Origin of the sequence: Methyloversatilis sp. XJ19-49, assembly GCF_024580145.1 — a bacterium.
In the GTDB taxonomy this organism is placed as follows: domain Bacteria; phylum Pseudomonadota; class Gammaproteobacteria; order Burkholderiales; family Rhodocyclaceae; genus Methyloversatilis.
This window is the reverse complement of record NZ_JANINI010000004.1, coordinates 169,781-226,026: the sequence shown is the minus strand read 5'-3', so window position 1 is coordinate 226,026 and position 56,246 is coordinate 169,781. Positions and strand designations below refer to the sequence as shown.

Genomic DNA, 56,246 nt, shown 5'->3' with positions numbered 1-56,246 from the left:
ACTCAATCTGAAAGGCAAATTCGGTCGCCATTCGCTGCGTGCCGGCTACAGCCGCCTGAATGCCACCTTCGAATCCAGCGCCACCATCGTCAATCAGTCGAACAGCTCGGCGGATCGTACCCAGGGGCGTGTGAACGACTTCGAAATCAATCCGGGCGATGTCATTCCGGGGCTTCCGAAGCATTCGTTCCGCCTCGGCTGGAACATGGATGTCACCAGCAATTTCACCTTTGGATTTTCGATGGTTGCGCAGTCGTTTGTATTTGCGCGTGGCAACGAAAACAACGAATCGGAACCGGGTGGCACCGACCTGACCGGAAATGCGCAGATCCCCGGTCTCGGCAAACGCTACGTCGGAAAAGGCAAGACGTCCGGTTTCGCAGTATTCAATTTCAATGCGAATTACCGCGTCGACAAGAATATCTCTCTGTTCTGCAAGGTCGACAACATTTTCGACCGCCGATACACCACTGCCGGTGACCTCGCAGTCAATCCATTCACGTCCGGATCCTTCGGCGCGCGGGATTCCTCAGGATTCAATTACAACTCCTTCGACTGGACACATTCGCTTTTTGTCGGCCCCGGTGCGCCGCGCGCCGTGTGGTTTGGCCTCAACTACGCATTCGGGTCATGAGCACCGGATCGTTTTCATCGATCGGACAAGGATCGATTACAACAAGAGGCACAGCCGAATCCGTCATGTGTCCGCCGAATCATTGCCTCACCCTGAATCACTTCAAAAAGGAGATCGCATCATGAAATTTGTGTATGTCGCCGCGGCGACGGTATTGATGGGCGCCAGTCTGGGCGCCGTAGCGGGTGATTTTGTCGAGCTCAACAAATCGTTTCCGTTACGGCTGACCGGCGCCAACAATCAGAACACCGATCGGTATTTCCTGGAGATTCCTGAGCCAACGCAAGCAGTGCCCACACCGCTCGTGATCACTTCGTCATTCATTGATGTCGGTGCCCGGAACATCCCTCTGGTTGCAAGCAGCATCACGTACAACGCCCGTTCCACAGCGGGCGCTCGACCGATCATCGGAAGCGGCACGCTTACGCTGCTCGATTACCGCCTGAATGAAGATGTCACCTTGGCCGGTCAGGCAATCGGCGACATCTACGACTTCGTCTACCGCGATTCGCGGGACGACAAGCTGGTATTCGGTACACGTGTCCTGCTTGGCCTTCCCGGCCAGCAGCAAAACGCCGAGTTGAACAACGTGTTCCGTTACGGCTTTGAAGAGAACGGTACCGTGTTCGATGCGGCCGCTGCCTGGCTGTATCTGTCCGATTACGACCTGCGGATGTACAGCGCTGCCCGCAGCGACAAGGGCCTTTTGCAGATGGACGTCTACGACCCGGACGCGATCAGCTTCCAGTCAGACATCAACCTGTCCGAGGGCAATCCATACAGCGGCCTGTATCTCGTGAAGACGAATGCCACCTACTACACCGTCGCCGACAACGCGATCGGCTACTTCCAGGCAGGCGAAGAAAGCCAACCGGTCGTGAAGGCGTTCACCAGCGGATTCGTCCCGACCAATACAGCACCGATTCCGGAGCCGTCCACCTACGCAATGCTGCTCGCCGGCCTGGGCATGATCGGCGTGATCGCACGTCGCCGCATGCGCGCGTGACACCCGAAGTTTTACGCACCATCCAACAAAGAGGTCAACATCATGAAAATCAAAACCATCGCACTGTCGCTGATGCTGGGCCTGGGCGCCCACGCGGCGCACGCCTTCGTCGCCCTGCCGGAAAGCGGCGACCTGCGGATCGTCGGCATCAACAACGCCGCGGCTGACCCGCTGTTCCTCGGCTTCGACTGGATACCGGAAAGCGCTGGCTACACCCGCGCGGCCCGCCGCATCAGCTCGGTGATCTATGACGGCACCGACATCGGCACCTTCTACGACTTCGTCTATCGCAGCACCACCGACAGTACGCTGCTGTTCGCATCGCGTTTCGAACTGGATATCGGCGAAATCGCGATCGGCGCAGACGAATACGATGTCGAGATCAACGACATCCTGCGTCGCGGCTATGCCAACTACGACGTGTCGGTTGGCTGGTACGCCAGCATCGATAGCGATTTCCGCCTGCAATCTACGGCTCACACGTCGAATGGCGTACGCACCCGCCCGACCAATCCGGTGGATGTGTTCGATGACAATGTGGTCGATTTCCGCACCGATATTTCGGTCGAAGAAGGCAATGCGACGACCGGCTGGTATGTGCTGAAGACCAATGCAACGGAATTCACCTACCTGGTGGACGCGGTGACCATCCGTCAGGCACCGAGCATCGACGGCATGTCGCCGCCGCTGCGCACGGCGACGTTCGAAGGCTTCGCGCCGGTCACCGCCGTGCCGGAACCCGAAACCTACGCCATGCTGCTGGCCGGTCTGGGCCTGATCGGCTTCGCTGCCCGCCGTCGCACGAAGGCGTAATCGAAGCTGCAACGGAAGGCGGCGCGCAAGCGCCGCCGGCTGGAATTGAAACGGCCCCCTGCACTGTCCGGCAGGGGGCCGTTTTTTGCCTGTGCTTCAGCCGGTGTGTTCGGCCGACGTCAGAAGGGCCGGTCGAGCTGAAGCGATTCCTTCGGGCCGCGGTAGATCAAGGGCTTGACCTGGGCCGCGTTGCCGGCGATCTGGGCACGGTCGACAACTTCGGTGATCCGGTTATGAAAGGGCGACTTGTCGCACACCGGGTCGGCCGCGGCAGGGTCGTTGGCGATCATGTAGGCCTGGCAGCGGCAGCCGCCGTAGTCGTTTTCCTTTTCCGGGCAACTGGAACAGGGCTCCTTCATCCAGCCGGTGCCGCGGTAGCGGTTGAAGCCTTCGGATTCGTACCAGATTTCGCGGATGGACGACGTGCGCACGTCCGGGAATTCCAGCCCGGGCAGCATGCGCGCGGTGTGGCAGGGCAGCGCCTTGCCGTCCGGCGTTATGGTCAGGAAGATGTTGCCCCAGCCATTCATGCACTTCTTCGGCCGCTTTTCGTAATAGTCGGGCACGACGAAGAACAGCTTCATCTTGTTGCCGTGTTTTTCGCGCCACTCGTTGGTGATGCGCTCGGCGCGTTCGAGCTGTTCGCGCGACGGCAGCAACTGGTCGCGGTTCACCTGCGCCCAGCCGTAATACTGGGTATTGGCCAGTTCCACGTACTCGGCATCGATGTCCGACGCCAGTTGCAGGATGGCTTCGATGTGGTCGATGTTGTGGCGATGGATGGTGCAGTTCATCACCATCGGATAGCCGTGCGCCTTGATCATGTCGGCCGCGCGGCGCTTCAGGTCGAAGGTACGGGTGGACGACAGGAAGTCGTTCATTTCGCGCGTCGAGTCCTGGAACGACAGCTGGATGTGGTCCAGCCCGGCTTCCTTCAGCGCGCCGATGCGCTTTTCGTTCAGCCCGACGCCCGACGTCAGCAGATTGGTGTAATAGCCCAGGCGGTGCGCTTCGGCGACGATGACTTCGAGGTCGTCGCGCAGCATGGGTTCGCCACCCGAGAAGCCGCACTGCACCGACCCGAGCTCACGGGCTTCGCGCAGCACCTTGAACCACTGTTCGGTCGTCAGTTCGTCTTCGGTCTTCGCGAAATCGACCGGGTTGTAGCAATACACGCAGTGCAGCGGGCAGCGGTAGGTCAGTTCGGCGAGCAGCCACAGCGGCGGGCCGATCTTCGCGGTGTCCTGCACCGCCACGGCTTCGGAGAGGTCGGTCATGTCAGATCCACCCATTTCTGCTGCTCGGCCAGTTCGACGAAGGCGATCACGTCAGCTTCCAGCCCCTGCGCGTTGAAGGTCGTTTCGAGGTCGGCAATGATGGCGGCGATGTTGGCCGCGCCATCGCAGCGTTTCAGGATTTCGCCGGCGCTCTGGTTCAGCTTCACCATGCCTTCCGGATACAGCAGCACGTAGGCGTCCTGCGCCGGTTCCCACTGGATGCGGAAGTTGCGGCCCACCTTCGGCACGGTTGCGGTCGTGATTGCCATTGTTTCGCTCACCGGGTCAGGTGTTGACGCCATAGGCGTTGGCCATGGCGTCGTTCATCGTCCACAGCACATCGAGCTTGAACTGCAGGATGGTCAGCGCGCGTTCCTGTTCGGCGCGCGTCGTGAAGTGGTTCAACGTGACCGCGAGGCCCTGTTCGACGTCGCGCCGCGCCTGCGACACGCGGTTGCGGAAATACATCAGGCCGGACGACTCGATCCACGGATAGTGCTCGGGCCAGTTGGCAAGGCGCTCCTTGTGGATCTTGGGGGCGAACAGTTCGGTCAGCGACGAGCACACCGCCTCCTGCCAGGGCCGCTGGCGGGCGAAGTTGATGTAGGCGTCGACAGCGAAACGCACGCCGGGCACCACGTGGCGCAGATCGACGATTTCCTCTCGCGTCAGGCCGGTCGCTTCGCCCAGCTTGATCCAGGCTTCGATGCCACCCTCGTCGCGCACCGTGGTGCCGTCCGGCGCGGTGATTTCGTAGCCGTCATGATCGAGGATGCGCTGTATCCACTGGCGGCGGATTTCGCGGTCCGGCGTGTTAGACAGGATGGCCGCATCCTTCACCGGGATCGCGATCTGGTAGTAGAAACGATTGGCCACCCAGCCGCGGATCTGTTCCGGCGTCGCGCGGCCGGTGTTCAGCATGACGTTGAACGGGTGGTGGATGTGATACGCACCGCCCTTGTCGCGCAGTTGCGCTTCGAATTCCGCGTGGTTCCAGGGTTGTTGCGTGCTCATACGGTGATGTCCATTCCGTCGTAAGCCACCTCGATGCCGCGCGATTCCAGTTCGCGCCGCTGCGCGCTGTCCTCGTTCAGGATCGGGTTGGTGTTGTTGATGTGAATCAGTATCTTGCGCGTGGTCTTCGGCAGCTTGTCGAGCCACGCCATCATGCCGTTCTCGCCCGTCTGCGGCAGGTGACCCATGTCGCGTGCGTACTTCTTCGACGCGCCGAGCGCGATCATTTCGTCGTCGGTCCAGAACGTGCCGTCGACCAGCACCACGTCGGCCGCCTGCATCGCCGCCCACACATGCGGCTCGATGTCGACCAGGCCCGGCGCGTAATAGATCTTCCGGCCGGTTGTCGTGTCTTCGATTGTCACCCCGACGTTGTCGCCGGGCACCGGGTTGTCGCGCCGCGGCGAATAGGGCGGCGCGTTGCTGCGCAGATGATGGGCATGAAAGCGCAGGTTCGGTACGTGCTTCATCTCGAACACGCTTTCGTCGATCGGCAGCGCATTCCAGTTCACGCCGCAGTAGTGCCCGAGCAGGCGGAACAGCGGATTGCCCTGGGTGAGGTCTTCCTGCACCGGCGACGTGCACCAGATTTCATGCGGCTGGCGGTGTTCGCGCAGCATGTACAGGCCGGTGGTGTGGTCGATCTGGCCATCGATCAGCACGATGGCCTTGACCGCGGTGTCGCGCAGCGCGCGCGCCGGCTGCAGTTCGGGAAACTGCTGGAACTGGGTCAGGATGTCGGGCGACGCGTTGAACAGCACCCAGTTTTCATTGTCGCCGGTCACCGTGACCGACGACTGGGTGCGCGCGGTGGCGCGTATCGTGCCCTTGCGCAGGCCGTCGCAGTTGTGACAGTTGCAGTTCCACTGCGGGAAGCCGCCGCCCGCCCCGGACCCCAGTACGTGCAGTCGCATGCCCCTCCTCCGGTATCCGTGTGCGGATACTCTGATTCAAATGCAACGCGCCCGTTCAGGGCGCGTCACGGTATTCGTCTCGCCGGTCGCCTCGCGCGGACCGGTGCTGCAGCGGACCCGGGAGCTACCACTCGCCGGGTCCTCGCCACCTTAGCGGTTGGCGATGTACATCGTGATTTCGAAGCCGAAACGCAGGTCGGTAGCCTTGGGGGTTTGCCAGTTCATGTTTGTCTCCTGATGGTCGTTTAAAAAAATGCGTTGTGTTGCAACGCCCTTGCAGTATCGACCGCACCCCGGCGTAACGCCTCGTCAGCGGAATTAAGCTCGGCTCAGGAAATTCATGAAGGTCACCGCACGACATCGACCTTCACCCAGAGCCGGCGCTGCGACTGCGCGTCGCGCGTGCCGTAGCGGGTGATGCCGCGCTGGTCGATCTGTTCGCTGTAGCCGCTGCCGCCCAGTTCCATCCATTCGCCGAGCCGGCCACGAACCGTGCTGACCAGCCGCGCAGTGCGGATTTCGCCGTACTGCGTCTCCGACAGCGATTCCTTCTGCGGAGAAATGTCCAGCGTCACCTGGTCGCCATTGACGCGCGGCATGGCATAGAAGCCGCTGCCGATGTCGCGGTACTCGGTACCCTGCGCCACCGCGCGGCCGCGCGGGCCGGCGATGATCTGCGTGAAGGGCACCGGAATCGAGCTGCCGACCTGGATGAAGGCCGATCCGCCCTCGACCACCTGCACCCGTTGTGAAAGCCGGTCGGCCGAGTTGCCGCGGGTCGACCAGACGCGCGTCGCGACCCGGCTGTCGCCGCTGCGGCCCTCGATGACTGCGCCCCCTTCAGGTCCACCTTCGCCGCCGTCAGCGGCACCGACCGAAACGCCGCCTGCGCGCACGTCGCCCGACACGGCGGCGCCCTCGCGCCGGATCGAGTCGTCGTTGTCGTGCCGCACCGAAATCATCAGACTGCGCAGCGGCGTATCGATCGCCTCGATCGCCTGCTTGACGGCCAACCGCGTGGCGGCGTCGGCGCGGATGAAGATGCGGTTGTTGGCGCCCGACAGTGCGGCGTCCTCGCCGACCAGCGGCTGCAGCGCCGGCAGCACCTGATCGGTCGTACGATGCTTCAGCGGAATGATGTCGAGCTTCACCTGAGCCCAGGACGCGAGCGGTGCGCACAGCGCCAGGCACAGAAGGAGGTGAATGAAGCGCGACACCTGCGGCTGCCCTTACCGGCCGAGCGCGCCGAACACCTTCTTCGCCAGGCTGCCGGCAGCGCCGACCGGATTCTTGCGGATGGCCTTCTCTTCTTCGGCCACCATCTTGAACAGGCCGTCGAGCGCCTTTTCGGTCACGTAGTTGTCGAGATCGGCGTCTTCCTTGCTGATCACGCCATACTTCGCACCCTTGGACGCGAATTTCTCGTAGCTCTTGGCCAGGCCCACCTTATCCATCGCCTGCTGCACGATGGGCAGGAAACGCTCCTTCAGCTGGGCCGATGTCTTGCCCTTGAAATACTCGGTGCCGGAGGTTTCGCCTCCAGTCAGGATCTTTTTGGCGTCGTCGACACTCATGTCCTTGACCGCACCGACCAGCAGTTGCTTGGCCTCGGGCACGGCAGCCTCGGCGGCACGGTTCATCGCGGTGATCAGTTCGTCGGCCTGCTTCTTCATGCCGAAGGTGCGCATCAGCTTTTCGGCCTGCTGCAGACCATCCGGCAGCGGAATCTTCACCGCCTTGTTCTTCAGGAAGCCATCCTGCTTGCCCAGCATGTCGACCGCCTTGGCCGCACCCTGGGTCAGCGCCTCCTTGAGGCCGCCGCCGGCGTCCTTGTCGGTGAGGTCGGACAGCGACAAGGCCCACACCTGGGTACACATGACAAGACAGGCCACAAAACCGACAATCGCACGCATGATCGAAACCCTTCTGATTGAACGAACAAACTGATTAACCTGAACTGCTCAACGATTATGTCCCGCAAATGGATGTCACCGATAGTGCTGGGGGTGCTGCTCGGTCTGGTCTGGCTGCTGCGCGGCCAGGGCTTTCCGGATCAGGCGCCGGCCGTGCCGGTTGCGCTGCTCGACGGCGGCCGGGTCGATTTTTCGCAGCCGCAGGGCCAGGTCAGGCTGGTCAGCTTCTGGTCGACCTCGTGTGCGCCGTGCATCCGCGGCATGCCGGCGCTGGCCGACACGCACCATCGCTATCAGGCACGCGGCCTCGACGTGGTCGCCGTAGCCATGAGCTACGACGCGCCCAGCCACGTGCAGGCCTTCACCCGTCGCGAGGCGCTGCCGTTTCGCGTAGGCTTCGACCCGGTCGGCGACGTGGCGCGCGGTTTCGGCGGCGTCAATGCCACGCCGACCACGTACCTGATCGACCGGCAGGGCCAGGTGGTCAGGAAGATCATCGGCATTCCCGATCATGCGGCGCTCGATGCGCTGATCGAAAACCTGCTCGACGCACCGTCCTGAAGCCACCTTCCCGATGAAATCCCGTTACCTGATCGCGCTGCTGCTGGCCGCCGCAGTGCTCGTCGCGTGGCTGTTCTGGCCGCGCGGCATCGCGGTGGATACCGCTGCCGTCACACGTGCGCCGCTGACCCAGAGCGTCGTGGCCACCGGCCGCATCGCCACGCCGGCGCGCATCGAACTGGGCACCCAGGTCACCGCCATCATCGACGGCGTCGCGGTGCGCGAAGGAGCACAGGTGAAGGCGGGCGACGCACTGGTGATGCTGCGCAGTGCCGACGCCGAAGCGGCGGTCGAACAGGCGCGTACCCAGATCCAGGAATCGCAGGCGCGCCTGCGCCAGACCGACGCCGTCACGTTGCCGGTGGCCGAGCAGGCCGTGCGTCAGGCCGAAGCCAACCTTAAGGTGGCTGACGCCGAGTACCAGCGCGCGCAGACGCTGGTGGCGCAGCAGTTCTTCTCGCCGTCGAAGCTCGACGAGGCGGCGCGCCAGCTCGACAACGCACGCGCCCAGCTGCGCACCGCGCAGGCACAGCGCGACGCCAGCCTGCCGCGCGGTGCCGAGCGGCAAGGCGCGCAGGCACGGCTGGCCCAGTCGCAGGCTGCACTGGCGTCCGCCCAGGCGCGGCGCGACCTGCTCACGTTGCGGGCACCGGTCGACGCGCTGGTCGTTGCGCGCGACGCCGAGCCGGGCGACGTGGCCCAGGCCGGGCGCGCGCTGCTGACGCTGGCGCAATCCGGCGAAACCCGCGTCTACGCCACGCTGGACGAAAAGAACCTGCGCCATCTGCAGCTCGACGCGCGCGCGCAGGCGGTGGCGGACGCCTTCCCCGGTCAGGCCTTCGAAGCCGTGGTCTATTACATCGCGCCGGCCATCGATGCCCAGCGCGGCACGGTCGAAGTACGCCTGCGCGTGCCCGAACCACCGGCCTTCCTGAAGCCGGACATGACGGTGTCGGTCGAGGTGGTGATCGGTCGCAGCGAGTCGGCGCTGTCGCTGCCGCTCGAGGCGGTGCGCGACGTCGAAACGACCGAACCCTGGGTGCTGCTGGCGCGCGCGGACGAGGCGGTGAAGGTGCCGGTGAAGACCGGCCTGCGCGGCGTCGGCCGCATCGAAATCACCGAAGGCCTGGCAGAAGGCGACGTCGCCATCCTGCCCGCCGGCGGCGCCCTCGACGGCGACCGCATCCGGGTGAAGCGGAAGAAAGTTTCAAGATGAAAGAGGCAAGTCAGACCGGCGCGGTTTTCACTTGCATCTTTGATCCTGCATCTTGCATCTGAAAATGGCGAGACCCAGACTCCCGTTCGAATTCCTGGTCGCGCTGCGCTTCCTGCGCGAGGGGCGCATGCAGACCGCACTCATCCTGCTCGGCGTGACCGGCGGTGTGGCGGTCATCGTCTTTCTGTCGCAACTGATCGCCCAGCTGCAATCCACCATCATCGACCGTGTGCTGGGCAGCCAGGCACACGTGGTCGTGCGGCCGCTCGAAGAGGTGAATCTGCGCGCCCGCACCGATCCCGCAAGCACCGCGGTAATCGAGCCGCGTGCGCAACGGCTGCGTTCGATCGACCAGTGGGAAGCCATCGTGAAACTGGCCGAGGAGCAGCCCGGCGTAGTGGCTGTATCACCCGTGGTCAGCGGCCCGGCGTTCGCGCTGCGCGGGCGTGCCAGCAAGTCGGTGGCGCTGCTCGGCATCGAACCCGACCGCTACCGGCGCATCGTCAAGATGGACACCTACATGGTGCGCGGCAAGTTCCAGGTCGAGGGCACGAATGCCATCATCGGCACCGAACTGGCGAAGGATCTCGGCGTGACGGTTGGCGACAAGGTGTTCCTGCGCGCCGCCGGCGGGCGCGACGAACTGCTGCAGGTGACCGGCCTGTTCGACATCGGCAACAAGGACCTGAACCGACGCTGGGTGTTCACGACGATGAAGCTGGCGCAGTCGCTGCTCGATCTGCCGGGCGGCGTATCGAACATCGACATCACGGTGACCGACATCTTCGATGCCAGCGAGGTGGCGGCGCGGCTGCAGGCGGGCAGCGGCATGACGGTGGACAGCTGGATGACGACCAATTCGCAGCTGCTGGCGGCGCTGCGCAATCAGTCGGTGTCGAACAACCTGATCCGCAGCTTCGTCATCATCATCGTGGCGCTCGGCATCTCCAGCGTACTGGTGGTGAGTGTGGTGCAGAAGCAGAAGGAGATCGGCATCCTGCGCGCCATGGGCACCAGTTCGAACCGCATCATGGGCGTGTTCCTGTTGCAGGGCGCGCTGGTCGGTTTCGTCGGTGCGCTGTCGGGCGTGGGACTGGCCTGGGCGCTGCTGCAGATCTTTTCGACGATCTACCGCACCGGTGACGGCGCGCCCATCTTCGAGCCTCAGCTCGATACAGGCATCGCGCTGTCGGCGGCCGGCATCGCGCTCGCGGTCGGTGTGCTGGCCGCGCTGATTCCGGCGCGCCGCGCCGCCAAGATGGACCCTGTTCAGGCGATCCGTGCATGACTGATGCAGCCGGCAAACCCGGCATCATTTCGATGCGCGGCCTGCGCAAGTCCTACGGCGTCGGCACGCCGGTGGAAACCGAAGTGCTGCACGGCATCGACGCCGATCTTGCCGAAGGCGAATTCTGTGCGCTGATCGGCCCCAGCGGCTCGGGCAAAAGCACACTGCTGAACCTGGTCGGCCTGCTGGAGCCGCCCACTGCCGGCGAACTTTCGGTGGCCGGACAGTCGACGACAGGGTTGAACGAGCAGGCGCTGACGGTATTGCGCGGCCGTCACATCGGCTTCGTATTCCAGTTCCATCATCTGCTGCCGGCCTTCACGGCGCTGGAAAACGTCATGATGCCGGCCATCATCGCGCACGGCGTGGCGACGGCTCAGGACGAGGCCGTGGCGCACGACCTGCTGGCGCGGGTGGGGCTGTCAAGCCACGAATACAAGAAGGCCGGTCAGCTGTCGGGCGGTCAGCAGCAGCGGGTGGCGATCGCCCGTGCGCTGTCGCTGTCACCGCGCCTGATCCTGGCCGACGAGCCGACCGGCAATCTCGACACGCACACCGCGGATGATATCTTCGCGCTGTTGCGTGAATTCAATCGCGAGCGGGGCAGCGCCTGCCTCATCGTGACGCACGACCCGCGACTGGCCGCCCGCTGCGACCGTCGCATCGAACTGGTCGATGGCCGCCTCGCGGCTTCGACATCTGTTGCAGAACCAGCCTGACCCCGCGCGGCGGGGTTGTTTCGATCCGACTGTTTCCGCATGGATTTCGCATGACCTCTGCCAACAACGCATACACGTCAGCCCTGCAGGCCCTGCTTGAGGACGCTGCGCGCCGCCCGGACGACAGCAGTGGCGACCGGCTGACCAGTCTCGTCGCGCTGATCCGCCCGCACGGCCGCGAAGGCGTGGCGGCGGCCGAATCGCGTTTTCACGGCCTGCTGCGCCTGCTCGCCAGCCGGCCGGACCTCGCCACCGCGTTGTCGCACTATCTGAAGACGGTGCTGGTGTCGCGCATGCACCGCACGCTGTATTCCGAATCCGGCGTGCTGGCCAACCAGGGCTTTTTCAGCGGCCTCATCAGCCGTGTGCTCGGCCGCATGCTGCCACCGGCGATCAATGACGACTTCCTGCGCGACCTGTTCAGCGAAGTGTTCGACGGCCCCGACGACGGCGAATGGATGGTGGCCATTCCGCGCGAAGACTGGGAGACGCTGTTCGAGCGGCTGGATCTCGACGGCGAGGCTTTTGCAGCGGCGCGCCGGCAGTGCCGGCACGAACTGTTCGAAGCCATGCGCATGGCGTCGCACCGGCTGGCCGCACTCGGCATGGAGCCCGCGCTGCTGCGCTACATGCCGGCGCTGGCGCGGCACGAATCGCCCTTCCTCGCGCAGAGCGACGAGGTGCGCGAACTGATCCGGCTGCACGCAGGCAGCGAAACGCTGCAACCCCACGACGGCCACTTCGAGGTGCTGCTGGAACAGTGCAGCAGCTATGTCGACACGATCAGGCGGCGCTCGCGCGAAGCCGGTGTAGGCGTGAATCTGGTGTTCCTGCTGGCGCGCATCGAACAGATCGCCGACCGACTGCGCCTGCTGCGCACGCTGGCGCTGCCCGATGCGGCCGACGACCCGTCCACCTTGCGTGCCCGGGCGATCGACTTCTTCCTGCGCCTGGTGCAGCAGGAAAACCGGCGCCACAGCCTGCGCGACCTGTTCGCCGGCACGACCCAGTTGCTGGCACGCCGTGTTACCGAGCAGGCCAGCCGTTCGGGTGAACATTATGTGACCGGCACGCGCAGCGAGTTCGTCGCCATGTTCCGCGCCGCAGCCGGCGCCGGCGTGATCATCGGCGTCATGGCGCTGATCAAGATCCTGATTTCCAGACTCGGGCTGCCGCCGGTGTGGGAAGCTGTCGCCTACAGCCTCGACTACGGCCTGGGCTTCGTGCTGATCCATATCCTGCACCTGACCATCGCCACCAAGCAGCCGGCGATGACGGCTGCCACGCTGGCCGCCGCGCTCGATGGCAAGCAGAGCCGCGACGCGCGCCTGGGCGTGCTGGTCGAACTGGCGGCTCAGGTCAGCCGCACACAGTGGATATCGATCGCCGGCAACGTCAGCATCGGCTTCATCATGGCGCTATCCATCGCCATGACGGCCGGCCAGTTCATCGACTGGCATCCGGTCAATCCGGTCAAGGGCGCCCATCTGCTGCACGACCTGCACCCCTGGCAGAGCCTCGCCATCCTGCATGCGGCGATCGCCGGTGTGTTCCTGTTCCTCAGCGGCCTGATCTCCGGTTATTACGACAACCAGTCGCTTTACCACCGCGTGCCGGAACGCCTGCTGCGCGTGAAGTGGCTGCGCACGCTGCTCGGCGAAGCCCGGCTGGCACGCTTCGCGCGCTATATCGAGCTCAATCTGGGCGCGCTGGCCGGCAACTTCCTGTTCGGCTGCATGCTGGGCAGCACGCCGGTCATCGGTACGCTGCTCGGACTGCCGCTGGACATCCGCCACGTCGCGTTCGCGTCCGCCAACCTCGCCTACGGACTCGAAGCACTGAGCTTCGATGTGGACTGGCACGCCATCGCCATCGGCGCGCTCGGTGTGGTGCTGATCGGCCTGACCAACCTGACCGTGAGCTTCAGCCTCGCGATGCGGGTGGCACTGCGCTCGCGCGGCATCCAGCCGGAACACACGCGCGGACTGTCAGTGAAGCTCGCCCGGCGCTTTCTGACCCGCCCACGCGATTTCTTCTGGCCGCCGAAGGACCTGCCTGCCGAGACGCCACAGATCACCGACGCCGCACGTTGATCGCCTGCGGCCACCAGTAGGAGCGGCGGCTGTGGGAGCGGCGGCCTCGCCGCGATTGATGCCGCGATGATCGTCGATCAACGCGCCTATCGCGGCGAGGCCGCCGCTCCCACAGGGTCCGCCGCTCCCACATAAACCTCGCCATTCGCCCACCATCCGCAAGCAAGCTCGCGCTGTGACTACACTTCCAGCGGGTCGACGTCGATGTGCCAGCGAAGGCCGCGTGCGAGGCGCAGGCGGTAGAGGTTGTCGAGCCACGGAATGAGCAGCGCACGCAGCGGCGGGCGGCTGCGCGATTCGACCACCAGCTGGGCGCGCTCACGCCCGGCCCGGCGCACCATGCGCATCGGCACCACGTCGTACACCCGCACGCCATCGACGTCGAGCGCCAGCGCGGCGCGGCGGGCGGCGGCGAGAAATTCGGTGGCCAGTGCCAGCTCGGGCGCGTCGGCGCTCAGCATGATCTGGAAGCCGTGCGGCGGCAGACCAAGCTGGGCGCGTTCGGCCAGCTGGCTGCGCGCGAAGCCGTCGAAGTCGTGCGCGCGCAGCGCGGCGAACAGCGGATGGTCCGGCTGCGCCGTCTGGATCAGGACCTCGCCCGCTGTGCCGGCCCGGCCGGCGCGGCCACCGACCTGCATCAGCTGCGCGAACAGCCGCTCCTGCGCGCGGAAGTCGGCGGCGTGCAGCGACGCGTCGGCGCCGACCACGCCAACCAGCGTGATGCCCGGAAAGTCATGCCCCTTGGCGAGCAGTTGCGTGCCGACCACCAGATCGACCGCACCCGAGCGGATCAGGTCGAGCTGCTGCTGCCAGTGCTCGCGCCCGCGCACGTTGTCACGGTCGATGCGCAGCAGGCGCGCCGCAGGGAAGCGTTGGGCTAGTGTCTCCTCGAGGCGCTGGGTGCCGCGGCCATAACCCTGTATGTCCTGATTGCCGCAGGTCGGACAGGCGCGCGGCACCGCGCCTTCGGCACCGCAGTGGTGACAGCGCAGCCGGCGATCCACCGCATGCAGCACCAGATGGGCGGAACACTGGGTGCAGCTCGCCGCCCAGCCGCACGCCGGACAGCTCAGCACCGGCGCGTATCCGCGTCGGTTGATGAACAGCAGACTCTGTTCGCCACGTTCGAGCCGCTGTTCGATGGCCTTGAGCATCGGCGCGCTGAGGCCTTCTTCGGCGCGCTGCACGCGCGTGTCGATGAGTTTCACCGTGGGCAGGCTCGCCTCGCCAGCGCGCGTGGTGAGGCGCAGCCAGCGGTAGCGGCCGTCGATGGCATGGCGCAGCGATTCCAGCGACGGCGTCGCGCTGCCCAGCACGATGGGCACGTTTTCCGCGCGCGCACGCCAGATCGCGACGTCGCGCGCCGAATAGCGCACGCCTTCGGTCTGCCGGAACGACGCGTCGTGCTCTTCGTCGAGCACGATACAGCCCAGACGCGGCAGCGGCACGAACACCGCCAGCCGCGTACCGAGCACGATGTCCGCCTCGCCTGACTGCGCGGCGGCCCAGGCCATGGCGCGCGCACCGTCGCTCATTTCGCTGTGCATCACATGCAGACAGGCGCGCGGAAAACGCGCAGCGACACGCGCCTGCAGCTGCGGTGTCAGCGCGATTTCGGGCACCAGCAGCAGGCTTTGCCGGCCAGCGGCGATCTGCGTCTCGATCAACCGGAGGTAGACCTCGGTCTTGCCGCTGCCGGTCACCCCGTGCAGCAGGCTGACCGCGTAGCCGGGGTGCTCCAGCAGTGCGGCCAGCGCATGGGCCTGATCGGTACCGAGCGCGTGCGCCGCTTCGGCCGGCACATCAGCCAGTGCGATTTCGATCAGGCCGCGTTCGAGCAGGCTTTGCATCACTGCACCGGCGCGCGCCGACAGCGCACGCAGTTCGCCCTCGTTCAGCGAGCCGGCACTGATCAGCGCATTGATGAGCTTGCGGCCGACGTCGCGCACAGGCAGGGCGTCGAGCGCGGCGCGGCCGGCCTCGGTGACGCGCAGCCGGCGCATGGCGCGCTGCGCGCGCGTGGCGCTGATCGCCGGTGGCGCCGCCATCGCGGCGACTTCTCCGATCGGCTGCTGGTAGTAGTGGGCGACGAAATCGACCAGAGCGCGCCAGCTGGCCGGAAGCGGCACGCTGCGCGTGTCGACGGCGAGCAACGGCTTGATGCGCGACGGGTCGAGTTCGGCGTCGGCACGCCAGCCCCAGGCGATACCCCAGACTTCGCTGCGGCCGAACGGTACCCGAACACGGCAGCCGGGTTCGACCTGCGGGAAGGCCGACGCGTCATAGTCGAAAAGCGACGGAATCGGGCGCGCCAGCGCCACCTGCAACAAGGAGCCGGACGGTGGCGGCGCCGCGCTATCCAAGGCCTGTCGGGCGCTATCAATGGATTCAGTCACTTGCGGCATATCGTTCAAGAAGACTGATCGATCCGGGCCGCAAGCCACTCAGGCGACACGGGTTTGAGGCGCGGAAAGGCTGTGGATAACTTTGTGGGAAACTTCGTTGCAATCAGTGACTTGACCGGACGGTTTTTCCACCAAATTTTTGAACAGGCGTCAAGAAAAAAAATTATTCATTAAAACCAACAACTTGGATGTCAAGGAATAAATCGCCTGTCCATCTGTGGCGTGCCGGCGCCCTGAGCGGCTGACTGTGCATAAGTCAACCCCCGCGGCACTTTTGCACGCCTTGCGCAAAGCGCCGCAGGACGCGGTTTATACGCCTGCAGCAGCGCGAATCGACCGGCTGTGGCGGTGTACGGCTTCTACCAGCGCGGAAACGTGCTCCGGGGGCGTGTGTTGCGAAATGCCGTGACCCAGATTGAACACATGACCCGGGTGCGGACCGAAGCTGTCGAGAATGCGCTCGGCTTCGCGCGCGATCGAGGCCGGCTGCGCGAACAGCGCGGTGGGATCGAAATTGCCCTGCAGCGCGACCTTGTGTCCCACGCGCTGGCGCGCCAGGCCTATGTCGGTCGTCCAGTCGAGTCCGAGCGCATCGGCGCCGGCTTCGGCCTGCGCTTCCAGCCACTGCCCGCCGCCCTTGGTGAACATGATGACCGGCACGCGCTCGCCGTCGTGCTCGCGCTTCAGGCCGGCAATGATGCGCTGCATGTAAGCGAGCGAAAATTCGAGATAGCCGTGCGCCGACAGCGCGCCGCCCCATGAATCGAAAATCATGACCGCCTGCGCGCCGGCTTCGATCTGCGCATTCAGGTAGTCGGTGACCGCCTGCGCGGTGACGCCCAGCAGGTGGTGCAGCAGATCGGGGCGGTCCAGCATCAGCGTCTTCAGGTGACGGTAGTCATCCGAAGCGCCGCCTTCGACCATGTAGCTGGCCAGTGTCCACGGACTGCCCGAAAAGCCGATCAGCGGTACCGAGTTGTCGAGCGCGCGGCGGATTTCGCTGACCGCATCGACGACATAGCGCAATTCGGCGTGCGGATCCGGCGCGCGCAGCGCATGGATGGCGGCTTCCGAGCGCACCGGACGCTCGAACTTCGGGCCTTCGCCATCGGCAAAGTAAAGCCCGAGCCCCATTGCATCGGGCACGGTCAGGATGTCCGAGAACAGGATGGCGGCGTCGAGCGGGAAACGCTCCAGCGGCTGCAGCGTGACTTCGCAGGCCATGGCAGGCGACTTGCAAAGCTGCAGGAAACTGCCGGCGCGACGGCGCGTCGCGCAGTATTCCGGCAGGTAGCGCCCCGCCTGCCGCATCAGCCAGATCGGCGTGTGATCGGTCGGCTGGCGCAGCAGTGCGCGCAGGAAGGAGTCGTTGCGGGGAGCGGCCATGGTGAGTCCCGGAGGGTTGGTTCGAGCGGTTTTCGCAGGCAGCAAGGATAGCCGATGCGACCGCCGGTCGGCGAGGCGGCGCTATTTGCGCCAGAAGCCCGGCGTGAAGAGGATGAGCAGCGAAAACACTTCGAGGCGCCCCAGCAGCATGGCAAAGGTGCACACCCAGGTCTGGAAGTCGGTCAGCGACGAGAAATTGGTGGCCGGGCCGACTTCCTGCAGACCGGGGCCGATGTTGTTGATGCAGGAAAAGGCGGCCGTGAAGGCGGTCAGGAAATCGCCGCCGGACAGCAGCAGCACGAAGGTCACGAGCACGATGCTCATGAAGTAAACGAAGATGAAACCCAGTACCGCCTGCGCCACACGATCCGACACCGGCGTACGGCCGACACGCAGCGGATGCACCGCCGCGGGGTGGATCAGGCGCACCATTTCACGCCGGCTCTGGCCCATCAGCACCAGGGTACGCATCATCTTGATGCCGCCGCCGGTCGAACCCGAACTTGCCGTGATCGCGCCCAGAAACAGCATCCACAGCGGCGCAAACAGCGGCCAGGTGCCGTAATCGGTGCTGGCGTAACCGCTGCTGGTCGCGATCGACACCAGATTGAACGCCACGTGGCGCGCGGTCAGCAGAAAATCCTCGTGCACATCCTGAAAGTGGATGTACAGCGTCAGCCCGATGAAGCTGCCACCCAGCACGAGCAGGATGGATTTGGCTTCGGCGTCGCGCAGATAGGGCCCGACGGAACGCCGCTGGAAGGCGATGAAGTGGGTCGCGAAGTTCATGCTCGCAAAGATCATGAACAGGATCAGCACGCCTTCGATGACGACCGAATCGAAGGCGCCGATGCTCGCGTCACGGGTCGAGAAGCCACCCAGCCCGAGCGCGGAAAACCCGTGGCAGATGGCGTCTATCCAGTCCATGCCGGCCAGCTTCAGCGCAAGGATGCACAGGATGGTCAGGCCGATGTACATCGAATACAGGGCCTTGGCCGTATCGGTGATGCGGGCCGTCAGCTTGTTCTCCTTCATCGGACCGGGCATTTCGGCCTTGTACAGCTGCATGCCCCCGACACCGAGCAGCGGCAGGATGGCGACTGCGAACACGATGATGCCCATGCCGCCCAGCCACTGCAGCAGATGGCGCCACAGGTTCAGCGCCGGCGGCAGCGTGTCGAGCCCGACCAGCGTGGTGGCGCCGGTCGTGGTCAGCGACGACATCGCCTCGAACAGCGCATCGGTGAAGCTCAACGAGTCGAGCGTCAGCATGAAGGGCACGGTGGCGATCACCGCCATGCACAGCCAGGCCGAACTGACCAGCATGAAGCCGTCGCGCGGCTTGAGTTCGGCGTAGCGGCCACGTGTGCCCATGTAGAGCAGCATTCCGCTGATGGCGCTGATCGCCATGCCGTCGACGAAAGGCATCGCCGAGCCGTCGTCGTAGATCAGCGCACAGGCGATCGGCACGAGGTAGGCCGCGCTGAACACGATCAGCAGGCGACCCAGTACGTTGATGACCGACAGCATCAGAGGAAACCGAAGCCGACCTGGAACAGTCGCTCGACGCGCGACACCAGTTTCTGACTCGAGCAGAACACGATCACGTGGTCTTCCGGCTCGATCACCGTATCGTGGTGCGGAATGATCACCACGTCGTGCGTTTCCTGCACCGCCTGGTCGGACACGCCTATCGTGACCGGCCGGTCCGTGCGGCGAACGATGGCGGCGATCAGCGCACCTTCGGGCAGACCGATTTCCTCGATCCGCCGGCCGATCACCTTCGACGTCTTGCGGTCGCCATGCACCACCAGTTCGAGCGCCTCGGCGGCACCGCGGCGCAGGCTGTGTACCGCGACCACGTCACCGCGGCGCACGTGGGCTAGCAGCGAACCGATCGACACCTGGGCCGGCGAAATGGCGATGTCGATGGCGCCCGCCTGCACCAGATCGACGTAGGCCTTGCGGTTGATCAGCGCCACCACGCGGCGCGCACCCATGCGCTTGGCCATCAGGCTGGACATGATGTTGTTCTCGTCGTCGTTGGTCAGCGCGAGATACAGGTCCATGTCGTCGATGTTCTCGGCTTCCAGCAACACCTCGTCGGTGGTGTCGCCGGCCAGCACCAGCGTCTTCGGCAGATGGGTGGACAGGAATTCCGCGCGCACCCTCGAGTGTTCGATCAGCTTGAGCTCGTAATCCCTTTCCAGCGACGTGGCGAGCCGGAAACCGATGTTGCCGCCACCGGCGATCATGATGCGGCGCATCGGCTTGTCGAGCCGGCGCAGTTCGGCGGTGACCGCACGGATGTGTTCGCTGGCAGCGAGGCAGAACACCTCGTCGCCCGGTTCGATCACTGTGTCGCCGTCCGGAATGATGGCGTTGTTGCGCCGGTAGATGGCCGCAATGCGTGCGTCGATGCCCGGCAGGTGCTGGCGCAATGCCTTGACCGGCCCGCCGACCAGCGGACCGCCGCCGACCGCGCGCACCGCCACCATCGTCACCCGGCCCTTGCCGAATTCGATCACCTGCAGCGCCTCCGGAAAGGCGACCAGCCGCTTCAGGTAGTCGGTGACTTCCTGTTCAGGACAGATCGAGAAATCGACCGCGAAGTTGTCGTCATCCAGCAACTGCGGGTAATCGGCGTAATCGATCGAGCGCAGGCGGGCGATGCGGGTCGGCAGGTTGAACAGCGTCTGCGCGATGCGGCAGGCACACAGATTGGTCTGGTCGGACGCGGTGACCGCGATCAGCAGGTCGGCATCTTCGGCGCCGGCCTGGCGCATCACCAGAGGGCTCGCCCCGTTGCCGAACACCACGCGCAGGTCCAGCCTGTCCTGCAGCGCCTGCAGGCGCTCCGCGTCAGTATCGACGACGGTGATGTCGTTCGCTTCCGACGCCAGGTTTTCGGCCACTGACGAGCCGACCTGACCCGCGCCCAGGATGATGATCTTCACGCGCCCACCTTGCGAAAAAGTTGCGCGAGTGTAGCGGCAACACGGCTGTTGCGGTGCAGCAGCGCGGTGTTCAGCCGGCTTTCATTCAGGTTTCACTCGCGATTCAGACGCTGCCCAGCATGCCTTCGCGCTCGATGAACGCGATGATGAAGTCGAGGTTGTGGCCGGTTTTCATGTTCGAGAACACGAACGGTCGTTCGCCGCGCATCTTCTTCGCGTCGCGCTCCATCACGTCGAGCGACGCGCCGACCATGGGCGCGAGATCGATCTTGTTGATGATCAGCAGGTCGGACTTGCAGATGCCCGGCCCGCCCTTGCGCGGGATCTTGTCGCCGGCCGCCACGTCGATCACGTACAGCGTGAGGTCGGACAGTTCCGGACTGAAGGTCGCCGCCAGATTGTCGCCGCCGGATTCGATCAGGATCACGTCAAGCCCGGAAAAGCGCGCATTCAACCGCGCCACGGCCTCGAGATTGATCGACGCGTCCTCGCGGATCGCGGTGTGCGGGCAGCCGCCGGTTTCCACGCCGATGATGCGTTCGGGTGGCAGCGCCTGGTTGCGCACCAGAAACTGCGCGTCTTCCTCGGTGTAGATGTCGTTGGTCACCGCCGCGATGTTGTAGCGGGCGCGCAGTGCGAGGCACAGCGCCAGCGTCAGCGCCGTCTTGCCCGAACCGACCGGGCCGCCGATGCCCACGCGCAGCGGCGGGCGGGGAGTGGGTGAAGTCATGAGGTCGTCCTTTCTTCAAAAGCGGCGGTGGCGCTCGCCCGGGGGAGCGCCACCTGTGGGGGCTGTCACTGTGGGGGCTGTCACTGTGGGGGCTGTCACTGTGGGGGCTGTCACTGTGGGAGCTGTCACTGTGGGAGCTGTCACTGTGGGAGCTGTCACTGTGGGAGCGGCGGCCTCGCCGCGATCGTCACTCTGATCAGCGACCATCGCTGCTCGATCGCGGCGAGGCCGCCGCTCCCACAGGGGGCCGCTCCCACAGGGGGCCTTCATGATCTGAACAGCCTCGAATACTGCGTTTCGTGCCGGCAACTGGCGATGGCGAGGCCCGGCGCGAAGTTGCTCCAGTCCGCCCGCGGCAGGTCGATGGCGGCGTCGACGCGCGACGGAATGGCTTCGCCCAGCATCATCAGCAGGCGCTGGCCGGCGGTCTGGCCGAGCGGCACCGCCTTGATCGCCGCCATCACCTGGTTCTCCGCCCACGCCCACGCCCAGGCGGTCAGCGCAGGCCCGACCGGTACATCGAGCGCCACCGCAGCGCCTGACCAGGCGGTCGGAAACGCGGGTTCGCAAATGTCCGCCAGCACATCGGCGACGCCGCGGCAGGCGTCGAGCGCCTTCAGCAACTGCGTGCACGAATAGCCCATCTGCACCGTTTCGGCGCGCAGTTCGGCCGCCTCTCGACTGGCCAGATAATCATCATTGAGTGATGCGAGCACCGCGTGATCGGCGGCTGACCACGCGCGCATGAGCGTCGCCAGCAGCGGCAGTTCGAAGCGCGCGACACCGGCGTCGAGCACGGCCCGTATCCAGGCGCCGGCGTCCGCTTCGGTTCGGATGGCGCCGCCATCCACCTGCCACTCCAGCCCCTGCGAATAGCTGAACGCGCCGACCGGCAGCGTCGGGCTGGCCAGATGCAGCAGGCGGACGAGCGCCAGGGGTGTCACGCAGCGCCACCGAACAGATGCAGTTTCGCGCCGGTTTCCTCGGCATGAGCGTGCGTGTGATGCGCCGGCTGGCCGCCATAGGCGCCGGCCTCCGGTTCGAAGGGGGCGCGGGCTTCGGTCACCTCCAGACCCAGACCCGCCAGCATCTGCGCCAGCACATGGTCAGCCGCCAGCCGCAGCAGGCCGGGCTGCACTTCGACCGCGACATGGCGATTGCCGAGGTGATAGGCCGCCCGCGCGACGAGCAGCGCATCGGCGCTGCGCGCCTCGGTCACCGTTTCCGCGGCCGCGACGACCTGCACGACGCGGCCATCGTTGCCGGCCAGCCGGTCGCCGCTGCGCAGTATCGTGCCGCGCGGCAGGAACAGTCCGACCTCTTCGCCCGAATCGAGGTGGGTGCGCAGCCGGCATTTGGCGCGCAGCTCGAACGACAGCGTCAGTGTTCCGGCCGGCACGGCGTCGGCCGGCGCGAAGTGTTCGATCAGCAGCATGTGTGTGTCTACCGCGGATGTCGCGGCAAGAAAACCATCCGCATCAGAACAGGAAATAGCGCTGCGCCATCGGCAGCTCCTCGGCCGGCTCGCACACCAGCAGTTCGCCGTCGGCGCGCACGGCGTAGGTTTCCGGATCGACGTCGATCTGCGGCTGCCAGCTGTTGAGCACCATGTCGGACTTGCGGATCGTACGCGTGTTGCGCACAGGTTCGAGCCGTTTCGCGAGTCCCAGTGCGGCGACCGCGGGATTGTGCAGCGCCGCCTGCGACACGAAGGTGAGCGAGGTGCGCAGGCCGCCCCCGAAGCTGCCGAACATCGGCCGGTAGTGCACCGGCTGCGGCGTCGGGATCGACGCGTTCGGATCGCCCATCGCGGCAGCGGCAATCATGCCGCCCTTCAGGATCAGACTGGGCTTGACGCCGAAGAAGGCCGGCTTCCACAGCACCAGATCGGCCAGCTTGCCGGTTTCGATCGAGCCGACGATGTGGCCGATGCCGTGCGTGATCGCCGGGTTGATCGTGTACTTCGCGATGTAGCGACGCACGCGGAAATTGTCGGCCGCCGGCGATGCGCCGGACGCATCGCTCAAGGTACCGCGCTGCAGCTTCATCTTGTGCGCGGTCTGCCAGGTGCGGATGATCACTTCGCCGACCCGGCCCATGGCCTGCGAGTCGGACGACATCATCGAGAAGGCGCCGAGATCATGCAGGATGTCTTCGGCGGCGATCGTTTCGCGCCGGATGCGGCTTTCGGCGAAGGCCACGTCTTCGGCGATGGCGGCGTCGAGGTGGTGGCACACCATCAGCATGTCGAGATGCTCGTCGATGGTGTTGACCGTATAGGGCATCGTCGGGTTGGTCGATGACGGCAGCACGTTGGGCATCGACGCCGCGCGCAGGATGTCCGGCGCGTGTCCGCCGCCCGCGCCTTCGGTGTGGAAGGTGTGGATGGTGCGGTCCTTGAACGCGGCGATGGTGGTTTCGACGAAACCGGATTCGTTCAGCGTGTCGGTATGGATGGCGACCTGCACATCCATGTCTTCGGCCACCGACAGGCAATTGTCGATGGCGGCCGGCGTGGTGCCCCAGTCCTCGTGCAGCTTGAGCCCGATCACGCCCGCTTCGACCTGTTCGCGCAGCGGACCTGGCAGCGAGGCATTGCCCTTGCCGAGAAAGCCGAGGTTCATCGGAAACGCTTCGGCCGCGGCCAGCATCGAGTGGATGTGCCACGGACCCGGCGTGCATGTGGTGGCATAGGTGCCGGTGGCCGGTCCGGTGCCGCCGCCCAGCATCGTCGTGACGCCGGACATCAGCGCCTCCTCGATCTGCTGCGGGCAGATGAAGTGGATGTGGCTGTCGATGCCGCCGGCGGTGACGATCATGCCTTCGCCGGCGATGATTTCGGTGCCCGGGCCGATGACGATGCCGACACCGGGCTGGATGTCCGGATTGCCGGCCTTGCCGATCGCCGCGATGAAGCCGTTCTTCAGCCCGATGTCGGCCTTGACGATGCCCCAGTGGTCGACGATCAGCGCGTTGGTGATGACGGTATCCATCACGTCGGCGCTCAGGCGCTGACTCTGACCCATGCCGTCGCGGATCACCTTGCCGCCGCCGAACTTCACCTCTTCGCCGTAGATCGTATAGTCGCGTTCGACCTCGATCCACAGTCCGGTGTCGGCCAGCCGGACGCGGTCGCCGGTGGTCGGGCCGAACATTTCCGCATAGGCCTGCCGGCTGATCCGTGTGCTCATCGGAACGCGATCACCGGCTCACTGCTTGCCGAACATGCGGCGCGCTGCGGGTACGCCGGCGCATCACCAGCGCGCCGACGCCGCCGAGGATGGCTGCAGCGGCGATCATCGCGACATGGTCGGGCTGGCTGACCAGATGCATCAGCGTGGCAAGCAGGCTGCCGTGATGTTCGCCATCGTGTGCCCAGGCCGCACTGCTCCACAGCGCCACAAGCACCACTGTCGTTCTGGTCATGTCCTGTCTCCAAGGGGGTCAAGCGGGCCCTGAACGCGGCCCTGAAATCCGAAAACCCGGCGGTCGCCGGCCAGTGCGGCCAGCTGCACGGTGCGCAGCTGGCCGGGTTCGAAACGCACCGCGGTCCCGGCTGCGATGTCCAGCCGGAAACCACGCGCCGCGGCCCGATCGAAATCGAGCCCGTCGTTGGTTTCGGCAAAGTGGTAGTGCGAACCGACCTGTACCGGCCGGTCGCCGGTGTTGCGCACGTCGAGCGTGATCGTCGCGCGGCCGGCGTTGAGTTCGATGTCGCCGTCGGCGACCTGCATCTGTCCGGGAATCATGTGTTGTTCCTGACTGGCTTCATATCTGTCGTGCGGTTTTGCAGGCGGGGATGTCGGGCATCGCTGCGCTCACCCCAACCTGCGGGTGCCGGCGGGAATCATGTGTCCTTTTCCGACCGGCTTCATTCCGGATTTCCGGGTGGGGTGTTGGGCATCGCTACGCTCACCCCAACCTACGAAACCCGTCGGGTACGGCGAGAACCCGTAGGTTGGGGTGAGCGTAGCGATGCCCAACGACGACGGCGTGCTGGCCGCGACACAAGGCTTGTGCATCCGTCGCCTCACCCCGAGCGCGCACCAAAACGGTAATCGCGCACGGGCTTGGTGCCTGCTTCGTCGTCTGCGCTGTCGTGCTTCTTCGACAGCAGGTCGCGCACCAGCAGCAGGTTCACCAGCAGTTCTTCGTCGTCGGTCAGTTCTTCGATCTCGGACAGGGTTCGGGTGCGGTAATCGAGGTCGACCAGCAGCGCGTCGAGATTGACCGACACGCCGAGCGTTCGCCGCACGCTCAGCTTGAAGCGCGCCAGACGACGGGCCAGCTCGACTTCCTCATCGCTCACCGAAGCGCCTCACTGTATGGGTTGGTGGACGGTCACCAGCTTGGTGCCGTCGGGGAATGTGGCTTCCACCTGTATGTCCGGAATCATTTCCGGCACACCTTCCATGACGTCGTCACGGCCGAGCAGGGTCGTCCCGAAGCTCATCAGTTCGGCTACGCTGCGTCCGTCGCGCGCGCCTTCCATGATGGCGGCGGTGATCAGCGCCACCGCTTCCGGGTAGTTCAGCTTCAGCCCGCGCGCACGCCGGCGTTCGGCGAGCAGGGCCGCGGTGAAGATGAGCAGCTTGTCTTTTTCGCGTGGCGTCAGTTCCATCGTTGTTCTTTTCTTCCGCTTTCAGAGGTGTCGAACAGCCTGTCCATCGACCTTCAGGTCGCCCAGATCCGGGGCGGCTGCGCCGCCCGCCCGGTCATTGCCGGTCGCACCAGCGACCACAGATGCACGAACCATGCCCGGGCTGACTGGGTGCACGCCCCACGATAGCGCGCAACCAGCAGACCGGGCAGCCGGGTGACGCCGCCGTCGCCCAGGGCACAGGGCAGCGCACGGCAGGCGGCGAGCAGCGCGTCATCGGCTTCGAAACCCGCGCACAGCAGCGTACCGAACACCGACGCACCGGCCAGTCCGGCGGCCGACTGCAGCAGCGGCGAATCGCCGTCCAGCCGCGCCTGCTCCAGCCACAGCGTCTTCCCGGCGCGGACGACGCGCGTGTCGAGCTTCAGTTCGCCGCGGGAAAAGCGCTCGCCGCTGGCCGTGCGGCCGAGGCAGTAGAGATCCAGACCGATGAAATGCGCGCCAGCGTCGAGCTCGATGCGGCTGGCGATGTGCGCCCGTGCGCCGTCGAACACGATGGCTTCCTGCGGCAGCCATTCGACGCAGGCACCGGCGCCGATGTGCATCGACAGGCCGGACTGCGCCAGCGGCCCGGCGCTGCGATACCACTTGGTCGCACCCGGCGTGGTGATCAGCGCATGCGCGCCGTCGGCGGCGGCGATGTCCGCCTGCAGCGCGTCACCGCCTGCGATGCCGCCCGGCGGATGCAGCAGCAGGGTGTGGCACACCGCGTCGCCTTCCGGATAGAGCGCCTTCTGCACACGCAGCGGACCGACGTGTTCGCGCCGCGCGAGCACGCTGCGGCCGCCGGAGAAGCGGTAGTCGAGCGCGATGCGGGCCTGCCAGCCGGCCGGGGCATGCTGCGGTAAGAGAGGTGCCATCGAAGCGGTCATCGGCGTTGCGTCCATCGGCTGATGGTAAACGACTGTTCGCAGCGAGGGCGGCAACGGAACCGTTGACCGATTGGCGACACCAAGCGCTTGTGATCCGATCCAGACACTCCCGGGGGCTCCATGAAGCGATTGTCGGCAGCAGTCTGTCTCAGCGCGCTGTGTGCATGGGCCCCGGCCGATGACTCGGCGGTGTCGAACGACGCCCTGTACGAGCGCGTACCGGGCGCGGCCCGCACGGTGTTCCAGCTGTACGCGAAAAGCGCGCGCGGCACCTCGAGCGGTTCGGCGGTCATGGTCGGTCCGGGCCTGCTCGCCACCAGCTGCCATGTACTGGGCGAGGCGACGCATGGCGTCGTGGTGCAGACCGGCGAGGCGCTCACCGTCGATCTGGTCGCGGCCGATTACCGGCGCGACCTGTGCATCCTCAAATCCGACCAGATCGGCACGCGCGCCGCGCCGCTGATTCCGTCCAGCCAGGTCAGCAAGCGCGACGTGGTGTTCAGCCTCGGCTTCACCGCCGGGCGATTCGCCTACGACGTGGGGGAGGTGAAGCAGCTGTATGCGATGGATGGCAGCCGCGTGCTGCGCGGCAGCGCCGCCTTTGCCGCCGGCGCGTCAGGCGGCGGGCTGTTCGACCACGAAGGGCGACTGATCGGCATCCTGACCTTCTACAAGCTCAGTCCGGACAAGAGCATGTTCTTTGCCATCCCGGCCGACTGGGTACCCGAGGTACTGGCGGCCGGCATCAAGCCCCGCCTTCCCGATCAGACGCCGTTCTGGGCCGAAGCGGATGCCACGCGCGCGCCTTTCCTTCAGGCGGTGCAGTTCGAGCATGAGGGGCGCTGGGACGAGCTGGCGCGACACTGCCGCGGCTGGTTGATGGCGCAGCCGGACTCGGTCGAGGCGCGCGACATGCTCGAACTTGCGCGGGCACAGGGCGGTGGCTGAATGTTGGGTACCATCGGCGCCGTACCCAGCCGACCCGACGACCGATGACCCCGAAACACCTGCTTGCCCTCGCCGCACTCGCCTGCATGACAGCCGCCCAGGCTGCACCCCCCGCCATCGGTGACACCGTGACGCTGCCGTTCGAGGGCATCGACGGCGTGATCACGATGAGGCTGCCGCTGTTTCCGCAGCCGGAAACCGGCAGCGAAACGGTGCAGCAACGTCACAGCCTCACCCGGTCGATCCAGCAGATGCAGTCATCGGTCTGCGCCTACAACCGCGAACAGCTCCGGGCGCTGCGCGGCCGCCAGGGCGACAAGGAAGTGTTCACGGTGCTCGACTACCGCGAAACCCGCTGGCCGCGCGAGCGGGGGGGCGCGCTCAAGCGCTGGATGCAGGTGCGCAGCGTGGATCGCCCGGCCTGCGAAGGCTGGATCGAGATGGGCTCGCAGTAGGGTCTGCGCCCCGTCAGGCGGTCAGGCCGAATTTCTGCTGGATGCCCGCCACGCCGCCACGCGAGCGGGCGAGTGCCGACACACAGTGCGGATCGAGCTGTCCGGCGTCGGCCATGCGCTTCAGTTCGAGCAGGGCTTCGTCGTTGCTGCACGGCGTGCGGTAAGGGCGTATTGACGTCAGCGCGTCGAATATGTCGGCGGTCGCAACGATGCGCGCTTCCAGCGGCACGGCATCTCCCGCCACGTGTTGCGGGTAGCCGCTGCCGTCCAGGAACTCGTGGTGGCAGCGAACGATGTTCTTCAGCACCTGGAAATACGGCGTTGAGACAATGCCACCCTCCAGCATCATTTCTTCGATGAGCCGCTCACCCAGAGCGACATGTTCCTGCATGGCGAGGCGCTGTTCGTCGGTCAACCGCCCGGGCTTCAGCAGCAGGTTGTCGGCGACACCCACCTTGCCGACGTCATGCAGAGGGGAAAACAGATACACGTGTTCGATGAATTCGTCGTTGCGCCCGAATTGCGGCGCGACGGCTTTCGCAATGAGGCGGCTGTAGCTCGACATGCGGTCGAGGTGACGACCGGTTTCAATGTCGCGCAGGTGCGCCCTTTCGCCCGCGTTCGTGGCGAGCCCTGCGACCGCCAGCGACAGGTTGAACATGTTGAGCACCGACAGCCGGCACCACTGCACGTAGATCTGCAGCTCATGCAGCAAGCGGCTGTCGAAGAGGCCCCGTCTGCGCGAATCGAAGAACAGGAAACCGAGCAGCTTCGCCGACTGGTAGAGCGGCACCGTATAGCTGCTGCGATAGCCATGCGACAGCAGCCACAAGGTGTGTTCGCCGTGCGGCGGCTGCAACTTCGCCATGTCGTCAATCACGCGCGCTGAATGGTTGTGCGCCAGCTCGAACAGCGAAGGGACATCGGCCAGCGGGCGCTCGTACAGGGCCAGTCGGTCGGCCACGTCGCTGCTGTCGACATAGGTCTTCAGCGTGTCGTGCCGGCTGTCGTACAAGGCGATGGCGATGCGGTGCACCTGCGGATGATGATGACGCACCCGGGCATGCAGCCAGCGCATCTGCTCGGTCAGCGATGTACCGGGATCACCGGCAGGGGCTTCGGACGAATCGACGTTCGGCATCGCGCATACCTGACGAAACGAGTACCCCAATTATGAACCTTTGCAGGCCCGGGCGTGCCGGCAACGACGGTCGGAATACCTCAAGGGCATCGTCACACGAGCATCACGCGCGTGCGCTGTCAGCGGAGAAGCTGGACGGGAAGGTCGATGCCGCGCGCCGCATGCGCCAGTGCGCTGCCCATGCCGCATTCGGCTTCACTGATTTCGAGAATGCGACAGCCGGCGTCACGCAGCTGCGCGGCCGGGTCGAAGCGCCGGCGGTAGCCGACTGGCTCGACACGAGATCGCATCAGGACAGACCGTTAGCGAGCGACTTACGCGTGCGACTTGCGCGTGCGCAGATCAGGCGTTCAGACCGAATTTCTGCTGGATCGCCCGCACTTCGTCGCCACTGTCCTCCAGTGCGGCCACGCATCGAGGATCGAGCTTGCCGGCATCACACATGCGATGCAGTTCAGCCAGCGCGTCCTCGTTGCTCCAGGGCTTCTTGTAGGGTCGTTCCGTCGTCAATGCGTCGAAGATGTCGGCGATCATGACGATGCGTCCTTCCACGGGCACGGCATCACCGGACAGTCCACGCGGGTAGCCGCTGCCATCCATGAATTCGTGGTGGCAACGCACTACATTGCGCATCACCGAAACATATTCGGTCGAGCCCAGGCCGGCGTCCTGCATCACTTCGTCGACCAGTTGCACACCAAGATCGACATGCCCCTTCATGATTTCGCGTTCCTCGTCCGTGAGCTTGCCCGGCTTGAGCAGAATGCTGTCGGCGATGCCCACCTTGCCGATGTCGTGCAGTGGCGCGAACAGATAGACATGTTCGATGAACTCGTCGCCGAAGCCGAAATGACCCGACACGCCGCGTGCGATCAGACGGCTGTAGCTGGACATTCGGTCGAGATGGCGACCGGTTTCGATGTCGCGCAGATGTGCCAGTCCGCGCGCGACCTTCACAATGCCTTCAACGGCATGCGACAGGTTGATCACGTTGAGCACGGACATCCGGCACAGTTGAACGTAGATCTGGAGATCCAGCGAAAGCGCGCCGTCGAAGGCGCCCGGCGCGCGCGAATCGAAAAAGACAAAGCCGAACAGCACGCCGGACTGGAACAGCGGTACCGTGAAACTGCTGCGATACCCGTGCTCGAGCAACCAGCGTGTGTGTTCGGCGTGCGGCTCGGGCAGGCTGGCCAGGTCACTGATCACCCGCGTGCTGCGGAGGGTGGCGAGTTCGGTCAGCGATGACGAGGCTGCAAGGGGTTTCTGGTAGAGCGACATCGGATGCTGCACGTCGCTGCTGTTGACATAGGTCTTGAGCAGTTCGTGGCGCGCGTCGTACAGCGCGATGGCGATCCGGTGCACTTCGGGATGTCGCAGCAGCGCGTGCTCGTGCAACCACTTCATCTGTTCGGACAGAGACGTGCCGCAAGCGTTATCAGTCCCTTCGAAGACGTGCTGCTCATTCATGGGATGATCTTTTCGTGAGGTCGTGCTTCAACCCAGACTGCTTGATAACGTCCAGCGCTTCGTCTTCTTGAGCGGATTTCACGGGCTGAAGTCATGGCCCGGCACGCATTCAACGCTTGCTCATCATCAGGGTGACGATCGTACCGCACGGCGCGCACGTCGTCCGGGCGCGCGTTCAGGCAGGCGGTGGCAGATCCGAAGGCAGGTCGATGTCGCGCAACACGTCGGGAGTGCCGGTGTCGATCAGCCGCAGGCCGGTGCCGCGCAGCAGGTCGCGGGCGCCGCGGTCGCCGCTCAGGGCGGCCAGTTCCGGCGCCCAATGCGCACCGAAGGCGACCGGGTGGCCGCGTTGGCCTTCGAATGCCGCAGCGGCGATGCGGTCCGGGGTGTCGATGGCGGCAGCCACGGCGCGGATGGCGGCTGCGGGCACCCACGGCATGTCGGCCAGCGCGACGAGCCAGCCATCGGCGCCTCGCGTGTCGCGCACCGCATGCGCCAGCGCGCTGCCCATACCGCCTTCGGCTTCAATGCTTTCGAGAATGTGACAGCCGGCCTCGCGCAACTGCACCGCCAGCTCGGTCTGACCCGGCCGTATCACCGCAATGCTGCCGGGCAGCGCCTCGCACAGCGCACGCGCCGTCTGCGCAGCAACGATCCGGCCGTCGGGCAGGCGCGCCAGCAGCTTGCTGTTCTTCCCGGTCGGGTCGAAGCGCCGGCCGTAGCCGGCGGCGAGCAGGATGCCCTGCATCAGCGGATGTTCCGCGTCCGACGGGTACGCCCGGACCACGGCGCGTCAGCCAGCCAGGCGCGCAGCGGAGGGGAGAGCGTCGCGACGGACAGCCGGATGCCGGGCCTGCGCGCACCCATCGGAGCGGAACTCATTCTCGACCTGCCGCGCACGACGTAAGCGTGTCGGCGGCGATGTCGAGGGCGACCTTGGCGTCGCGTACATTCAGAAGCGTGTCGGCGGCGGCGCCGTTCTTCATCGCCACCAGTTCGGCGGCGATCGACACCGCGATTTCGGCCGGCGTGCGGCTGCCGATGTACAGACCGGCCGGACCGCGCAGACGATCGAGCTGCGCGTCGCTGACGTCGAATTCCTTCAGCCGCTCGCGCCGCGCATCGTTGTTGCGACGCGAGCCAAGGGCGGCGACATAGAAGGCGGGCGTCTTCAGCGCTTCCATCAGCGCCAGGTCATCCAGCTTCGGGTCGTGCGTCAGCGCGATGACCGCCATGCGGGCATCGGGCTGCATCGCGATCACCAGATCGTCCGGCATGTCGCGCGACAGCGTGCTGCCGGGCACGGCCCACTCGTCGCTGTATTCCTCACGCGGATCGCACACGGTGACCGCGAAATCGAGCGACTGCGCGATGCGCGCCAGACTGGCCGACAGCTGACCGGCGCCGATCAGCAGCAGCCGGTAGCGCGGGCCAAACACGCTGATCAGCGTCTGGCCGTCGAAATGCAGCGCCTGGTCGGCATGACCGGCGCCGAGCGTGGCGCGACCGCTGGCCAGATCGAGCCGACGGGTCAGCAGTTCGCCGCGGCCCAGTCGGGTCAGCAGTTCGTCGAGCGCGGCGGCGTCGGTCAGCGGTTCGAGCACCAGATGCAGCGTGCCACCACACGGCAGACCGAAGCGGCGCGCCTCGTCGGCGCTGACGCCGTAGCTCACGACGTGCGCCGCGATCGGCAGACCGTCATGCCGCAGCCGGAAGATGAGGTCGTCCTCGATGCAGCCGCCGGACACCGAACCCACGGCGCGGCCGTCGTCGCGCAGTGCCAGCAGTGCGCCGGGCGGGCGCGGCGACGAACCCCAGGTGCGCACCACGGTGGCCAGCATGGCGCGGTGACCGGCACGCAGCCAGTCGCGCGCGCGGGTCAGAACTTCGAGATCGAGACTGTCCATGGCTTATCCGGACCTTTCCTGTCGGGGGTGATGTTGGGCATCGCTGCGCTCACCCCTACCTGCATATCCTGCGTCTTCCCGTCGGTCGCTGCGTTGGGCATCGCTGCGCTCACCCCAACCTACATGTCCTGCGTCTTCCCGTCGGTCGCGGTGTTGGGCATCGCTGCGCTCACCCCAACCTACTTTGCATTTCGCACTGTCCAGCCCGTAGGTTGGGGTGAGCGCAGCGATGCCCAACATGCCGGACTATGCCGTCTGCAATTGCTCGCCGATCGGCAGCGTGCGGATGCGTTTGCCGGTGGCGGCGTGCAGCGCATTCACCAGCGCCGGTGCCAGTGGCGGCACACCCGGCTCGCCGACGCCGGTGGGCTTGGCGGCCGACTTCACGATGTGCACTTCGACCTTCGGCATTTCATTGATGCGCAGCACCGGGTAGTCGTTGAAGTTCGACTGTTCGACCACGCCGTCCTTCAGCGTGATCGAGCCGGTCAGCGCGGCCGCCAGCGCGTAGCCGATGCCGCCTTCCATCTGGGCCGCGATCACGTCCGGATTGACCGCGATGCCGCAATCGACCGCGCACACGACGCGATCGACCTTGAACGTACCGTCCTTCTGCACCGTCACCTCGACCACCTGGGCGACGAAGCTGGCGAACGATTCATGCACCGCCACGCCGCGGCCGCGCTTCGCGCCGTCCTTCGATGGCGCCAGCGGCTTGTCCCAGCCCGCCTTCTCGGCCGCCAGCCTGAGCACGCCGGCATGGCGCGGATGCTTTTCGAGCAGCGCCATGCGGTAGGCGACCGGGTCCTTGCCGGCGGCGCCGGCCAGTTCGTCGATGAACACTTCGGTCGCGAAACCGGTGTGGGTCGATCCGACCGAACGCCACCACTGCACCGGCACCTTCACTTCGCCATTGGTGGTGTGCAGGTCGACATTCAGATTGGGAACGGCATACGGCAGCGTGGACGCGCCCTCGACCGACAGCATGTCGATGCCTTCCTTGACCAGCATGCCTTCGAACGGCGAACCGGCGGCGATCGACTGGCCGACGATGCGCTGCTGCCAGGCGACCGGCATGCCCTTCGCATCGAGCGCGGCGCGCACGCGGTGCAGATAGATCGGCCGGTAGTAACCGCCGCGCGTGTCATCCTCGCGCGTCCACACCAGCTTGACCGGCGCCCGGCCCTTGATGGCCTGCACGATCTGCGCAGTTTCGAGCAGGTAGTCGGACTGCGGATTGGCGCGCCGGCCGAAGCTGCCGCCGGCATACACCATGTTGATCTTCACCTGCTCGAGCTTCAGGCCGAACATCTTCGCCAGCGCAAACTGGTCGCCGGTGTGCAGCTGCTCGCCGTTCCACACCTCGCAGCCGGAGGCGTCGAGTTTCATGACGCAGTTCAGCGGCTCCATCGACGCATGGGCCAGGAAGGGGAAGGCGAATTCCGCCTCGATCACCTTGCCGGCGGCCCCCAGCGCCGCTTCGGCGTCACCGTCCTTGCGCGCGGCCAGACCCGGCGTCTGCGCCAGTTCGCGGTAGCGGGCGACGATGGCGTCGCTGCTGCCGCGGTAGGCGGCGGATTCGTCCCACTCGATCTTCAGCGCGTCGCGGCCCTTCTTCGCGGTCCAGAAATCCTTCGCCAGCACGGCCACGCCATTCGGAATCGTGACCACGTCGGTCACGCCCGCGATGGCACGCGCCGCCTTGTCGTCGACCGAAGCGACCTTGCCGCCGAAGCGCGGCGGGTGGGCGACCACGGCGGTCAGCATGCCGGGCAGCTTGACGTCCTGCGTAAACATGGCGCGACCGGTGGTCTTGGACACGCTGTCGACGCGCGGTGCCGAGCGACCGATCAGCGTGAAGTCCTTCGGGTCCTTGAGCTTCACCTCGGCCGGCACGGCCTGCCTGCCGGCGGCTTCCGCCAGTTCGCCGAAGCCGGCCTTCCTGCCGCTGGCCGTATGCGACACGATGCCCGCCTTCACGCTGATCTGGCTGGCCGGCACTTTCCACTGCTCGGCGGCGGCGGCCACCAGCATGGCGCGCGCGGTGGCGCCGGCGCGGCGCATCTGTTCGAACGAATTGGCGATCGCGGTGCTGCCGCCGGTGCCCTGTGCCGGACCCCAGAACAGGTTGTTGTAGCGCTTGGCATCGGCCGGCGCGCCTTCGACCTTCACCTGCGACCAGTCGGCGTCCAGCTCTTCGGCCACCAGCGTGGCCAGCCCGGTGTAGACGCCCTGACCCATTTCGAGGTGCTTGGACACGATGGTCACCATGCCGTCGGTGCCGATACGGATGAAGGCACTGGGCGAGAACTCGCCGTCGACCATGGTGCTGCCGGCCAGACCGGGACCTGCTGCGGGGGTGTCAGCCATGACCGGCGTGACGATGGCCAGCGCCAGACCGGCGCCGCCCTTCAGAAAACCGCGACGGGTCGTCTGGAATGCATTCTCTATCCTGAAGTTCATGAGTGCGCTCCTCAAGCCAGTGTCTTGGCGGCTTCGTGGATGGCCGCACGGATGCGGACATAGGTGGCGCAGCGGCACACGTTGCCGCTCATCGCGGCGTCGATGTCGGCGTCGCTCGGCTTCGGATTGGTCGCCAGCAGCGCGGTGGCCGACATGATCTGGCCGGACTGGCAGTAGCCGCACTGCACCACGTCCAGCTTCTGCCAGGCGGCCTGCACAGCGGCACCGACCTTCGCTTCGCCGACCGCCTCGATGGTGGTGATCTTCTTGCCGGCTACGGCCGACAGCGGCGTGACACAGGAGCGCGTGGGCTGTCCATCGACATGCACCGTACAGGCGCCGCACATGGCGATGCCGCAGCCATACTTGGTGCCGGTCATGTCGAGGCCGTCGCGCAGCGCCCACAGCAGCGGGGTATCGTCGGGCAGGTCGACCGCGACGTCGCAGCCATTGAGGTTGATCTTTGCCATGGGAATCCTCCGGGATAGGCAGCAGCAGCGACAACGCTGCGCCGAAGACGCACGCGAATGACGCAGCGGTATGCAATGGACTGCACGGTATCCGCTTTGTTTTATTAGGTCGACTGGTTAATCTTGCAAGACCTATGAAGCCAGACTTAAAGATCGACGCTGCCATCCTGCCCGCGCTGACGGCCTTCGAATGCGTCGCACGGCATGCCAGCTTTTCGCGTGCAGCGGCCGAACTGGGCGTATCGGCGTCGGCGCTGTCGCAGTCGGTGCGCGGGCTCGAACAACGGCTGGGCGTGCGCCTTCTCACCCGCACCACGCGCCGCGTCGCGCTGACCGAGGAGGGTGAACGCTTCTACGACGGCGTGCGCGTGGGACTGGATGAACTGGGCAGTGCGCTGGAACTGCTGGCGCAATCCCGCGGCGAGGCCACGGGCACCGTGCGCATCAACATGCCGCGCGTCGCTTACGGTCTTCTGATCGCGCCGCATCTGGCCAGCTTCGCGGTGAGCCACCCTGAGGTCGGCCTCGAGTTCGCGCTCGACGACGGGCTGGCCGACATCGTTGCCGCGCGCTTCGATGCCGGCATGCGGTTGGGCGAAAGCATCGAAGCCGACATGGTGGCGGTACGCATCGGCGCGGCGCAGCGCATGATCACCGTCGCCGCACCGGATTACCTCGCCCGGCGCCCGGCACCGCGCGCGCCGGAAGACCTCGCCGCACACGAGTGCGTGCGCTACCGCTATCTGTCGAGCGGACGCACCGCGCGCTGGGTGTTCCAGCGCGACGACCGTACGCTCGAAGTCGAAGTTGGCGGCCGCTTCATCGTCAATGACGCCGAGGCCGAAATAGATCTCGCCTGCCGCGGCTTCGGGCTGGCGCAATCACTCGAATCGCTGGTCGCCGCCGATCTGGCCGGTGGCCGCCTGGTGCGCGTGCTCGAACCGTTCGAAATGCCGCTGTCCGCCTTCCATCTGTATTTCCCGAGCCGCGCGCAGATGCCGGCGCGGCTGCGCGTATTCATCGACCACTTCCAGGCAGCCAATGAATCAGATTCAAGATGAAAGATTCAAGCTTCAGGGGGCGGTGGCGGTCTGGATCTGGCGGATGAGCAGTTGTGGCAGATGTTCGGGGGCGCGCAGCGCGACGTAACGGCCCGGCGGGAACACGCGGCGCAACGCCGACGAAGCGCCGTCGGGCGCGCTGTGCAGGCAGGCGACCGAAATGCCGGCGCGGCGCGCGTCGGCCAGCGCATGCGCAAGGTCTTCGCTCAGGTAGCGCGGATCATGGATGTCGACGTCGTGCGGTTCGCCGTCGGTCAGCAGCAGGATGAGGCTGCGCGACCGCGCCGGCAGCTGTGCCGTGGCGTGGCGCAGTGCAGCGCCCATGCGGGTCGAGCCGGCGCTGGCCAGACCGCCGGCGCGCGCCAGCACCGCCTCGTCGCAAGTCCTTTCTTCGTGATCCTTCACGCGCTGCACGCGCACGCGATGGCGCGTGTCCGATGCAAAGGCCTGAAGAGTGCAGCGATGTCCGGTGGCCTCGAGTGCCGCGGCGGCGAGCAACGCCACCTCGCGCAGCGCCTCCAGCACCGTGCGGCCTGACGGCAGCGCCAGCGCGGTTGAAGCCGACGTATCGATCAACAGAAGCACGTCGATCCCCTCTACGCGGGCCGCGCTGTCGCGGTACAAACGTCGCTCCGGGTCATGCCCCGCGCGAAGCGCGATGCCGGCATCGATCAGCGCGCCGGTATGCAGAAGATCGCCGTCCTTGCTGCGCCCCTGTGTCGGCCGGCGATCCGACACGGCCGCCGCCTGCAGCAGGCGCACCGTGCGGGCGAGGTGTCGCTCCAGTCCGGCGCGCACGGCTGCGGCGTCCGACCGGGGTGCACGCGCCTCGATCACGGTGCACCAGTCCGGCCGGGCGCGGCCGATCAGGCGATCCCACTCCGGATAGGTCACGGTACGCAGCGACGATTCGATCTGCAGCACGCTCGCCGCCGCGTCGCCGGCATCGCTGTCCGGCGTGCCCTGCGGCGGCGGACGTTCGAAGCTCATGTCGGCGTCGTCATCGCCCGACGCACCGTTCGCATCGGGCAGTTCCTGCTCCAGGGGCGTCGCTGACGGCGGCAGTCTTTCGTCGTGCATCCACAGATGGTGATTGTCATCGCGGTAAGCGACAGGTTCGACCTGCCAGCCACCCGGGTTCAGGCGCAGCCGCATCTGGCCGACGTCGTTGCCGAGCCGTGACGCAGCCTCGCGCAGCTGCATCGGTGTTTCGAGCGCCAACGCACCGTGCGGCGTGAAGAACAGGCCGCGCACCTTCGCCATCCAGGCGTGGCCATCCTCGTGTGCCGGATCGAAGAGGCAGCGCGACAGACGCGCCAGTAGTGCTTCGGCACAATTGCCCCAGCTTGCGTCGGCAACGTGGTGCGGCGCCCACAGCCGGCGCAGACCGGGCAGCGCCTGCATGGCCAGCCATTCGACGCGCGCGTCCTCCAGGATTTCGAGCAGGGCGCGCTGCACCGGCTTCAGCCGGGCGCGCTCGAACGGCGCCCCCCCGAAACTCAGGTGGGCGGCCGCGTGCGCAGCGCGGGCGCGCTGCAGCGCCGCGTCGCCCTGCGCTGGCAGATGCAGCACCGGCCGGCTCCCTTCGATACCCAGTATCGGGCGCGCCGCATCGTTGGCGGCTGGCAGCGTGGTCAGCCGGGGCGCCACATCCCACAGCGCACGCAGATAGAGCGACAGCGCGCGCGCGCCGGCGGGGTCAGGCAAAGCAGGCATCGATGGCCGCGATCAGCGCCGCCGCGACTTCGCGGTCGTCGGTCAGCGGGCCGGCAACCGCCTGCCGGCAGGCAGAGCGCGCCGACAGGCCCTGCGTGATCAGCGCGCCGGCGTGGATCAGCATGCGGGTGCTGGCACCTTCGTCCAGGCCGTCACCGGCCAGCCGGCGCGTGCGCTCGGCGAGCACCACCAGCTGGCGCGCGGTGCCGGCTTCGACACCGCTCTCGTGCATGACGATGGCGCATTCGTGATCGGCGTCCGGATAGCCGAATTCGAGCGCGGTGAAGCGCTGCCGGGTCGACGGCTTGAGCGTCTTGTGCAACCCGTGGTAGCCCGGGTTGTACGACACGACCAGCCGGAAATCCGGATGCGCGTGCAGCAGTTCGCCGGTGGCGGCCAGCGGCAGCTGGCGGCGCGCGTCGGTCAGCGGATGGATCAGCACGGTGGTGTCGGCGCGCGCCTCGACGACTTCGTCGAGATAGCAGATCGCGCCGAAGCGTACCGCGCGCGTCAGCGGGCCGTCCTGCCAGCGCGTACCCGAGGCATCGAGCAGGAAACGTCCGATCAGGTCGCCGGCGGTCAGATCTTCGTGGCAGGCGACCGTGATCAGCGGCAGACCGAGCTTCCACGCCATGTACTCGACGAAGCGTGTCTTGCCGCAGCCGGTCGGGCCCTTGAGCATGACCGGCAGGTGCCGCGCATGCGCCGCCTCGAAGGCCTCGACTTCGTCGCCGGCAGCCGTGTAGTACGGCTCGTCGGCGACCCGCCAGTCTGCCAGCGGGTCTGCGCCCGCCGCACCGACCGCCTGCCGCAGGTCGGCGGTCGCGGGCGCGATCACTTGTGGCCGACGGTGGCCGGATTGGGCAGCCCTTCGATCGGACATTCCTCCGTGCCGACGGTGTCGCGCGTGAAGGCTTCGACCGCCTTGCGCGTGCCTTCCGGATCGTTGATCCACTTCGAGTAGAAGTCGTACGGGCAGGCCGCCACGCCCTTGTCACCTTCGCGCGAATTGATCAGGCCGGTGTAGCCGCGGTGCAGCAGCTTGAACAGGTGATTCTCGGACTGGCCGTTCTTGCGGAAGTCGCGGATCAGGCTCTTGGACAGCGCGGCGTACTGCAGCCCCATCTCTTCTTCGCCGCATTCGCCCAGCGTGCGGCCATCGAATCCGATGATGGCCGAGTGGCCGAAGTAGGAGTAAACGCCATCGAAGCCGGCCGCGTTCGATACCGCGACATAGACGTTGTTTGCGAACGCCATGGCCTTCGAAATCATGATCTGCTGTTCCTTGGCCGGATACATGTAGCCCTGGCAGCGCACGATCAGTTCGGCGCCCTTCATCGCGCAGTCGCGCCAGATTTCCGGGTAGTTGCCGTCGTCGCAGATGATCAGGCTGACCTTCAGACCCTTGGGGCCTTCGGACACATACGTGCAGTCGCCCGGGTACCAGCCCTCGATCGGCACCCAGGGCATGATCTTGCGGTACTTCTGCACCACCTCGCCCTGATCGTTCATCAGGATGAGCGTGTTGTACGGCGCCTTGTTCGGGTGTTCCTCGTGCTGCTCGCCGGTCAGCGAAAACACGCCCCACACCTTGGCCTTGCGGCAGGCCTCGGCAAAGATCGCCGTCTCGTCGCCGGGCACGGTGGTCGCCGTGTCATACATTTCCTTCGAGTCGTACATGATCCCGTGCGTGCTGTACTCCGGGAAGATGACCAGATCGAGACCCGGCAGGCCGGCCTTCATGCCGATCAGCATTTCGCCGATCTTGCGTGCGTTATCCAGTACTTCCGCCTTGGTATGCAGGCGCGGCATCTTGTAATTGACGACCGCGACGCCGACTGTGTCCTTGCTGCTCGAAATGTCTCCGTGGTGCATGAAATCCTCGCTGGCAGAATGGAATCAACTGTCCATTGTGCGAACGGTGGTTCGCGCGCCAATACGTCGATTGACGTATCGGGCAGTGCGTCATCGTGCATCGCGATCGGTCGGTCGTGTGCCACAAGCCTTGCGCGTGCGCGCCTGCGCCCGCAAACTTCCCCTTGGGCGGTCAGCCCCGTTCGACAGCTCGATACAAGAAACTGGTGCATCCGCGCACAACAGAACGACGCGGCGCCGGAACGGACAGGTCACCGTTTCCGGCCCGATGCGGAGTGCCGATCAACCGGGAGTCAGCACGCATGGAGTTCTTCTTCAGGCTGTTCAGCATCGGCATCTTTCTGGCCGGCTTTGTAGCGATCGGGTTCTTCTGGCACCGCAAGGCGCTGGCCGGCACCAACTCAGCCACCGTGCCGGCGGACTTCGCCGCCTTCCTGCCGCAGTGGTTCAGGCAGCACGTCGTCGCGGTCATCGTGGGCGTCATCGCGACCTGGGTGCTCGATATCCTCGGAAGCGCCATCGTGCTCGGGATCTGCGGCTGGCTGTGGTTCAGGCCGAAGGGCGCCGAAAAGGTGACCTACTCGAAGGAAAAGGATCTGAAGAAGAAGGCCGACGACGCGGCCGCGCACTGGCTGCAAAGCCTCGGCCCGACCCATGCGGCGCGCGTGCCGGTGATCGATGCCCTGTTCGCCGAACGATCGCAGACGCTTGAAGTGTGCCACTACGGCACCTGGCAGTACGTAGGCGAGAACGACCGCTGGATGGACGCCTACTACTGGACAACCGTCAGCCGCAGCCTGGCGGCGATGGACAACAAGGAGCGCGAGTTCATGCGCATCGCCGAACTGCTGAACAGTTCGGCCGATGGCAAGGATCCGCTCTACCGTGGCTGGCGATTTGCGCTCGTGTGGTCACAGGGCAAGGGGACCAGCGGCGCGGCGCAGTGGAATCTGGGCAATGCGAACAACGAGGCCAAGACACCGCGTCAGGCGCTCGACCACGCCGTTGAGCAACTCCGTTTTTCGGTCGACAACGTCATCTCGAAAATCCTGGGCCATCTCGCCGAACTGAAGGGCAAGCCCGACCTGCCGGCCGGCATCCGCGAGCTCGTGCAGGACGCCAGCGACCAGCTGATCGGCGGCGGCAGCACCTGGCTGCGGCCGGCTGACATCGGCAAGACCGTATTCGCCGCGTCGGGCGATTTCCCGCTCCACATCGGATCCTTCGCCGACGGCACCGCACTGACCTATTCGGGTGAAGGCTCGATGGTCACCATCGCGCCGCCCGGGTCAGGCAAGACGCAATGCAACGTATTTCCGAATCTGCTGGCGTGGCCGGGACCGGCGGTTGTGCTGGACGTGTCGGGCGACATCTACGACAACACCAGCAAGTGGCGCGCCGAAAACGTCGGGCCGGTATTCCGCTTCAATCCGCTCGAACCGGACCAGAGCCACCACTACAACCCGCTCGCCTTCGTGCGCAGTGCACCGGAATTCATCTGGGAAGACGCGCGCCTGCTGGCCGACATGATGATCGTGCCGAGCGGGGCGGCCGATCCGTTCTGGGAGAACGAAGCGCGCACCGTGCTGTGCGCCGCCATCGCCAACGTGTGCTACCAGCACCCGCCCGAAAAGCGGCCGATGCATGCGGTGCTCGACGTGATGTTCGGCGGCGAGGCCTGGGACACCATGATTCTCGAGCTGAAGATCGCGGTGGATGTGCGCGTCATGATGCAGACCGCCACCGCGCTCGGCGAAATGCCGGAAAAGACCCGCTCAAGCGTGCTGCAGACGGCACGTTCCAGCCTCAACGCATGGACCGGCGAGCGTGTGGCGCGCATCACCGATCGCTCCGACTGGAGCCCGGAAGATCTGCGCAGCGGCAGCAACCCGACCATCTACATCGTCGTGCCGCCCAATGCGGTCGAATCCTATCTGTCGCTGTTGCGCGTCTTCATCGGCCAGCACATCCGCATGCTGACCGGCGGCAAGGTACCGGCGCGCGGTTCGGCGCCGATCCTGATAATGCTCGACGAGCTGCCGCGCCTGAGGGAAATGCCGCCGGTTGACGAGGCGCTGAACATCGGCCGCAAATACGGGCTGCGGCTGTGGATGTTCGCGCAGAGCGTGGGGCAGTTGCGCAACGCCTACAAGAACGCCGACGGCATGCTGGGCAGCTGCGCGGTGCGCATCTTCATGAACCCGACCGGGGCCGATGGTCTGGCCGAGCGGCTGTCCGACGAGATCGGCTTCGTCGATGCACTGGATGGTTCGCGCAAGAAGCTGGTCGAGGCCTCGGAACTGGCTGGCCCCAACTACCGCGAACAGCAGATCGTGCTCGGTCTGGCGACGCGTCCGGCCAAGGTCAGCAAGGACTATGCGTGGCGCAACGAAGACCTGAAGGCGCGCATGGGCAGCGTATGACGACCCGCGGGAGCACGCCATGAGTGAAGGCATCGACTACCAGGCCGAACTGGCTCGGCTGAACGCCCGGCGCACCGAACTGCGCAACGAGTACATGGAAGCCATCCGGCAGCAGGACATGGCCAAGAGCCAGCCAGCAGCGCAGGAGCAGGTTCCGGCGGCACGCGCGATACCGCAGATCGACGCCGATCTGGCCCTGGTCGATCGTCAGATCGACGACGCGGCGCGCGCGCAGGCGCAGGCGATGACGCCGGACCTGAAGCCCACGTCGGCGCCGGTCACGGAGCTTGTTCTGGAAGATGTGGACAAGGTCGCGCAGTTTGGGGATGTCGTGCTGGAAGGCGCGCTGAACGGCCCCGTGGGACAGCAGATCGTTCAGGCGGTCGAGCATGTCGAGATGCACATGAAGAACCGCGGCATGCTGGTCGATGCACTGGCCGATGCGCACATCAACTCGAAGGACACCGAACGGGAAAACGCCCTGCTCGACGAAGTGCGGCGTGTCGATCTCGATCCGCAGCTCGGCAAGACGCTCGAGGCCATAGACCAGACGTTCACGCAGAAGAAGCAGGAACTCGACGGCAAGCTCGCCACGCTGCAGGAGAAGTTCGACGAGCGTCATGCCGACAAGAGCGCCGACGAGAAGCAGGCCCTGCAGGCCAAACTCGACAAGCAGTTCGACGAGTTGCGCGCGCAGCTGGAAAAGGCGCAGGAGCAGGAACGGCAGCGCGCGCTCGACGAGCAGACCCGACAGATGGCCGACCTCGCCAGGAACCGTGACGACGGTCGGTAGCGATGCAATCCGATCGAGTGGCTGGCGCTGTCAGACGTAGGACACGCCGGAGTTTCGGGGCATCACCGTCTGCGCCCGCAGCAGGGCGTCGGTGATGTTGCCGGCGATGTTCTCCTCGCCCAGCCGGTCGGCGAAGCCGGAGCGGTGGATCAGCGATCCCGGCTGTTCGTTCAGGTCGCACAGGATGAGCGTGGCACCGCGCCGGGCCAGGTTGCGCTGCAGTGTCTGCAGGATGTCCAGCCCGGTCGTGTCGATGCTGATCACCTTTTCCAGGTCGAGGATGACCGCGTCCGGGTGACCGTCCTGCATCAGCAGCAGGTTTTCCAGCTTGTTGGCGGCACCGAAGAACAGCGAGCCGGTCAGCCGGTAGGCCAGGATGCGCGGCGTGCCATCGGGCCGGGCGAGCGCCTCGACGCCGTAGAAGTCCTCCAGCGGCAGGCGCTCGATGCGCGTCAGGTCGGACATGCGGTAGATGAAGAACAGGCTGGCCAGCGCCATGCCCAGTTCGACCGCCAGCGTCAGGTCGAACACCACGGTGACGAAGAAGGTGGCCAGCAGGATGGTGCGGTAGGGCGTCGAGTAGCGCGCCAGTTCCTTCGGCGCGAAGGCGTGCCATTCGCCCATGTTGACCGCCACCACGACGACGATGGCCGACAGCGTGGCGAGCGGAATGTGGCTGGCCAGTGGTGCCAGCGCCAGCACGATGGTCAGCAGCACGCCGGCGTGGATGATGCCGGCCACCGGCGTGCGGCCACCGGTGCGCACATTGGTCGCGGTGCGCGCAATGGCGCCGGTGGCGGCGAAGCCGCCTAACAGCGGCGCCGCGATATTGGCGATGCCCTGCGCCATCAGTTCCTGGTTCGGGTCGTGGCGGTCATCGATCTGGCTGTCGGCGATGCGCGCCGACAGCAGCGATTCGATGGCACCCAGCAACGCGATGGTCAGTGCGGGTGCGATCAGCTTGCCGAGCAGGCCAAACGACAGTGCCGGCAGGCCGATGTCCGGCAACTCGCGCGGAATGCCGCCGAAACGGCTGCCTATCGTGTCGACCGGCAGCTGGATGAAGGCGTTCACCGCGGTCGCAATGACCAGCACCGCCAGCGGTCCGGGCAGGCGACGCATCCACGCCACCTCTTTCGCCAGCCGGTTCCAGCCCAGCAGCACGGCCAGCGACGCGCACGACAGCGCGAGCGTGGCACTGTCGAGCGTCGGCAGCGCCCGGTACAGCGCTTCCATCTTGCCGAAGAACTCACCCGGCAGACTGTCAACACGCAGGCCGAGGAAGTCCTTGATCTGCGACACGAAGATGACCACCGCGATGCCATTGGTGAAGCCGATGACGACCGACAGCGGGATGAAGCGGATCATGCTGCCGAGCCGGAACGCGCCCATGGCCAGCAGCATGACGCCGGACATCATCGTGGCGATCAGCAGGTTCTGCACGCCGTAGTCGACGACGATGGCGTAGATGATGGGGATGAAGGCGCCGGTCGGGCCGCCGATCTGCACCCGCGAGCCGCCCAGCGCGGAAATCAGGAAGCCTGCGACGATGGCGGTCCAGATGCCGGCGGTCGGCGACATGCCGCTGGCGATCGCGAACGCCATGGCCAGCGGCAGCGCGAGCACGCCGACCGTGATGCCGGCCGACAGGTCGCCGGAGAACTGGCCGCGGTCATAGCCGCGCAGCGTGTCAAACAGCTTGGGTCGGAACTGGATGTTCATGAAATCTCCGCATCGATAGTGAGTGCCATGCGATGTGCGGAGAGGGGCGCCAGCGGGCGGCGCGCTGCCGGACGACCCAGCGACGGGTCGGTGTCAGTGGCACGGGATGGCGCCGGAAATGCTCATGGCGACATTGTCGGCTGCGCTGCGGGTACCTGTCCAGCGGCTGCGCGCTTCAGTGCGCGCGCCGGCGCAGGCGAGCGGCGAGCAGCGCGAGGCCGGCGACGAGGCCGGCCCATGCAGAGGGTTCCGGCACCGCTGCGGCGTAGGCGGTTTCGGCGGCCCAGTAGGTCGGCAGCGTGTCCCAGGGGTTGTCGCCGCGGTCGTCCGTGACGTAGACGTGGCCGACGTTGTGCGCCCGCGCCGTGTCGATGATGGTGCGCATCGCCTCGGCATCCGTCACGTCGTAGACCAGATGCGCGAAACGCGTGGCGTCCTGCGCCGCGGTCCACACGTCCGGCGCGTAGCCGGCGTATTCGGCAGCCGGGCTTTCGAAGGTGACCAGCACGTCGGCCGTCGCGAGCCAGGCCTCGGGCGTCTGCGTGCCCGGATTGGCAACGATGTGGTTCCTTTCGAAGCCACCCTTGATGTAGGCGTGCAGCGACTGGTAGTAGCCAAGGTGCTGCGCGAGATTCGACACCTCGTCGAGAAAGATGCCGTCCACGCCGTACTGTGCGTAGTAGCGGTCGATCTCGGCCTTCACCAGCGCTTCGCTGCGCGCGCCGTAGCCAGTGTACACATAGCCGATCAGGCGACCGCCGGCGGCCTGGAAGGCGTTCGCCACCGCTGCGTAGTCGCTGTCGAACGCCGCGCCGGGGCCGCTGTCCGGGTTCAGGATGGCGGTGATGGCCACGTCCGGCGCGGCCTCGGCCAGCGTCTGCCAGTAGGTGACGCCGTCATCCACCGGATAGAAGTAGGCGGGTACCAGCAGTTCGAGTGCGCTGACGGTGTGGCTGCTGAACATGAGAAAGGCGCTGGCGATGAACTTGTTCATGACGACTCCGGATCGGGCGATGCGCGGATCATCCGGTCATTGTGCGGCGTTGTCGATCACAGGGGCTGCGGGCCCTGAGCGAGGAAGGCCTCGAACGCCTCGCCGGTAAGCGGCCGGGCGAACAGATAGCCTTGCGCGTAATCGCAGCCGGCCAGGATCAGCAGGTCGCGCTGTTCGGCGGTTTCCACGCCTTCGGCGATCACCTTGATGCCCAGCTTGTGCGCCATGACGATCATCGCCTCGCACAGCGCAAGTTCGCTCGAATGCGGCGCCAGCCCCTGCACGAACGAGCGGTCGATCTTCAGGTAATCGATGGCGAACTTGTTCAGGTAGGACAGCGACGAGTAACCGGTACCGAAATCGTCCAGCGACACCTGTACGTGCGCTTCGCGCATGCGGTGCAGCTTGTCGAGCACCTGCGCATCGGCGTCGAGCAGCGTGCCTTCGGTGATTTCGACCGTGACCAGTTCGCCGGAGGCGCCAGCCTGATTCAACACCTGCACGATATCGGGGTACTGCGGCTTCTTGTTGCGGAACTGCACCGGTGACTGATTCACGCTGATCTGCACCGGCTCGTCGAACTGCTGCTCGAGATAGAGCGCGAAAGCCAGCGCGGTGCGGGTGATCCAGTCGCCCAGCTCCATGATGAGGCCGGTCTCTTCGGCAATCGGAATGAAATCGGCCGGCGACACGATGCCGCGCTCCGGGTGGTTCCAGCGGATCAGCGCTTCGGCCTTGCGCGTCTGCCCGGTCGCCAGATCGACGATGGGCTGATACACCATGTAGAACTGCTTTTTCGCGATGGCCTCGTGCATGTCGCCGACCAGGCGCATGCGCCTTTCCGCGCGCTGCTGCATCGACGGCGTGAAATAGCTCAGACGGTTGCGGCCCAGATGCTTGGCGTCGTACATCGCCTGATCGGCCTGCTTGAGCAGATCTTCGATGCAGCGCGCGTCATGCGGATAGAGCGTGATGCCGATCGAGGCCGTCACATACACCAGTTCCGATTCGAGATGAAAAGGCCGCTGCAGGGCGTCGAGAATGTTCTGCGCGATGCGCTCGGCCGTGTCCATGTCGTCGAGCCCCGACACGACGACCGTGAATTCGTCACCGCCCAGACGGGCCACGAGATCGGTCTCGCGCAGGCAGGACGACAGGCGCTGAGCCGCCAGCTGCAGCAGCAGGTCGCCGCGGTGGTGGCCGAGCGTGTCGTTGATTTCCTTGAAGTGATCGAGGTCGATGAACATGACCGCCAGCGGCTGACCGCTGCGGCGAGACTGGCGTATTTCGTGATCGAGCCGATCGAGCAGCATGAGCCGGTTGGGCAACTGCGTCAGTGCGTCGTAATTGGCCTGACGCCAGATGATGTCCTCGGTCTTCTTCTTCTCGCTGATGTTGCGCACGATGCCGAGCACCGCCGGCGCGCCCTGGAACATGAAACGCGAGGCGATCAGTTCGATCCAGATGACCTCGGCACCGCCCTTGCGCAGGAACTTCGCCTCGTATTGACGCACCGGTTCGATGGCACCGCTGATGCGCTGGATGAAGCGCTCGGTCCACAGGTCGAGAAAATCCGGGTGCACGATCTGGTCGAAGCGCAGGCCGGTGAATTCATCTGGCGCGTAGCCCAGCATCTGCGGCAGCGCCGGGTTGTTGAACACGAAGCGGAAGTCCTGCGACACGAACACGCCGTCGGCCATCGCGTTGAGCAATGCGCGGTGGCCGAACTCGGCGGCTTCCAGCTCCATCAGCACGCGCCGGCGATCGGTCACGTCGGTGTGCGTGCCGACCATGCGCAACGGCTCACCGGCGTCATCGTGGCTGACGATCTTGCCGCGATCGAGTATCCAGCGGTACTCGCCGTCCTTGCAGCGAACGCGGTGCTCGTTGATGTAGGTCGTGGTTTCGCCGCGCAGGTGCGCCTGCACATCCGCCATCACCGACGGCATGTCATCCGGATGCACACGCGAAGCCCATTCCGTCAGATCCGAGCCGATCTCGTGCTCTTCGAAGCCCAGCATGCTTTTCCAGCGCCGGCTGAAGAAGACCGTGCTGGCGGGAATGTTCCAGTCCCACAGCCCGTCTCCCGAACCTTCGATGGCAAATTTCCAGCGGATTTCGCTGTCGAGCAGTTTCTGCTCGGCAAGACGTTGCGACGTCAGGTCGCGCCAGGTGGTGATGAACACCCGGCGGCCCTGCATCGTCAGCGCGGTGAGCAGTACTTCGATGACCAGCGTGTCGCGGTAAGGACTGCAGATGGCCCACTGGAAACGGTGGCTGCCTTCGCGCGCAGCGATGGCATTCATTTCCAGGGCCTTCTCGGCCGAATCGCGCCCGTCCGGCTGCCGCCGCGGCGAAATGTCGGCCGGGCTGAGGGCACGGATTTCGTCCCGATTCGGATAACCGAGCATTTCCATGGCTGCCGGATTCCAGTCGATGAACATGCCCGACGCCGCGTCGAGCAACAGCATCGGATCGGCGATCTTGTCGAACAGCAGCTTGAAGCGCCTGTCGTCTTCGGCAATCGAGGTGACCTGCCTGAGCGCGCGCATCAGTTCGAACTGGTCCATCACCATCCGGGCGAGCGCCTGCAGGTGGCTGATCGCGCGCGCAGCGAGCTGGCGGGGCTGACGATCGGCGATGCACAGCACGCCGAGGGCGCGGCCGTCGTCTGCCCTGAGCGGAACACCGGCGTAGAAGCGCAGCGCGAGCGGGCCGGTGACAAGCGGGTGATCCCGCTCGACCGGCGACTCGCGGGTGTCTTCGACGATGTAGGGACCGTCCTGCTGGATGGCGGACGAGCACAGCCCGCTGCAGCGCGGAATCTCGCGCACATCGAGACCGTGCGCCGACTTGAACCACAGACGGTCGGCATCGACCAGGGTGACGAGGGCCAGCGGCACCTGCATGAGTTCGGCCGTCAGCGCAGTGATGTTGTCGAAACGTTCATCACGTGGCGTATCGAGGATGTCGTAGCGCCTCAGTGTGTCGAGGCGCTTCGATTCCTCATCAATGGATATTTCCCTGTCGTGCATGCCGAATGTGTGCTTGCAGCCCTGTTGTCGGGTCGTTCCGGCGCGCTCGTCGTCGAGGTGCCGAACTTGATGGCATCCGAGGACAGGCCCGCAAAGGCTGCCGGGATGCCCTGGCGAACCGTGGAACCCAATATGCCTGCGCAGTTCCAGCGCAAAGCGTCTCGTGCAGTCATTATCGGGAAAATGTCACGCTGCCTTGAACCGCTGTATCGGGTGTTGCGTTGTGAAACTACCCGAGCAGCCGATCGACACCGAGCAGGGTCAGCAGACCGAGCGCTGCGAAGATCGCGGCGGCAATGCCATGCACCAGCTTCATCGGAATCTTCGCGCCGAAGCGGTCGCCGACGAACACCGCCGGCACGTCGGCGATCAGCATGCCCAGCGTGGTCCCCATGACAACGAGCAGCGGACTGGCGTAGTGCGCTGCCATGGCGATGGTTGCGATCTGCGTCTTGTCGCCCATCTCGGCCAGGAAGAAGGTGACCAGCGTGGCCCCGAACACGCCGAGGCGCGCCGCGACCTTCGTTTCCTCGTCCTCGATCCGGTCCGGGATCAGCGTCCAGATCGCCATGCCGATGAAGGACAGGCCGAGCACCCAGCGCAACACCTCCGGGCTCAGTACCGAAGTGATCCAGCCACCGAGCGCGCCGGCCAGACCGTGATTGACCAGCGTCGCACACAGGATGCCGGCGATGATGGGCAGGGGCTTCCTGAAGCGTGCGGCCAGAATGAAGGCCAGCAACTGGGTCTTGTCGCCGATTTCGGCCAGTGCGACCACGCCGGTCGACACGATGAAGGCTTCCATGATGCTGTACGGGTTGTCGGTCCGGGGGCGGGGCGTGACGTTAGCACGAATGGTCGGCCGAGGCCGTACCGCAGCCGGGTTGAACATTTGCGGCTCCGCCGCGTCTGAGTTGCGCTGTTGCTGTCTTCGTTGCGCCTTCGTCTGCCTTTCTTCCCTTCCTTCGCCCGCCATGACCGCGCCCGACATCGAATCCCCCACCGGCCTGACCGTGCTGTACGACGGCGATTGCCCGCTGTGCCGGCGCGAAGTCGGCGTCTACCGGGGCCTGCGCCCGCTGCGGCCGCTGCACTGGGTGGACGTCAGTGACACGCGGGTGCCGCTGCCGGCAGCCGGCGACCGGGCGAGCTATCTGGCGCGTTTTCACGTGCGGCGCGACAGCGGCGAAGTGCTCAGCGGTGCGCGCGCCTTCATCGCGCTGTGGGCGGCCCTGCCCGGCTGGCGCTGGCTGGCCCGCGCCGGCGCGCTGCCGGGCGTCGCCAGCGTGCTCGAAGTCGCCTACCGGAGCTTCCTGCGCGTGCGCCCTTCGATGCAGCGCGTCGCGCGCGCGCTCGACACGCCGGGCGTGCCGGACGACCTGATCGGCGAACTGCGCTCGGACCATGCGGGAGAAACCGGTGCGGTGTGGATCTACCGCGGCATCCTCGCCGTGTCGCGCGATCCGGTCGTGCGCGAATTCGCGCAGCGCCACGGGGTGACCGAGCAGCAGCACCTGGACCGGATTTCGGCGCTGCTGCCACCGTTGCGGCGCAGCGTCCTGCTGCCCGGCTGGCGTGTCGCCGGCTTCCTGACCGGCGCGCTGCCGGCACTGTTCGGCGCGCGTGCGGTATTCGGCACCATCGGCGCAGTGGAAACCTTTGTAGACCGGCATTACCAGCAGCAGATCGACCGTCTGCCCGACGACGGCAACCACCCGGCCTTGCGCGCGCTGCTGGTCGAATGTCAGGCCGATGAATGCGCGCATCGCGACGAAGCGCTGGGTCATGGTGACCTGCCCGACGGCTGGCTGATGCGCAGCTGGTGTGCTCTGGTGGGCAGCGGGTCGGCGTTCGCGGTGACGATTGCGCGGCGGCTCTGAGCGCCCTCGCCGCCCGCGTCAGAGGCGCAGCGCGCCGGCGTAGCCGGTCAGCTCCAGATAGCCGCGTCCGACCGGTCGCCCCGACTGCGATGCGCTGACCGCGCCTTCCCAGTAGATCGCGCCGCTGCTGGCGCGGCTGTCCAGTTCCTGGTCGTCCATCAGGGGCTGCAGCTCGAATCGACGCGACCCGACACGAATGCTCATCGCGACCGGATAGCGGCCGGCGGTGCGCGGACTGAGCCAGGTACGCAGCACGGTGAATTCGATGTCGGCCGGCGCGAACTGCCACTCGCCCCGCGCGTCTCGCAGCGTCGCCGATGCCCACATCGCACGGCCCTCGCCATCGCGCATGCGGAACACCATCAGGGCGCCGCCGTCGTCCATGTTGAGCCCCAGCCAGTCCCAGCCGGTGGCGCCTTCAGGCATCAGCGCGCTCGACCATTCATGGTCCAGCCAGGCGTGGCCACGCACGCGCTGCCGACGGCGACCGATGTCCAGCGTGCCGGCCACCGCGAGCTGCGGCCAGCTCAGATAGTGACTGGCGTGCGCCGGGTCGGCCGCCTTCTGGCTGAAACCGGCGTCGCCCTGCCACAGCACCGGCTGGGTCGGCGTGAAATCGAGTGCATAGCCGAAATCGGCCGCCGCGATGCGCGCCGTCAGATGCTCCGGCGCAGGGTGACGGCGCAGGCTCCAGTCGTCGATGTGTACGTCCAGATCGCTCACCGACGCCTCGGCCAGGCCGAAGCCGGCGCGCGCAATCTTCTGCGCATGCAGCAGACGGCCGCGTGCGGCGTCCGACACCGCGGCATGCGCAAACAGGATCTGGCCCGGTGCGAAACGGCTTGCACTGGCGTCGTGCGCAGGCTGGCGCACGCGGAAGAAGGTGAGCTGGAAGCCGACCGGCGCCGCGCCATCGCGCTCCAGCCAGCCGGTGATGTACCACCACTCGATGCGGTGGCGCGGGTGCGCACCATGGTCGCGCGGCAGCACGAGGGGCGTGCCGCGCACGACCGGGTCGAACTCCGGACCGTGCGCCAGCGCCGGCAGGGCGGCGAGCAGCGGCAGCTTGAGCAGCAGGCGTCGCAGCGGAAGGTCGGCTTGAGGGGACGTCATCCGCCTTGGACGCCCGCCGCGGCAGGGGTTCCGCTGCCGGTCATGCCGCGCCGTGCGCGAGGTACCGCTCCAGCGCGTCCACGACCTGTACCCCGGTATGGTCCGGTCGCACGCTGGCATGGCGCCCGGCCAGCGCCAGCGCGGCCGCTGAGAATGCGGTGTCGTCGATCAACCTGCGCAGCAGCGCCGGGTAGTCGGTGCCGCGGCTGCCCGGCTCGACCATCAACCCGACGCCGGCTTCGACCACGCGGCGACCCACCATGTACTGCTCCATGTGATTGGGCAGCACCAGTTGCACGCATCCGGCCAGCGCGGCCGCGCTGACGGTACCGATGCTGGCGTGCGACAGCACGATGCGCGCCTGCGCGGTCGCCAGGTCCATGCGCACCGGCGCCGGCTCGAATCGGATGTTGGGCGCGCCAAGTTCGCGCGCCGTCGCGGCCGACAGCCCTTTCGCATGCACCACACTGCGCAGCCCGGGCTGGCGCAGGGCCTCCGTCAGCGCCGCGAAATCGGCATGCTCGGGCGACAGATAGGCGAACACGCAGATGCCCTCGCCGCCTCCTTCACCTTCAACCTGTGGCCACTGCGGCTGCGCGCCGGCGTCGGCGACGAAACTCGGGCCGACACGCACCACGCTGTCCGGATAGGCCGGGTAATGCGCCAGTTCCGGCAGCGAAGCCACGATGCACAGCACGTCGGAGAACAAGGCGGTGAGCCGGGGCAGCGCGGGCTGGCCCAGCGCGTCGAGCGCGGCGTTGACCGCACGCAGCACGGTGGCGTCGCTGCCGGCACAGGCAGCGGTATCGGCCGCATCCCAGTAGTGCAACGCCGGGAACACGTCACCGAAGGCCGGCACTTCGAAACCGTTGCCGACGGCGGCCACCGGAAAGCGGCAGGCGCGCGCCGCCAGCATCGCTGTCGGCGCGTGGTCGCACACCAGCAGATCAGGCCGACACAGGTCGAACAGCGTGCGCCAGCCGGACATCAACCCCGCCAGCCCACCCGGATCAAGCCAGCCGGCCGACGCCAGCACGGCCGAAAAATTGACCAGACCGGGCGGTCTGGCCATGCGCGGCAGCCAGATCGGCGACTGCATGACCGAAAATCCCTCGCCAACCACGCGTCCATGCGCACGCGACAGATCCTTCAGCGCGAACACCACCTCATGACCGCGCCGACGCAGGACGCGCGCGGTCAGCAGCATGCGGTCGAGGTGGCCCATGTTGGCACCGAGCTCCCACGCCATCAGCACGCGGCTCATGGCGACAAGCCTGTGCAAGAATCGCGCGTCCGTTCCGACCGCGCGCAGGAGTTTTCCATGGTGTCCGACTCATCCGGCAATGACATGATGCAGGCGCAGAGCATACGGGCGCCGCACGCGCCCTGTCACGCGCCGGGCGGCCGGGCATGAGCGCGCGCCGGGTGGTGCTGTTCGTCACCCACGACCCGTTCTGGCGTCTGGGCGGCGGCGAGCGCACGCGCAATCTGGCGCTGGCCTGGATGCTCGGCCAGTTGTTCGACCTGCACCTGTTCTGCCTTGCGCCGGTTGGCGAGGCCGACCACAAGCGGCTCGCCGCACTGCGCGTGTCCGCCACGCTGCATCCCTGCACCGATGCGGAACCTGCGGCCGCAAGTGCGCAGCTGGCCGATCTGGTCGGCGCGATCGCTGCCCATGCCTGCCTGTTTGCGCGCCTGCGGCTCGACTTTCTGGCAGACGCGCTGCCGCCCGGCGTGCTGCGCATCCTGGATACCCATGATCTGGTCAGCGACAACGTGGCGTCGCGCGCGCGCGCCGGGCTTGAGCCCTGGGGCGGCGTCGATATGTCGTTCGACGAGGAGATGACGCTGCTGGCCCGCTACGATCACGTTCTGCTGATCCAGCAGGATGATGCACGTCGCGTGGCGGCCGCCATCGGACCGCGGGCGCTGTGCGTGCCGCACCCGGTGATGTTCGCCCGCCAGCCGGTGCGGGCACAAGGCCGCGTGCTGGGCTTTGTCGCCAGCGGCTGGCAAGGCAATGTCGACGCACTGGACTGGTTCGCACACGAGGTCTGGCCAGCGCTGGAGGGCGTGACGGCCGAACTGCATGTGTGGGGGTCGGTGTGCCGGGTCTGGGCACCGCCCCCCGGGATGACTGCCATCGCACACGGCTTCGTGGCGGATTACACCGCCATCTGGGGCAGCGTGGACGTCGCCATCAATCCGGTGCGCTGGGGCTCCGGTCTCAAGATCAAGAACGTCGAGGCGCTTGGTCATGGCGTACCGCTGGTCACGACGACCGAAGGCGCGCGCGGACTGGATGACGACGCCGGCCGCTGCTTCCGTGTTGCCGACGATGCGGACGGCTTTGCGCGCCACTGCCGCGAACTGCTGGCCGATGCCGCACTGCGCGAACAGACCGGCGCGCGGGCCCACGACTATGCAGTGCAGCACTTTTCACCGCAACAATGTTTTACACAATTGATTAGCACTCTAATAATTTAACTTCCGTCAGATTTTTTAACACTTCGGTAATACCCGCTCTTCAACCCTCTGATTAGTTGTACATTTATTTCGGGCCTTTTTTTTGCTTACGGGCGTCCACACCTCAAACAACACCGGAGTAGCTCATGGAAGCCAGACTTCCCAACGCAAAAACCATCGCCCTGGCAATCGGTGCTGCATTCAGCGCGCTGTCGCTTCAGGCACAGGCCAATCCGATCTCGGTCGACGCGCGCTACAGCCTCGGCGGCGGCTCGGAAATCACCGAACCGACGCTGACCGGCAGCAATGTTGACTACTACCTCTGGAAAGACACCCCGGGCGGCAACTCCGTGTTCTTCCATACCTACGGGTACGAAAGCGGCGGTCAGGCCAATTTCGGTGCCCGCTCATCCGGTGAAGGCGTCTTCACGGCGTGGAGCCGGGTCAGCTACAGCACGCTGGTGGATGTCACCGGCACCCAGGCCGTGAACTTCGACTTCCGCGTCGACAACACCGAACTGGCTTTCTACAACGCGTTCATCGGCCAGACCGGCAGCACCCGGCTCGAGCTCGTCATCAGCATCGACGGCACCGAGCTGACGCGCGAAGACATCCGCCTGGATCTCGCGGCGACCGGCACGATCACCTGTACCGACGCCGGCAGCGGACAGCTCGACAGCTACATCGAATGCCCGCCTTCTGCACTGGCGAGCATTTCGCAGAACTCGCGTGACTTCTCTGCCGACCTGGGCATCCGCACGAGCGACTTCACGTTGCAGTACGACATCATCGCCACCGTGTCCGGAAACATGCTGGGCGGCACCGAGTGCAGTTCCTACGGCGAATTCGTCGAAGACGGCTATGGCAACGGCGCTGTCCAGTTCGGCAACGTCGTCGAACAGCAACCCCAGTTCGCGGCCGCGACGGTTGATGATGAAGATGTGATCCTGATCCCCGTTTTCGGCTGCAGCCCCGGCCAGGCGATCGCCCGCAGCGGCGACCCCAACAACTTCTCGTTCGCCAATCCCGGCCCGCAGCAACTGGTGATCCCGGCAGACAACGCCTCGCCGTTTGCCATCACGCAGCGCAACGTCGGCAACCCGGTACCCGAACCCTCCAGCATCGCACTCGCCGGACTGGCACTCGCCGGACTGGCTGCTGCGCGACGACGCAAACCCGGCTGATTTCACGACAGCCTTCACACAACGGCACCTGCGGGTGCCGTTGTTGTTTGAGCAGCCGCTACCATGGCATCCATGGCGCGCATTCTTTTCTGCTGGGAACTGGGTGGGGACTACGGTCACCTGTCGCGTCTGCTGCCGATCGCGCTGGCGCTGCGCGAACGTGGACACGAACCGGTGTTCGCCGTGCGCGACCTGCTCGGCGCGGAAGCGCTGCTGCACAGGCATCAGCTGCGCTGGCTGCAGGCGCCGCTGTGGATCGGCCAGGTCACCGGGCTGCCGCCGCCGATCAGCCATGCCGAACTGCTGATGCGCTTCGGCTTCCTGAATACGCGCGCGTTGACCGGCGTCGCGCGGGCCTGGCGCGCGATGATCGACCTCGTGCAACCCGACCTGCTGGTGATGGATCACGCGCCGACGGCGCTGCTCGCGACCCGCGGGCTGGACACCCCGCGCGTCAATCTGGGCGACGGCTTCTGCATTCCACCAGGCGGCCGTCCGATGCCGCCGTTCCGCTGGTGGCAGCAGGAAAACATGAAGCGGGTCGCCGATTCGGAGGCGCATGTGTGGAAAACCGCGAACGAGGTGCTGTTCGCGCTGGACGCGCCACCGCTGGCGAGCCTGTCGGAACTGACCGCCTGCGATGCCTCCCTGATGCTGGGCTTCGCCGAACTC

53 protein-coding genes (2 of these 53 running past the window's edge) are annotated in these 56,246 nt (G+C 66.0%); 17 read left to right on the top strand and 36 right to left on the bottom strand.

The features are described 5' to 3' along the window. The 3 genes from NMQ16_RS07180 to NMQ16_RS07170 form a co-directional block, all read left to right on the top strand. Window positions 1–634, top strand: partial view of a TonB-dependent receptor gene (locus NMQ16_RS07180; RefSeq protein ID WP_257079853.1) — the 3' portion only. Its footprint begins 1,967 nt before the window's first position; 634 of the gene's 2,601 nt are visible here — the last part of the coding sequence; its start codon lies off the left edge, out of view; it ends in the stop codon at window positions 632–634. A gap of 121 nt (window positions 635–755) precedes the next feature. Next, window positions 756–1,640, top strand: a complete 885-nt coding sequence (locus NMQ16_RS07175) for a PEP-CTERM sorting domain-containing protein (protein WP_257079852.1) — start codon at window positions 756–758, stop codon at window positions 1,638–1,640. 42 nt (window positions 1,641–1,682) lie between these two features. Further along, the gene (locus NMQ16_RS07170) at window positions 1,683–2,453 is read left to right on the top strand and encodes an FxDxF family PEP-CTERM protein (RefSeq protein WP_257079851.1); all 771 of its coding nucleotides are present in this window, start codon (window positions 1,683–1,685) and stop codon (window positions 2,451–2,453) included. 119 nt (window positions 2,454–2,572) lie between these two features. Here NMQ16_RS07170 and pqqE read toward each other — a convergent pair whose 3' ends face one another. The 7 genes from pqqE to NMQ16_RS07135 all read right to left on the bottom strand — a co-directional run bounded on the left by pqqE (window position 2,573) and on the right by NMQ16_RS07135 (window position 7,571). Next, window positions 2,573–3,730, bottom strand: coding sequence for a pyrroloquinoline quinone biosynthesis protein PqqE (gene pqqE, locus NMQ16_RS07165; RefSeq protein ID WP_257079850.1), 1,158 nt, complete (start codon window positions 3,728–3,730; stop codon window positions 2,573–2,575). Beyond that, window positions 3,727–3,999, bottom strand: a complete 273-nt coding sequence (gene pqqD / locus NMQ16_RS07160) for a pyrroloquinoline quinone biosynthesis peptide chaperone PqqD (RefSeq protein WP_257079849.1) — start codon at window positions 3,997–3,999, stop codon at window positions 3,727–3,729. The genes pqqE and pqqD overlap by 4 nt, the downstream gene beginning before the upstream one ends. Before the next feature lie 16 nt (window positions 4,000–4,015). Then, complete coding sequence (pqqC, locus tag NMQ16_RS07155; protein WP_257079848.1) at window positions 4,016–4,744, bottom strand: pyrroloquinoline-quinone synthase PqqC; 729 nt, start codon at window positions 4,742–4,744, stop codon at window positions 4,016–4,018. Beyond that, window positions 4,741–5,658 carry a pyrroloquinoline quinone biosynthesis protein PqqB gene (gene pqqB / locus NMQ16_RS07150; protein ID WP_257079847.1) on the bottom strand — a complete coding sequence of 306 codons (918 nt, stop codon included), beginning with the start codon at window positions 5,656–5,658 and terminating at the stop codon, window positions 4,741–4,743. The genes pqqC and pqqB overlap by 4 nt, the downstream gene beginning before the upstream one ends. A 150-nt stretch (window positions 5,659–5,808) precedes the next feature. Next, window positions 5,809–5,883 (bottom strand): pyrroloquinoline quinone precursor peptide PqqA, encoded by a 75-nt coding sequence (pqqA, locus tag NMQ16_RS07145; protein ID WP_083224124.1) that lies wholly within the window; start codon window positions 5,881–5,883, stop codon window positions 5,809–5,811. Window positions 5,884–6,005: 122 nt separating this feature from the next. After that, window positions 6,006–6,875, bottom strand: a complete 870-nt coding sequence (locus NMQ16_RS07140) for a hypothetical protein (RefSeq protein WP_257079846.1) — start codon at window positions 6,873–6,875, stop codon at window positions 6,006–6,008. Window positions 6,876–6,887: 12 nt separating this feature from the next. Beyond that, a complete protein-coding gene (locus tag NMQ16_RS07135; protein ID WP_257079845.1) occupies window positions 6,888–7,571 on the bottom strand; it encodes a DUF4197 domain-containing protein in 684 nt (227 codons plus the stop codon). Window positions 7,572–7,643: 72 nt separating this feature from the next. On the opposite strand from NMQ16_RS07135, the gene NMQ16_RS07130 reads away from it, so the two are divergent. From NMQ16_RS07130 to NMQ16_RS07110, 5 genes are all read left to right on the top strand, one after another. Further along, a complete protein-coding gene (locus NMQ16_RS07130) occupies window positions 7,644–8,132 on the top strand; it encodes a TlpA disulfide reductase family protein (RefSeq protein WP_257079844.1) in 489 nt (162 codons plus the stop codon). 13 nt (window positions 8,133–8,145) lie between these two features. Next, on the top strand, window positions 8,146–9,348 hold the full coding sequence (locus tag NMQ16_RS07125; RefSeq protein WP_257079843.1) for an efflux RND transporter periplasmic adaptor subunit: 1,203 nt from the start codon (window positions 8,146–8,148) through the stop codon (window positions 9,346–9,348). Between the two features lie 64 nt (window positions 9,349–9,412). Continuing rightward, the gene (locus NMQ16_RS07120) at window positions 9,413–10,636 is read left to right on the top strand and encodes an FtsX-like permease family protein (protein ID WP_257079842.1); all 1,224 of its coding nucleotides are present in this window, start codon (window positions 9,413–9,415) and stop codon (window positions 10,634–10,636) included. Beyond that, window positions 10,633–11,355: an ABC transporter ATP-binding protein gene (locus NMQ16_RS07115; RefSeq protein ID WP_257079841.1), complete on the top strand. Its 723-nt coding sequence runs from the start codon at window positions 10,633–10,635 to the stop codon at window positions 11,353–11,355. Before NMQ16_RS07120 ends, NMQ16_RS07115 begins: the two co-directional genes overlap by 4 nt. Window positions 11,356–11,405: 50 nt before the next feature. Next, window positions 11,406–13,448: a site-specific recombinase gene (locus NMQ16_RS07110; RefSeq protein WP_257079840.1), complete on the top strand. Its 2,043-nt coding sequence runs from the start codon at window positions 11,406–11,408 to the stop codon at window positions 13,446–13,448. Between the two features lie 179 nt (window positions 13,449–13,627). Here the strand turns inward: NMQ16_RS07110 and NMQ16_RS07105 are convergent, their stop codons facing one another. The 13 genes from NMQ16_RS07105 to NMQ16_RS07045 all read right to left on the bottom strand — a co-directional run bounded on the left by NMQ16_RS07105 (window position 13,628) and on the right by NMQ16_RS07045 (window position 26,446). Continuing rightward, entirely contained in the window at window positions 13,628–15,853 is a 2,226-nt protein-coding gene (locus NMQ16_RS07105; RefSeq protein WP_257079839.1) for a primosomal protein N', read from the bottom strand. Window positions 15,854–16,162: 309 nt separating this feature from the next. Then, the gene (gene hemE, locus NMQ16_RS07100; RefSeq protein ID WP_069039104.1) at window positions 16,163–17,239 is read right to left on the bottom strand and encodes a uroporphyrinogen decarboxylase; all 1,077 of its coding nucleotides are present in this window, start codon (window positions 17,237–17,239) and stop codon (window positions 16,163–16,165) included. 81 nt (window positions 17,240–17,320) lie between these two features. Beyond that, window positions 17,321–18,769, bottom strand: a complete 1,449-nt coding sequence (locus NMQ16_RS07095) for a TrkH family potassium uptake protein (protein WP_257079838.1) — start codon at window positions 18,767–18,769, stop codon at window positions 17,321–17,323. Further along, complete coding sequence (trkA, locus tag NMQ16_RS07090) at window positions 18,769–20,196, bottom strand: Trk system potassium transporter TrkA (RefSeq protein ID WP_257079837.1); 1,428 nt, start codon at window positions 20,194–20,196, stop codon at window positions 18,769–18,771. Before trkA ends, NMQ16_RS07095 begins: the two co-directional genes overlap by 1 nt. 103 nt (window positions 20,197–20,299) lie before the next feature. Next, window positions 20,300–20,926, bottom strand: coding sequence for an urease accessory protein UreG (ureG, locus tag NMQ16_RS07085; protein ID WP_257079836.1), 627 nt, complete (start codon window positions 20,924–20,926; stop codon window positions 20,300–20,302). A 266-nt stretch (window positions 20,927–21,192) separates the two neighbouring features. After that, a complete protein-coding gene (locus NMQ16_RS07080; protein ID WP_257079835.1) occupies window positions 21,193–21,870 on the bottom strand; it encodes an urease accessory UreF family protein in 678 nt (225 codons plus the stop codon). Continuing rightward, window positions 21,867–22,361: an urease accessory protein UreE gene (ureE, locus tag NMQ16_RS07075; RefSeq protein ID WP_257079834.1), complete on the bottom strand. Its 495-nt coding sequence runs from the start codon at window positions 22,359–22,361 to the stop codon at window positions 21,867–21,869. The genes NMQ16_RS07080 and ureE overlap by 4 nt, the downstream gene beginning before the upstream one ends. A gap of 43 nt (window positions 22,362–22,404) precedes the next feature. Beyond that, the gene (gene ureC / locus NMQ16_RS07070) at window positions 22,405–24,117 is read right to left on the bottom strand and encodes an urease subunit alpha (RefSeq protein ID WP_257079833.1); all 1,713 of its coding nucleotides are present in this window, start codon (window positions 24,115–24,117) and stop codon (window positions 22,405–22,407) included. A 10-nt stretch (window positions 24,118–24,127) separates the two neighbouring features. Further along, a complete protein-coding gene (locus NMQ16_RS07065; protein WP_257079832.1) occupies window positions 24,128–24,352 on the bottom strand; it encodes a hypothetical protein in 225 nt (74 codons plus the stop codon). Next, window positions 24,349–24,675, bottom strand: coding sequence for an urease subunit beta (locus NMQ16_RS07060; protein WP_257079831.1), 327 nt, complete (start codon window positions 24,673–24,675; stop codon window positions 24,349–24,351). The genes NMQ16_RS07065 and NMQ16_RS07060 overlap by 4 nt, the downstream gene beginning before the upstream one ends. Window positions 24,676–24,956: 281 nt before the next feature. Beyond that, a complete protein-coding gene (locus NMQ16_RS07055; protein WP_257079830.1) occupies window positions 24,957–25,235 on the bottom strand; it encodes a hypothetical protein in 279 nt (92 codons plus the stop codon). A 9-nt stretch (window positions 25,236–25,244) separates the two neighbouring features. Further along, window positions 25,245–25,547, bottom strand: a complete 303-nt coding sequence (locus NMQ16_RS07050; RefSeq protein ID WP_257079829.1) for an urease subunit gamma — start codon at window positions 25,545–25,547, stop codon at window positions 25,245–25,247. A 53-nt stretch (window positions 25,548–25,600) separates the two neighbouring features. Next, a complete protein-coding gene (locus tag NMQ16_RS07045) occupies window positions 25,601–26,446 on the bottom strand; it encodes an urease accessory protein UreD (RefSeq protein ID WP_257079828.1) in 846 nt (281 codons plus the stop codon). 132 nt (window positions 26,447–26,578) lie between these two features. Between NMQ16_RS07045 and NMQ16_RS07040 the strand changes: the two genes are divergently transcribed. After that, the gene (locus NMQ16_RS07040; protein WP_257079827.1) at window positions 26,579–27,406 is read left to right on the top strand and encodes a serine protease; all 828 of its coding nucleotides are present in this window, start codon (window positions 26,579–26,581) and stop codon (window positions 27,404–27,406) included. 44 nt (window positions 27,407–27,450) lie between these two features. Next, the gene (locus NMQ16_RS07035) at window positions 27,451–27,861 is read left to right on the top strand and encodes a hypothetical protein (protein ID WP_257079826.1); all 411 of its coding nucleotides are present in this window, start codon (window positions 27,451–27,453) and stop codon (window positions 27,859–27,861) included. 13 nt (window positions 27,862–27,874) lie between these two features. On the opposite strand, the gene NMQ16_RS07030 is transcribed toward NMQ16_RS07035, so the two are convergent. From NMQ16_RS07030 to NMQ16_RS07000, 7 genes are all read right to left on the bottom strand, one after another. Then, window positions 27,875–29,002 carry an HD-GYP domain-containing protein gene (locus tag NMQ16_RS07030; RefSeq protein WP_257079825.1) on the bottom strand — a complete coding sequence of 376 codons (1,128 nt, stop codon included), beginning with the start codon at window positions 29,000–29,002 and terminating at the stop codon, window positions 27,875–27,877. Between the two features lie 119 nt (window positions 29,003–29,121). Further along, window positions 29,122–29,292: a hypothetical protein gene (locus NMQ16_RS07025; protein ID WP_257079824.1), complete on the bottom strand. Its 171-nt coding sequence runs from the start codon at window positions 29,290–29,292 to the stop codon at window positions 29,122–29,124. A 52-nt stretch (window positions 29,293–29,344) separates the two neighbouring features. Then, window positions 29,345–30,409 (bottom strand): HD-GYP domain-containing protein, encoded by a 1,065-nt coding sequence (locus tag NMQ16_RS07020; RefSeq protein ID WP_257079823.1) that lies wholly within the window; start codon window positions 30,407–30,409, stop codon window positions 29,345–29,347. Between the two features lie 238 nt (window positions 30,410–30,647). After that, the gene (locus NMQ16_RS07015; protein ID WP_257079822.1) at window positions 30,648–31,220 is read right to left on the bottom strand and encodes an NTP transferase domain-containing protein; all 573 of its coding nucleotides are present in this window, start codon (window positions 31,218–31,220) and stop codon (window positions 30,648–30,650) included. Between the two features lie 130 nt (window positions 31,221–31,350). Further along, window positions 31,351–32,379: an XdhC family protein gene (locus tag NMQ16_RS07010; RefSeq protein WP_257079821.1), complete on the bottom strand. Its 1,029-nt coding sequence runs from the start codon at window positions 32,377–32,379 to the stop codon at window positions 31,351–31,353. Window positions 32,380–32,625: 246 nt separating this feature from the next. Beyond that, window positions 32,626–34,842 carry a xanthine dehydrogenase family protein molybdopterin-binding subunit gene (locus NMQ16_RS07005; protein WP_257079820.1) on the bottom strand — a complete coding sequence of 739 codons (2,217 nt, stop codon included), beginning with the start codon at window positions 34,840–34,842 and terminating at the stop codon, window positions 32,626–32,628. 11 nt (window positions 34,843–34,853) lie between these two features. Then, complete coding sequence (locus NMQ16_RS07000) at window positions 34,854–35,312, bottom strand: (2Fe-2S)-binding protein (RefSeq protein ID WP_257079819.1); 459 nt, start codon at window positions 35,310–35,312, stop codon at window positions 34,854–34,856. 134 nt (window positions 35,313–35,446) lie between these two features. Between NMQ16_RS07000 and NMQ16_RS06995 the strand changes: the two genes are divergently transcribed. Further along, complete coding sequence (locus NMQ16_RS06995) at window positions 35,447–36,373, top strand: LysR family transcriptional regulator (protein ID WP_257079818.1); 927 nt, start codon at window positions 35,447–35,449, stop codon at window positions 36,371–36,373. A 12-nt stretch (window positions 36,374–36,385) separates the two neighbouring features. On the opposite strand, the gene NMQ16_RS06990 is transcribed toward NMQ16_RS06995, so the two are convergent. From NMQ16_RS06990 to NMQ16_RS06980, 3 genes are read right to left on the bottom strand one after another with little or no spacing between them, the layout of a single operon-like run. Beyond that, window positions 36,386–38,089 carry a nitric oxide reductase activation protein NorD gene (locus tag NMQ16_RS06990; RefSeq protein WP_257079817.1) on the bottom strand — a complete coding sequence of 568 codons (1,704 nt, stop codon included), beginning with the start codon at window positions 38,087–38,089 and terminating at the stop codon, window positions 36,386–36,388. Beyond that, complete coding sequence (locus tag NMQ16_RS06985; protein ID WP_306441727.1) at window positions 38,073–38,903, bottom strand: CbbQ/NirQ/NorQ/GpvN family protein; 831 nt, start codon at window positions 38,901–38,903, stop codon at window positions 38,073–38,075. Before NMQ16_RS06985 ends, NMQ16_RS06990 begins: the two co-directional genes overlap by 17 nt. 20 nt (window positions 38,904–38,923) lie before the next feature. After that, window positions 38,924–39,964 (bottom strand): aliphatic amidase, encoded by a 1,041-nt coding sequence (locus tag NMQ16_RS06980; RefSeq protein WP_257079816.1) that lies wholly within the window; start codon window positions 39,962–39,964, stop codon window positions 38,924–38,926. A 302-nt stretch (window positions 39,965–40,266) separates the two neighbouring features. Between NMQ16_RS06980 and NMQ16_RS06975 the strand changes: the two genes are divergently transcribed. Both NMQ16_RS06975 and NMQ16_RS06970 read left to right on the top strand, forming a co-directional pair. Further along, window positions 40,267–42,387, top strand: a complete 2,121-nt coding sequence (locus NMQ16_RS06975; protein WP_257079815.1) for a type IV secretory system conjugative DNA transfer family protein — start codon at window positions 40,267–40,269, stop codon at window positions 42,385–42,387. Window positions 42,388–42,406: 19 nt separating this feature from the next. Next, the gene (locus tag NMQ16_RS06970) at window positions 42,407–43,180 is read left to right on the top strand and encodes a hypothetical protein (RefSeq protein WP_257079814.1); all 774 of its coding nucleotides are present in this window, start codon (window positions 42,407–42,409) and stop codon (window positions 43,178–43,180) included. A gap of 30 nt (window positions 43,181–43,210) precedes the next feature. On the opposite strand, the gene NMQ16_RS06965 is transcribed toward NMQ16_RS06970, so the two are convergent. The 4 genes from NMQ16_RS06965 to NMQ16_RS06950 form a co-directional block, all read right to left on the bottom strand. After that, window positions 43,211–44,902 carry a SulP family inorganic anion transporter gene (locus tag NMQ16_RS06965; protein WP_257079813.1) on the bottom strand — a complete coding sequence of 564 codons (1,692 nt, stop codon included), beginning with the start codon at window positions 44,900–44,902 and terminating at the stop codon, window positions 43,211–43,213. A 175-nt stretch (window positions 44,903–45,077) separates the two neighbouring features. Continuing rightward, on the bottom strand, window positions 45,078–45,896 hold the full coding sequence (locus NMQ16_RS06960; RefSeq protein WP_257079812.1) for a spherulation-specific family 4 protein: 819 nt from the start codon (window positions 45,894–45,896) through the stop codon (window positions 45,078–45,080). Window positions 45,897–45,952: 56 nt separating this feature from the next. Beyond that, window positions 45,953–48,931 carry an EAL domain-containing protein gene (locus NMQ16_RS06955; RefSeq protein WP_257079811.1) on the bottom strand — a complete coding sequence of 993 codons (2,979 nt, stop codon included), beginning with the start codon at window positions 48,929–48,931 and terminating at the stop codon, window positions 45,953–45,955. 229 nt (window positions 48,932–49,160) lie between these two features. Continuing rightward, on the bottom strand, window positions 49,161–49,736 hold the full coding sequence (locus NMQ16_RS06950) for a TMEM165/GDT1 family protein (protein ID WP_069039076.1): 576 nt from the start codon (window positions 49,734–49,736) through the stop codon (window positions 49,161–49,163). 169 nt (window positions 49,737–49,905) lie between these two features. Here NMQ16_RS06950 and NMQ16_RS06945 point away from each other — a divergent pair, with 169 nt between their 5' ends. After that, on the top strand, window positions 49,906–50,811 hold the full coding sequence (locus NMQ16_RS06945; protein ID WP_257079810.1) for a demethoxyubiquinone hydroxylase family protein: 906 nt from the start codon (window positions 49,906–49,908) through the stop codon (window positions 50,809–50,811). Between the two features lie 18 nt (window positions 50,812–50,829). Here the strand turns inward: NMQ16_RS06945 and NMQ16_RS06940 are convergent, their stop codons facing one another. Together NMQ16_RS06940 and NMQ16_RS06935 are read right to left on the bottom strand one after the other, a co-directional pair. Beyond that, window positions 50,830–51,924 (bottom strand): lipocalin-like domain-containing protein, encoded by a 1,095-nt coding sequence (locus NMQ16_RS06940; protein WP_257079809.1) that lies wholly within the window; start codon window positions 51,922–51,924, stop codon window positions 50,830–50,832. A gap of 40 nt (window positions 51,925–51,964) precedes the next feature. Beyond that, complete coding sequence (locus tag NMQ16_RS06935; protein ID WP_257079808.1) at window positions 51,965–53,188, bottom strand: glycosyltransferase; 1,224 nt, start codon at window positions 53,186–53,188, stop codon at window positions 51,965–51,967. Window positions 53,189–53,334: 146 nt separating this feature from the next. Between NMQ16_RS06935 and NMQ16_RS06930 the strand changes: the two genes are divergently transcribed. From NMQ16_RS06930 to NMQ16_RS06920, 3 genes are all read left to right on the top strand, one after another. After that, entirely contained in the window at window positions 53,335–54,411 is a 1,077-nt protein-coding gene (locus NMQ16_RS06930; protein WP_257079807.1) for a glycosyltransferase, read from the top strand. A 125-nt stretch (window positions 54,412–54,536) separates the two neighbouring features. Beyond that, window positions 54,537–55,574 carry a PEP-CTERM sorting domain-containing protein gene (locus NMQ16_RS06925; RefSeq protein ID WP_257079806.1) on the top strand — a complete coding sequence of 346 codons (1,038 nt, stop codon included), beginning with the start codon at window positions 54,537–54,539 and terminating at the stop codon, window positions 55,572–55,574. A gap of 63 nt (window positions 55,575–55,637) precedes the next feature. Continuing rightward, a protein-coding gene (locus NMQ16_RS06920) for a glycosyltransferase (protein WP_257079805.1) crosses the window boundary here: on the top strand, window positions 55,638–56,246 show its 5' portion. 597 nt of this gene lie beyond the right edge of the window; only the first 609 of its 1,206 coding nucleotides appear in the window; it begins with the start codon at window positions 55,638–55,640; the stop codon falls past the right edge of the window.

Excerpts from the sequence above, each read along its gene's own strand:
- NMQ16_RS07175 (WP_257079852.1), top strand. The coding sequence starts at position 756 with ATGAAATTTGTGTATGTCGCCGCGGCGACGGTATTGATGGGCGCCAGT.
- NMQ16_RS07170 (WP_257079851.1), top strand. The coding sequence starts at position 1,683 with ATGAAAATCAAAACCATCGCACTGTCGCTGATGCTGGGCCTGGGCGCC.
- pqqE (WP_257079850.1), bottom strand. The coding sequence starts at position 3,730 with ATGACCGACCTCTCCGAAGCCGTGGCGGTGCAGGACACCGCGAAGATC.
- pqqD (WP_257079849.1), bottom strand. The coding sequence starts at position 3,999 with ATGGCAATCACGACCGCAACCGTGCCGAAGGTGGGCCGCAACTTCCGC.
- pqqC (WP_257079848.1), bottom strand. The coding sequence starts at position 4,744 with ATGAGCACGCAACAACCCTGGAACCACGCGGAATTCGAAGCGCAACTG.
- pqqB (WP_257079847.1), bottom strand. The coding sequence starts at position 5,658 with ATGCGACTGCACGTACTGGGGTCCGGGGCGGGCGGCGGCTTCCCGCAG.
- NMQ16_RS07135 (WP_257079845.1), bottom strand. The coding sequence starts at position 7,571 with ATGCGTGCGATTGTCGGTTTTGTGGCCTGTCTTGTCATGTGTACCCAG.
- NMQ16_RS07130 (WP_257079844.1), top strand. The coding sequence starts at position 7,644 with ATGTCACCGATAGTGCTGGGGGTGCTGCTCGGTCTGGTCTGGCTGCTG.
- NMQ16_RS07125 (WP_257079843.1), top strand. The coding sequence starts at position 8,146 with ATGAAATCCCGTTACCTGATCGCGCTGCTGCTGGCCGCCGCAGTGCTC.
- NMQ16_RS07120 (WP_257079842.1), top strand. The coding sequence starts at position 9,413 with ATGGCGAGACCCAGACTCCCGTTCGAATTCCTGGTCGCGCTGCGCTTC.
- NMQ16_RS07115 (WP_257079841.1), top strand. The coding sequence starts at position 10,633 with ATGACTGATGCAGCCGGCAAACCCGGCATCATTTCGATGCGCGGCCTG.
- NMQ16_RS07110 (WP_257079840.1), top strand. The coding sequence starts at position 11,406 with ATGACCTCTGCCAACAACGCATACACGTCAGCCCTGCAGGCCCTGCTT.
- NMQ16_RS07105 (WP_257079839.1), bottom strand. The coding sequence starts at position 15,853 with ATGCCGCAAGTGACTGAATCCATTGATAGCGCCCGACAGGCCTTGGAT.
- hemE (WP_069039104.1), bottom strand. The coding sequence starts at position 17,239 with ATGGCCGCTCCCCGCAACGACTCCTTCCTGCGCGCACTGCTGCGCCAG.
- NMQ16_RS07095 (WP_257079838.1), bottom strand. The coding sequence starts at position 18,769 with ATGCTGTCGGTCATCAACGTACTGGGTCGCCTGCTGATCGTGTTCAGC.
- ureG (WP_257079836.1), bottom strand. The coding sequence starts at position 20,926 with ATGACTTCACCCACTCCCCGCCCGCCGCTGCGCGTGGGCATCGGCGGC.
- ureE (WP_257079834.1), bottom strand. The coding sequence starts at position 22,361 with ATGCTGCTGATCGAACACTTCGCGCCGGCCGACGCCGTGCCGGCCGGA.
- ureC (WP_257079833.1), bottom strand. The coding sequence starts at position 24,117 with ATGAGCACACGGATCAGCCGGCAGGCCTATGCGGAAATGTTCGGCCCG.
- NMQ16_RS07065 (WP_257079832.1), bottom strand. The coding sequence starts at position 24,352 with ATGACCAGAACGACAGTGGTGCTTGTGGCGCTGTGGAGCAGTGCGGCC.
- NMQ16_RS07060 (WP_257079831.1), bottom strand. The coding sequence starts at position 24,675 with ATGATTCCCGGACAGATGCAGGTCGCCGACGGCGACATCGAACTCAAC.
- NMQ16_RS07050 (WP_257079829.1), bottom strand. The coding sequence starts at position 25,547 with ATGGAACTGACGCCACGCGAAAAAGACAAGCTGCTCATCTTCACCGCG.
- NMQ16_RS07045 (WP_257079828.1), bottom strand. The coding sequence starts at position 26,446 with ATGGCACCTCTCTTACCGCAGCATGCCCCGGCCGGCTGGCAGGCCCGC.
- NMQ16_RS07040 (WP_257079827.1), top strand. The coding sequence starts at position 26,579 with ATGAAGCGATTGTCGGCAGCAGTCTGTCTCAGCGCGCTGTGTGCATGG.
- NMQ16_RS07035 (WP_257079826.1), top strand. The coding sequence starts at position 27,451 with ATGACCCCGAAACACCTGCTTGCCCTCGCCGCACTCGCCTGCATGACA.
- NMQ16_RS07030 (WP_257079825.1), bottom strand. The coding sequence starts at position 29,002 with ATGCCGAACGTCGATTCGTCCGAAGCCCCTGCCGGTGATCCCGGTACA.
- NMQ16_RS07025 (WP_257079824.1), bottom strand. The coding sequence starts at position 29,292 with ATGCGATCTCGTGTCGAGCCAGTCGGCTACCGCCGGCGCTTCGACCCG.
- NMQ16_RS07020 (WP_257079823.1), bottom strand. The coding sequence starts at position 30,409 with ATGAAGTGGTTGCACGAGCACGCGCTGCTGCGACATCCCGAAGTGCAC.
- NMQ16_RS07015 (WP_257079822.1), bottom strand. The coding sequence starts at position 31,220 with ATGCAGGGCATCCTGCTCGCCGCCGGCTACGGCCGGCGCTTCGACCCG.
- NMQ16_RS07010 (WP_257079821.1), bottom strand. The coding sequence starts at position 32,379 with ATGGACAGTCTCGATCTCGAAGTTCTGACCCGCGCGCGCGACTGGCTG.
- NMQ16_RS07005 (WP_257079820.1), bottom strand. The coding sequence starts at position 34,842 with ATGAACTTCAGGATAGAGAATGCATTCCAGACGACCCGTCGCGGTTTT.
- NMQ16_RS07000 (WP_257079819.1), bottom strand. The coding sequence starts at position 35,312 with ATGGCAAAGATCAACCTCAATGGCTGCGACGTCGCGGTCGACCTGCCC.
- NMQ16_RS06995 (WP_257079818.1), top strand. The coding sequence starts at position 35,447 with ATGAAGCCAGACTTAAAGATCGACGCTGCCATCCTGCCCGCGCTGACG.
- NMQ16_RS06990 (WP_257079817.1), bottom strand. The coding sequence starts at position 38,089 with ATGCCTGCTTTGCCTGACCCCGCCGGCGCGCGCGCGCTGTCGCTCTAT.
- NMQ16_RS06980 (WP_257079816.1), bottom strand. The coding sequence starts at position 39,964 with ATGCACCACGGAGACATTTCGAGCAGCAAGGACACAGTCGGCGTCGCG.
- NMQ16_RS06975 (WP_257079815.1), top strand. The coding sequence starts at position 40,267 with ATGGAGTTCTTCTTCAGGCTGTTCAGCATCGGCATCTTTCTGGCCGGC.
- NMQ16_RS06970 (WP_257079814.1), top strand. The coding sequence starts at position 42,407 with ATGAGTGAAGGCATCGACTACCAGGCCGAACTGGCTCGGCTGAACGCC.
- NMQ16_RS06965 (WP_257079813.1), bottom strand. The coding sequence starts at position 44,902 with ATGAACATCCAGTTCCGACCCAAGCTGTTTGACACGCTGCGCGGCTAT.
- NMQ16_RS06960 (WP_257079812.1), bottom strand. The coding sequence starts at position 45,896 with ATGAACAAGTTCATCGCCAGCGCCTTTCTCATGTTCAGCAGCCACACC.
- NMQ16_RS06955 (WP_257079811.1), bottom strand. The coding sequence starts at position 48,931 with ATGCACGACAGGGAAATATCCATTGATGAGGAATCGAAGCGCCTCGAC.
- NMQ16_RS06950 (WP_069039076.1), bottom strand. The coding sequence starts at position 49,736 with ATGGAAGCCTTCATCGTGTCGACCGGCGTGGTCGCACTGGCCGAAATC.
- NMQ16_RS06945 (WP_257079810.1), top strand. The coding sequence starts at position 49,906 with ATGACCGCGCCCGACATCGAATCCCCCACCGGCCTGACCGTGCTGTAC.
- NMQ16_RS06940 (WP_257079809.1), bottom strand. The coding sequence starts at position 51,924 with ATGACGTCCCCTCAAGCCGACCTTCCGCTGCGACGCCTGCTGCTCAAG.
- NMQ16_RS06935 (WP_257079808.1), bottom strand. The coding sequence starts at position 53,188 with ATGAGCCGCGTGCTGATGGCGTGGGAGCTCGGTGCCAACATGGGCCAC.
- NMQ16_RS06930 (WP_257079807.1), top strand. The coding sequence starts at position 53,335 with ATGAGCGCGCGCCGGGTGGTGCTGTTCGTCACCCACGACCCGTTCTGG.
- NMQ16_RS06925 (WP_257079806.1), top strand. The coding sequence starts at position 54,537 with ATGGAAGCCAGACTTCCCAACGCAAAAACCATCGCCCTGGCAATCGGT.